The organism is Streptomyces sp. 8N616, assembly GCF_052246385.1.
Taxonomy (GTDB): domain Bacteria; phylum Actinomycetota; class Actinomycetes; order Streptomycetales; family Streptomycetaceae; genus Streptomyces.
Genome location: NZ_JBQQBY010000041.1, coordinates 1 through 56,827 on the forward strand (window position 1 = coordinate 1; position 56,827 = coordinate 56,827).

A 56,827-nucleotide genomic window follows, 5' to 3' on the forward strand; every position below is an offset into this window, starting at 1 on the left:
TCAAGCGGCTTGACTTCATCATTGAGACTCCCACCGAAAGATCCGCGCCCGCGTCGAGCACATCTTCGCCCGCATGAAGAACGGGAAGATCCTTCGCGACTGCCGTCTGAAAGGCGACGGCGTTCACACCGCCATGCTCGGCATCGCACGGCTGCACAACCTCACCCTGGCCGGGTAACGGAGTTGGGCTGGTCAACCAGCACACCGTAGATCATTTACTTGACAGCCCTTAGTGCGCGCCACGGGATTTACCGCTCCCCCGGCGCGCACCGAAGGTGCGCTGAGTCGCTGACGCGGAAATGGCGAAGTACCACTGGAGTACTACACCAAGGTCCACAACCGACTGCTCCGACCACTGCTCGCAGCCGACCAGCTACAGGCCCCACCCGAACTCCGAGCCGCACTGAAGCAGATCGACCGCCACGTCAACGACTACACGGCCCGGCTCGAGTGCCCCGAACCATGCGAAAACTTGACATAACTCTCCAGAAGTCAGCGACCACGGAACGCTAGGCGCGCTGGAGAGCCGCCACACTGCGTTCACGGACGGGGGCGATGAGCACGGCGCCGAGGAGCAGTACCACCGTACCGCTGGCGAAGGCGGCCGAGTAGCTGCCGGTGACGGAGCGGAGCAGGCCTCCGCCGAAGACCCCGGCTGCGGCGCACAGTTGATGGATGAGCCAGGTTGAGCCGAGGATGCCGCCCATGGCGGTGGCGCCGAAGCGGTCGGCGATGATTCCGGTGGTGAGCGGGATGACGGGGAACGAGGACAGGCCGAAGAGGATCGTGAAGGCGTAGAGCTGGGGAATGGTGGTGGCCAGGGCCAGGCCGGCGAAGGCGGCGGCGCGGACCAGGTGCAGACCGATCAGGAGTCGGCGCTTGCCCCAGCGGGGCGCCAGCGATCCGGACAGCCACATCACCAGGGCGCTCGCGGCGGCTGAGACTGCCATGAGTCGGCCACCGGTACCGACGTTGCCGCCGAGTTCGACGGCGTACTTGGGCAGGTGCGTCGTGAACAAGTAGAGGGAATAGCCGCAGGCGGCGAAGCTGAGACTGGTCAGCCAGAAGTTGCCGTCCCGGAGGGCGTCGGAAAGCGAGGCTGCGGGCGGCTTGGTGGCGGTGGTGGGCGCGGTGCCGTCCACGGTCTGGCCGGCCTCGGCGGGGCTGTTGCGGGCCAGGAGGGCGAGGGCGGGCACGACGAAGAGCAGCATGACGCCGCCGAGGGTGAGGAAGGCCGCCGTGGGGCCGGCTGCCGCGATCACGGTGCCGGTGAGCGGCAGCAGGATCAGCTGGCCGGCGTTGATCCCCATGGAGCTGCGTGCGAGCGCCTTGGGGCGTCCGACGGCGTACCAGCGGGATACGAGGACCGAGGCGGCCATCGAGCTGCATCCGGCGAAGCCGACTGCGGTCAGGACACCGAAGAGCACCACGAACTGCCACAGCTGGTCCATGACCGCGCACAGTAGGTAGGACAGGCCCATCAGCGTGGCGCTGGAGGTCATGACGATGCGCGGCCCGAAGCGGTCGATCATCCGCCCCATGACTGGTTGGAGCAGTCCCCACACCAGCATGTTCAGCGCGACTACCGCACTGAGGGATTGCAGGCCCCAGCCGAAGCGATCGGCTAAGGGGGCGAAGAACTGCCCCGCAGCCAGGTTGAGGCCGAACGCGCCGGTCAACGACACGAAGGCCACCGTGATCATCCGCGGCCCGAGGAATGAGGGTTGCTTCTCTGTCGCGGCCGGCTCGGCCGTCGCGGAGCGGGACTGGGTTTCCGACACGAAGGGGTTCCTAACCGATAAAGGACGTCGGACGGGTTGGACTCCGACCCTAGCGGGTGTTCGTTACTAACGCGTGAAGAGCATCTAGTGGGTTAGTCCCGTAGGGTGTGAGACGTGCGACCTCTGGAAGGCGAGCCGCTCGCACTGGACCTGGTGAACACCCAGTGGCGTGACGGCGGCGTCCGACATGACCTTCTCGACGATCCCGAGGCCCGCCGGGAGTGGATGGCAGGGATGGGGCTGCCTGGCGCCGACCGGCCCGCCGCGGTTCGCGCACTTCGCGACACGCGGACCACTATCCGGGCGGTGCTCGAGAGCCCGGGGGATCCCGCTGCTCGCGCCTCGCTCAACGCGGTACTCGGCCGCGGCCGGATCACGCTGGCCCTCACTGACGAAGGCCCCGCGCGGCAATTGGAGTTGGCCGCCGAACACCACAAAGCCGCCTGGATGGCCGCAGCCAGTCTGATCGAGCTGCTGGAGCAGCATTCCGGGCGGATCCGCCGCTGCGCGCACCCCGAGTGCATTCTGTACTTCCTGGACACCAGTCGTCGCGGCGATCGGCGGTGGTGTTCCATGCGCACCTGCGGAAACCGTGCGAAGGCGCAGCGCCACTACGATCGCCATCGCAGGTCCTGATGCCGGGAAGCGCTGACCCGGCCGTTCTTGGTGGCTCTTACTACCGTCATCATGTGCCGCTGATGTGGGAGTCAGGTCCATGGCGGTAGCAGCGGGAGCTCTCCGCCAGGCACACGGTGCACGCGTGCTGCGCTCCCTCGGCCGATCAACCAGGCCAGAAGGTCATGGCGATGCCCTGACACCGCTGACGGATGGGTCGCTTCCCCCATGGTAAGGACCTGATCGCTGTCCTCGACCAGCAGGCGGAGTGCTGGGACGTCTGCTCGGCTGCGCAAGAAGGTCACGACCTCCTCCAGGAGCTTGGTGCAAAATGCCGGGTCCCAGTCCCGTGGGGCGTATCCGATGTCAAGGTCGCAGTGGTGGATCTCCACCTCCTTGAGCCGGTGCCAGAGCACCTGCGAGGCGGCGAACCGCGTGCCGTTGATCAGGGACACCGGGTGGCCCCAGTGCCTTTGCGGCATCGTACGGATGTGCTGGGCGAGCTGTTCCGTCGATGCCCGAAGGTCGCGAAGCAGCTCGTGTGCGCTGCGTGTCGAACCGGCCTCGATGTCGGCTGCACGGTGCTCGGCGCTCGGATACATCGGCGTCTCAACCCCGGTACGCGCCCAGCTCAGGAGATTGACCATGCCGTCGGCATTGCGCGCCATGTGGCTAATCACGTGACCTCGGGACCATCCGGGCAGCAGCGAAGCGCCTCGCGCCGCAGCGTTGTCGAGGTGTTCCGCTGATCGCAGCAAGCGTGCGGTTGCCTGGCCGAGACGTTCGACGGCTTGGGTCAGATCCTGGCGCGTCATGTGGCGTCACGCTCCTTTGGGAAGGGCTCGCTTTGTTGCGCCGTGGTGATGGTGCTGCGGCGGCTCTTGCCGGGCCAATGGGGCGGCCACGGTCGCGTGAGGTCTGGCGGGAACGGTGGTTCCCCGTCACCCAAAGGGTGACCAGGGGAGGAGTCGACAGCCTCGGCGTGGCCGGATTTCGGTCTCCGTGTTCGTCTCCACGCCGAGGTGCTGTCGAGGCGACTGTCGCGTCGTTGATGAAGGAGTCCGCATGCGGAGGCCGCAGTCGTACCTCACCTCTCCAACGACTCAGCCTGGGACGTGGCCGGCTCGGCCGCGGGTGCGCTCTCTCAGCTCCGCGTTCTCCTGCTGCAGGTCGGCCAGTTGCTGTCGCAGCGGTGCAAGCAATTCCTGAAGTTCCTCTGCGGTGTAGCGGGGTTGGATGTGCTGTGGGCAGTTCCAGTCGTATGCCTCGATTCCGATGAGGACCAGGCGCTCGACGATGGCCCGGTAGTCCCGAGGGCGCAGTTTCTCTGCCAGTTCTGGCCGTTCGTCGACGTCGACCGCATGTGCCCGGCCGAGGATTTTCAGCCGGGTTCTGGCCGGATAGTCCATCAGGAACAGTGACACCCGGTCGTCACCGTCCAGATTGCCGGTGGTGATGTACTGCCGGTTGCCTCGGTAGTCGGCGAAGGCCAAGGTCTTGTCATCGACGACATGCAGGAAGCCGACCGGGCCTCCGCGGTGCTGGACGTACGGCCAGCCCGTAGAGCTCGTGGTCGCCATGTAGAAGGTGTCCCTGGCGGCGATGAACGCTTCCTCGTAAGGGCCGAGGCGGTCCGCCTCCGACGGCCCCCGGGCCATCTGCTCGTACCCGGCCCGGCTGCCGTGCTCCTGCTGGTGGCGCTGGACCGACGGTGTGAAGAGCAGCTGTGCGTAGCGGCTGGTCATCGGTGGGGCCTACCACCAGTACGAGGGGTAGCGGGCGGTCTTCCCGCTGCGGCCCGCAAGGACGCCGACTGCCACCAGAACCAGGGTCGCCAGCGCCAGCAGGCCGAGGAAGAGGGCGGGCTCGGGCCGGGTGAGGACCACGATGATCGATGTCGCGGCGGCGGGCGAGTGCGGGGCCCGGGCCAGTGCCATCGCTCCGATCGCCAAGCCGCCGGCAACGGCCGCCGTCCACAGCGACCTCCCGCCCACGAACAGGGTCACAAAACCGACGACGGCGGAGATGAGCTGGCCGCCGATGACGCTACGGGGCTGAGCCAATGGGAGCGCTGGGGCAGCGAAGACGAGTGCCGCGCTGGCTGCGAGCGGCGGGATGAGAACGGGCTGGCCGAGCACGGTCCCGATGACGACCAGCGAGGTGAGGGCGACCACGCCGGCGAGGGTGGCGACCGAGATCGCGGCACCAGCGGCAGGTGCGGGGGCCTTGCCGGCCAGGGCAGAGGTGATGCAACGCGGGGCGGTAACGACGGGCACAGGCGTGTCTGACACGAGGGATCCCTTCCTGGAGCATCGAGATAATGGATCCATCGAATTTTATCCATTAGGTCTTGGGGAGTATGGCAGCAGCCCGTACCCTTGATCAAGGGCGTTCTGGGAGGCGGCCGACCGTCCGCACGCAGGAAGAACCGATGCCCGCCGGGGCAGCAGGATGGAACGATGAGCAACTCTGCGAAGCAGGAGAGCGGCGGGCCGGCGATGGACGAACTGCCGCTGAGCGGAGAGCCACTGCCGCTGGAGCTGGTCAACACCACCTACATCAAGGGAGGGATGCGCGGCTCCCAGGTGGATGCGCTCGGCTCCCCCGCGGATCTCGATCGGTGGCTTGCCCTGCATCACGCCCAGCTCAGCCCCCCTCTCGCTCCGCTGCTGACATCGGCGGGGGCTGCAGGGCCGGCTCACCTCGAACGGTTCCTTGAACTGCGTCACGCGTTGCGCGAGCTGGCCACCGCCCTGGTCAACGCGGAAGAGCCGGCTCCCGAGCACGCAGACATGGTCAACACTGCGGCACGGATGGCGGCAGGGTGGCAGGAGCTGGACCCGGCGAGCGCTTTCCGCGCCGTGTGCCGCTGGCCCGAAGCCGATCCCCGTCTGGTAGCGCTGGGGGAAATCGCCGCGGAGGGCGTGCGACTCTTCACGGGGACACAGGCGCAGCGGATACGCGCGTGTCCGGCTCCGGGTTGCATCCTCTTTTTCGTGAAGGGCCACGCCCGCCGGGAGTGGTGCGCCGCGGGGTGCGGCAATCGGGTGCGAGTGGCCCGACACACCCGCAAGGCTCGCCATGCGGAGTCGAGCGAGCCTGGTTTCGCGCCGAGTTAGCCCGCACCGGCATACAGATTTGAGGCGGGGCCGGCAGTACACCTCAGCGGTGCCCGCCGGCCCCTCGTAGCGCAGGGTCAGTTCAAGACGTTGGCGTACACGTGGTCCGAGACCTGGTAGCCCATCTTGAGGGCGGCGGCGTTGTCCCATTCGAAATGGACACCGATGTACTTGCGGCTGTCGGCCTTCTCCTGGGCGGCGGCGCTCAGGCTCGGGAAGGTGCGGGTCACCCCCTTGGCGAACGGGTCGTCGGTACCGCCGGTGAAGGACAGGTCGTCACGGCCGAAGTAGTTGCGCAGGATGCCTGCCCATGCGGCCGCGATACCGGAGTGCCCAGAGACATAGGTCGGGAAGTTCGGGGTGAAGCTGTTGCCCGCGGTGTCGGACTCCAGCGGCTGCCAGTTCGGGTCGGCAGTGATGTCGGCGTTGGGTGCCTGGTCGGCGAGGTTGATGGCGTGTACCGGGCGCCAGAGGTCCCAGTCGGTGTCGTACTTGGAGTCCCAGATCGCGATGGCGGCGTCAGCGAGGGCGATCGAGGTGAGCCCGAAAAGCTTGGCGCTCTCGTAGGAGCTGCCGTTAGGCCGGTACTTCTGGAAGACGGCGAGGGCATGGTCGTACTGCTGCCCCACCGGCTTGTAGGTGCCGTCCACGTCGTTGGCCCAGAAGTGTGCAGCCTGCGTCTGGTCGGCGGTCCGCTCGGTGGAGTCCTTGCTGCCGATCCGCTTGATCTCGTTGACCTGCTGGGCGTACTCCGAGCTCTTAAGCATCGCCTCGGGAGTGTCGAACCCGCCGGGCGGGCCCGGGCGGAACTGGGAGCGGGATGCGAGCGCGAACGGCTTCACCTTGCCCCAGTTGGGAGCGCCGGCCGGCTTGCCCTCGGCCGGACGCCAGTGGCCGGGAGCTATCGTCGCCGTGTACGCGGCGGTATCGGCGGAGCCGTCATTGGCGCGGTCGGCGATGATCGCCTCGGCAGTCTTGATGCCGAGCTGACGCCCCTGATCCTTCTCGCCGGAGGTGCCGCTGTCCGGGAGTGCGAGCGCGGTCTTGAGCTTCGCATCGAGATCGGAGCTGGGGTAGTTGGGGAACGCGCTCTTGAGCGAGGTGTATGCCGCGTAGTCGATCGCAGTGTTGAGCGCGCCCGTGACACCAGCCGCAGAGGAGTCCTTGGTCAGGTACGGCTTTCCGATGGTGTTGATGGAGTTGACCGCGTCATAGACGGCTATATTCATCATTGCGCCGCCTCTGGTCAGCGGACCTGGCGTGCCACCGACCTGGCGGAAGACGTCCAAGACCGCATTGTTCCAGTACAGCACGTGGTCGTTCGTGCCCATGGCGGTTTCGGGGGCCGTTGCACTGGTCATCGGGGCGGCACTGGCAGGGGCGAGCGAGGTGAGGCAGACGAGGGCGGCGCCCGCCACTGCGGCCTTCATCACCGTCCTGCGCGAACGTATGGACCCGGGCATAGCAGATTCCTTGTCTCTGGAGGCTTTCGGAGCTCTCGCGGCAATCTCACGGTCCGACGTCGCACCGAGGTGCGGAACATGAGCCCGTGACGCTGAAAAGAGATGAGTCGGCTGTGCCAGTTGCGTTTCGGCGGCCTGTCCTCGCAATGGAAGGTAGTAGCCGCCTGCAGCCCCTCAATGGTGGCGTCACAGATGACAGGAATCGGAATGACCGATGGGTCGTTGCCAGCGTCACCTCACGGCATCTCGGCGCCCCGTAATCTCACGGGAATATGAATAAAAAAGCCCGCTGGGGCATCGACCGTGCGGCGAACGTTGATGGTCACGGGCGGCTGTGGTGACGGGCGTAGTGCCGTGCCGCGCGGGCCCGGTTTCCGCAGCCGGCCGAGCACCACTCCCGGCGGGAGCGCGCACGGTCGAAAAACAACACGCAACCGGGTGCTGGGCAGGCTCGCGGGTCCGCGCCGGAAACCCCGGACAGCAGGTCGACAACGGCGCAGGCGATCTCGGCCTGGACAGCGACGATGGGTCTGGTGACGCCTCCGGTCAGTACGGTGGGGCGTTCTCCCGCGCCCCACTGCAGCAGCGGCCAGTGCTGCGCCATGCAACAGGCGCGATTGATCTGGGCCACATCCCAGGGGTCGGGATCGCCACCGTGGACGAACGTGCTGATCAGCCGGCGTGTGGCATCACGGAGCATCACGACAGAGGACAGATCGGCGGATTCGATTCGCTCCAGACAGCTGTCCGGCAGTTCAGTGGACAGGCGGCCGCGACAAGAGTGCAGCCACCAGGACAGGAGCTGTGGACTGCGGATCCCGTCACGCAGTGAGCCACGCACCGCATGCAGCGTGTTCGCGAACTCAATCGCCAGCGGCTCCCCCCGTACAGGAGGGGTGTCATCACAGTGTCCAGGTTTCGGCGTAATTTGAGGCATCTCGGTCCCTCGGCGTCAGCCACAGGTGTGGGGTCGTCAGCATCGTCAGCCTCCACAAGATCGTCACCTAACGCGACTTGCAAAGTCTACCCGTTAGAGGAGTGTCCTGGTGTCCTGTAGGGCAGCAGAGGAATCGGCCCGTCCCGCGATGCTCGACCAGGGACGCCGGCTGCACTCGGCGTCCGGCCTGGGATGCGCACCTCAACATCTCCGCCCCCGGCTGGGCCAAGGCCGCCGACTGTCTGGCGGGGCATGGCAGCGGCCGGGCTGGGCGAGTGGCCGCCCGCCCTAAGAGAAGCGGTGGCCGCCGGTGAGCCGCTCGAACCGTCGCTGGTCCAACTGGTCCGGGATCGCTGGGGTGTGGAGCTGCGGGATGGCTATGGGCAGACGGAGACCACTGGTCAGATCGGGAATCCGCCTTGCCGGATGCCGGGTCTCGGCAGCATGGGGCTTCCGTTGCCCGCTATCGGGTGGTTCTGGTCGACCCGGAGACCGGGCGTCCTGTTCCGGAGGGCAAGCAGGATGAGATCTGCATAGATCTGGCCGAGCGTCCGGCAGGCCTGATGCGGGGCTATGTCGGCGATCCAGCTCGTACGGGCAAAGCTTTCGCGGGCGGTTACTACCACACCGGCGACCTCGCGGTACGGGCCGCGGACGGCCCTTCAGCTATGTGGGGCGTGCCGACGATATGTTCAAGGCATTCGACCACCGCATCTCACCGCGGGAGCTGGAACAAGTCCTGTTGGGCCACCCAGCCGTGGCCGATGCCGCCGTCGTACCGGTACCCGATCCCGTGGGGCTCTGGGCCCCCAAGGCGTTCGTGATCGTCGCCGCAGGACACACGGCAGACGGCAACATGGCCCGAGCCGTTCTGGAGCGAGTCAAACGCGAACTGCCGACCGAGAAGTGGGTGCGTGTGCTGGAGTTCGTGGCACGCTGCCGCGCACGGCCTCGGGCAAGATCCGCCGCGTCGAGCTGAAGGAAGACACCCTGCGGCCGCGCGGCACTGAATACCGCATCGACGAAGTCGACAGCGTCTGATGCGGGGGATGAACCGGTGTGACGGGTGAGCGCCCGGAGCAGGCGGATGGCCCCGGGATCCCCGGGCCCATCCGCCTGCTCCGGGCGCTCACTGGCCGTGCCTCGCGCAACTGCCGTCGGACTGGACGGCGGTCAGCTCCCGCCGTCGGGCCGAGGCTGCCTTTGCCGCTGATAGTGGCGTGATGCCTTGGCGCGGTTGCCGCACCCGGCCATGGAGCACCACCGGCGATTGCCGTTCTTGGACACGTCGTAGAAATGCAGAACGCACTCGGGGTGGGCGCAGCGCCGAATTCGGGACGGGGCCTCCTCCAGCAAGTGCAGATAGTCGGCGGCGGCGAGCCAGGCCGGGAGGTGGCTGGGCGGGTCGGTCTCCACTGCCGATTCGGGGCCATCGGGGCCGAGAGAGCGGCGGATCCAGCCGTGGCCCAGCGTCCGGTCGAGCGCCGCGCGCGCCTCGCCCGAGTCGTCGTCACCTTCCACGAGGGACCACAGGGTTTCACGGACCTCCCGCAGCGCGTCCAGAGTCTCCTGGGCAGGAGGGACTCGCTCCGCCAAGCCCGACGACCGCAGCCAGATGGCGAGTCCGTCGACCGACTCCAGCAGGTCGTGCCGGATGCCCTGGTCGTTCCAACGAGTGTTCAGCAGATCGAGGGAGAGCGGCTCGCCCGTCAGCGGACGGGGGTCCGCGGCGGCCTCCTGACTCGGACGTCCCGACACGGGTCCTGCCTCCTTCTCGTTCGCCGGCCGGTCGGCCGTGCGGATCGCTGGCGATCGATCACACAGATGAAGCCTAACCGGCCAAGTTGATTACAGCGGTTGACCCCGATCCACCCTAACTCCTATTCTCCTGATCACTGGTTAGGTGAGTCCGGTCAAAGAGCCGGGCCCGACTCCGGAGGTATGTGATGGGACAGTCCACTGGCATCAAGTCGCTCCAGACGGGGCACGTCGGCCTCAACGTGACGGACATCGAGCGATCGCTGCCGTTCTATGCCGAGGTTTTCGGATTCGAGGTGCTCTCCGAAGGCAAGGAGGAAGGCCGCCGCTGGGCCTTTCTCGGCCGCGAAGGGCACCTCCTGGTGACCCTGTGGCAGCAGAGCGACTCCGGCTTCACCGCGTCCTCGGCGGGCCTCCACCACCTCTCCTTCCAGGTGGAGACGATCGAGGAGGTCAGGGCCGCCGAGCAGGTATTGCGCGGCCTGAACGCCCCCTTCCAGTACGACGGCGTCGTGCCGCACGGCGAGGGCGCGGCCTCCGGCGGCATCTTCTTCAGCGACCCCGACGGCATCCGTCTGGAGATCTACGCTCCGACCGGTGCGGACACCGCTCCGGCGCCGACGGGTGCCGCACCCACCTGCGGCTTCTTCTAAACGGTCGAGGGCCGCGCCGTCGGCCAGTTGCCTGTAGGGGGACCCCTACGGCCGACGGCGCGGCCCTCGAAGGCGGTAAGGAGCGGTGAGGAAAGGAACAACGCCGTGGCAGACGTGTACCACGAGGGCGAACGGGCTGTGCAGTCGCGAGCAGGCGTGCTCGATCAAGCGGGGTTCTCCGCGGGCGCCATCCACGCACGCATTCCGGACGTGGCCCAGGACTTCCTCCAGAAACAGGTCATCCTGATACTTGGCGCGACCGACCGGCACGGGCAGGTGTGGGCCTCTCTCCTGACAGGAACGCCCGGATTCCTACGGGCCGAAGGGGAGACAGGGCTGGTCATCGACGCGCATCCTGTTGCGGGCGACCCCCTTCACCCCCTGTTCGCGGGTTCCGACGGACCCGTACACGTGGGGATGATCGCCATCGAGCCCGCCAGCCGCCGTCGCATGCGGATGAACGGCCGCGCCACCACGGCCGGCGCCGGAATCCGCGTGGATCTCGACCAGGTGTACGCCAACTGCCCCAAATACATTCAGAAGCGGGAGCCGAGGTGGACGCCGACCAGCCCCGCCTCCCCCTTGCGCGCCGGTCGACTCCAGGACAGCCAAACAGACCTGATCACCCGCACCGACACCTTCTTCATCGCGACGGCGGACCGGAATGGCAACGCCGATGCCTCGCACCGGGGCGGCAATCCTGGCTTCGTCGAGGTGCTCTCGTCCACCCGGCTTCGCTGGCCCGACTACGTCGGCAACGCGATGTTCGGAACGCTCGGCAACATCGAGTGCAACCCCGCGGCCGGGCTGCTCTTCCCCGACTGGGAGACCGGCAGCACGCTCCAGCTCACCGGAACCGCACGCGTGGACTGGGACCCGGAGCGGGCAGCAGCCGTCCCCGGCGCACAGCGACTGGTCGAATTCGCGATCACCGGCGTCGTAGAAATCCCCGGATCCAGCCCGTTGCGCTGGAGCGCGCCGGTTTATTCACGCTTCAACCCCCGAGCCGTCCAGCCCGAGGCACCCGACCATGCGTCGCTCGGGTCGGCGAAACTGTGAGGATCAGCCATGAGAATCCATGTGGACATGGATCTGTGCCAGAGCCACGGGCAGTGCGTCTTCGCCGCCTCTGAGGTCTTTTCTTTCGACGACGATGACAACCTCGTCCATGCGGAGACTGCTGACGAAAGCTTGCGGGACGCCCTGGTCAAGGCGGCCGCAGCCTGCCCCGTACGGGCCATCCGCATCGACGGCCAGGCCCACGACGATGCCACCGGTGAAGCGGTCGCATGAGCTCTCGATTCGACGGGCCCGGCATCCTCGCAGTCGGAGCTTCGCTCGCCGGGCTGCGCACCTGCATGGCGCTCCGCAAGCTGGGGTACGACGGCCGCCTGACCGTCATCGGAGACGAACCCCATCTCCCGTACGACCGTCCGCCTCTCTCCAAGGAGTTTCTTCTCGGAAAGGCCGACCGTGTGGACCTGCCGTTGCCCGTCGCCGACTTCGGGATCACCTGGCAGATCGGCCGTCGGGCGACAGGGCTGGACCTCGCTGCACGCACTGTGGAAGTCGATGACGGCGCCCTATTCCCCTTCGAGGGCCTTGTTATCGCGACGGGTTCCGCTGCCCGGCCCTGGCCCGCACCGATGCCGTCCGCCGGTGTCCACACCCTGCGCGGCCTGGACGACGCGCGGGCCTTGCGGACCGCCCTGAGCCGCGGCGGCCGGTTGCTGGTGATAGGGGCCGGATTCGTCGGTAGCGAGGTCGCCGCGACCGCGCGCGGTGCCGGCGTCGAGGTCACTCTTGTCGAGCCGGCGCCGCAGCCTCTGCGGCGCGCTGTCGGAGAAGCCGCCGGCGAGTTCGTCGCAGCACTTCACCGACGGGCCGGTGTGGACCTCAGGACCTCGACCAGGGTCCTGTCACTCATGGGTGACCGGGAACTCAGGGGAGCCCGGCTCTCCGACGGTACGGACGTGACCGCGACAGCTGCTGTGGTCGCCCTGGGATCGGTGCCTTCCACCGACTGGCTGACCGAATCCGTCTTGTGTATCAAGGACGGAGTCCTGTGTGACCGGCACGCCCGTGTACTCCTCCGGAATGGAACCCCCGCCCCCGGTGTGGTGGCCGCCGGCGACGTCACCCGCTGGCCGCACCCATGGGCGGATGCCCCAGGCATCTCCCTGGGGCACTGGAGCCACGCCACCGAGCAGGCCGAAACGGCTGCCCAATCGCTGCTCTTCCCCGAGGCGCCCGCGGACTACCGTCCTGTGCCCTCATTCTGGTCGGACCAGTACGACGTCAAGTTCCGCTCCGTCGGGCTTCCCGCGCTTGCCGACTCGGTCGACGTACGCGAAAACGACCCCGACGCGCGCCGGCTGGATGTCGCCTACTACCGGCAGGGCCGACTGATCGGGGCACTCACCGGCAATCGGGTGGGTCGGATCGCGGCCTACCGTGCGCAGCTCGCGGCTGACCTGGAAGGAAAAGCCGTCATGGGGGCTGCGGCCGGACGATGACCGCTCCCGTCGGGGCATTCGCTCACCTGGCGCATTCCCCGGCGTTTCCCAAGCCCCCTGACCAGCAGGCGCACTCGCGTCGTCGGCGCGCTCGATGAGCTGAAGGAAGAGTTCCTGTTGGCCCACCGTCGGGCCACTAGCCCTCGCCGGGAAGACGTCCGGGAATTGACGATTCAATGACATTCCGAGTCGAGAGCAGTGAAGAAAATGTGACCGCCATCCCCCCTTGTCACCCTAAGTGAACGAGGTCCTTCGAGGTAGGCAGCGTCCCGCGCGCTGTGCTCAACCATTCCGTCAGGTTGCGCCTTGGGAAGCGGTGTACAGGTTTCACCTGATCCGGAGTCTCCTCGGAGTCTTACCGCATAGCCTGCAAACGGATCACCGAGCGGCCGTCGACACACCACTCCAGCGCACGTGACCCTCAGTCACCAAGAGTGAACGCCTTCACATTCGGAACCATTGCGTCGGACGACCACGCGTGTAACGATGCGCCTAACGCCTGGCGGTCCCTCAATGCGTTAGAGGTGGCGTAGCGAGGAGCCCACGGCCGAGCTGCACGCAGCCGAAGGAGCCGCCAAATGACACTGACGCAAGGGTGGAGTGCGGTGTCGTCCGTCTGGCACCGCACGCTACGAAGTCTTGAAGTTCCGGATTCTTCCTCCGTCGTGAGTCGGCTTCAGGATTTCGAACCCTTTGACGCGGGCTGTAGCGGGGGATTGCCATGGACTTTACGCTGCATCAACTTAGAACGTTCTGGGACGTCGCCAAGACAGGGAGCCTGACCAGAAGCGCAAGAAATCTCGGATACTCGCAGTCCAGTGTGACGTCCCATGTCCGGTCACTTGAGTCCAGACTCGGGGTCTCCCTGTTCCAGCGTTTACCGCACGGGGTGCGACTGACGCCGGCCGGAGAAACCTTCCGTACGTATGTGGCCCGTATCTTCACCGTCATGGATGAGATGTCGACGGTCTTTCAGGCCAGCGGCGAGCCGACGGGTCGTGTCGTCGTGGGCTCGACCACGCTCTTCATGGAGTACGAGATGGGGGAACTCGTCCGGGAGTGCCGCTACCGTTATCCACGCGTCGAGATATCGCCCAAGGTCATGGCCGCCAGGGAGATCGAGGAAGCCGTGGCCTCCGGAAAAGTTGACATCGGCCTGAACCTGGTCGAGTCCGCCGATGAGGGATCTTCCGGAAACCCCGGCATCACACGCCAGCGGCTCTTCCCCATCCCCTTCGTGCCAGTGGGAAACCGGCCCGACACGCCACCGGCAACCACCACGTCAGGTGGCGCTCCGATCGAGTGTGTTCTGGCCGTGGATCCCCACTGCGTCGCTCACAACATACTCCTGCGCCACTTGAAGGCGACACACGGTATCGATCCGCCGATCATGGAGGCCGGCTCGGCGCGCAGTGCGCTCGGCCTGGCACGGGCCGGGTTGGGTATCGCGATGGTGCCCCAGAGTGCCGTGGGCGATGATCTGGCGGAGCACGGACTCGCCGTCCTCGACGGACTGCCCCGCGCCCAGGTGTATGTCCAGGCGCTCTGGGGCGGCGGCGATACCTGGCTGTCGTCAGCGGTTTCCGCCTTTCTCGATCTACTCCGTCACGCACGGGGGACGACGGCCCGTCAGGCTCTCACTCCCGCGTTTCAGGTGTCATGAACCTGACACTCCTCTGATGGTGCGGCTCGCGCGAGTATCCGCGCGAGCCGCACCGGCGTTTTTCCAGGAGATGTAGTACCTGTTGGCGAAGCCTGTCGGCGCGGGAGGTGGGCCGAAGTTCGCACGGTGCGTCGTCGGATGCTCAGCGTGCCGAGCATCGATCCGGACGCCCCGGCATATTGCAGGCTGCGCTACATCCGCCACGTGGATGACCGTCTCCTCGGTTCCGCCCGAGGAGAAACCGGATGACCGTGACGGCGACCTTGACCGTATCCATGCTGCACGAACGGCCGGATCGCTCAACGCCGTCGTCATTGGAGAGCCGGATGGCCAGGAAACCGGCATGTCCGGTTCGACGGGAGGCCGCGTGAACAGGACCTGCCGCGGAGGGAACCTCGCCGCGCGGCCGACGCTTTCGGCGTCTGAGGATGCGCTGGGAGCGTCGTGACGGCATCCAGGGCCGCTTCCTCCAGTTGTCACCGGCCAGATCCCTTACAGACACACGAACATTGCGTTAGAGCTTCTTACCGGACCCACCAGGGAAACCGATTCCTCGTATCGGACTGTCAGGTATTTTCCCTCGCTTTCCCGCCTAGGGTTTTTCACGGCATCGCAGGCAACACGAACGAAGAGGGAGACATGCCCGATATTCAGTACATCCACAATGTGTTCCGCAACGGTTTCGAACTCCGGCAACTGAACTGGGTGCCCTGGAGCGAGCCGGGACGGGTCGGCGTCGAGCACCACGTTCTGTGGGCCCCGGACGCTGAACAGGGCGAGGACTCGGTGGGGCTGCTGCTGAGGTTCCCGCCCGGCGCTCATGGCGACTTCCACGAGCACCTCGGCTACGAGCTGATGCTGGTCCTGGACGGCACCCTCGACCACAGCGACGGCCCCACGTACGCCAAGGGCGACCTGATCGTCGAGGCCCCGGGCACCCAGCACCAGATGTCGAGCAGCCGCGGCTGCACCGTGCTCGCCATCCGTACCCGGCCCGCTGCCGCCCGTACGCCGGACCGGCCGATCAGGCCGGTGGGTGCCGCCGCCGACGCCTGACGCGACCAACAGAGGGACGTCTGCCTGACGCTTCCGGCGGTGATGTCCCGGTCCGGGTCCGGCCTGTCCCCTCATGCAGGAGATGTGAGTATTTTCCATGTTATCCACTTTTAGTGCCGTGCCGCCGTCATCGCCTGGGACCGCCCGTGGGCGGCGGGTCCTGGTGTCGAGTGTCTCGTCGGATTCGCACACCTGGAATCTGGTTTTCCTCCAGCTCTTGCTGGAGGAGATGGGTCACGAGGTCGTCAACATCGGTGCGTGCGTGCCGGATGAGATGGTGCTGGCCGAGTGCCGCCGGGTCCGCCCGGACATGCTGGTCCTCAGCAGTGTCAACGGCCACGGGCAGCTGGACGGGCGGCGCCTGATCAACCGCCTGCGCAGCGATGCCGACTTGGCCGACCTCCGTGTGGTCATCGGCGGCAGGCTCGGTACCCGGGGAGCCGAGGCAGGCTCCTACGGGCCCGAGCTGCTCGCCGCAGGATTCGACGCCGTCTTCGAAGACGCGGCCGGAGTCGCCGAGTTCCGCCGCTACCTCACCGCACCGACGACCCGTCCGCTCTCCACTGGCATGTCACGGGCCATGTCGTGAGCGGCCAGCTCCCCCAGGCCGGCGGGCCCGGTTCGTTCGCCATGGCCGTGGCCAGGGCCCGGCAGGCCGGTGAACTCCTGGTCCAGCCACGCATGGGCTTTCCCACGATCGCCCACATGGGTAGCGGGCTCCGTGCCGTGCGCGCGGCCCGCGCCCGTACCGTCGGCACGATCACCCTGGACAGTTACACCCGGGTCGGCGACCACGACTCGGCCCGCCGAGCACTGGCCAACGGCGCCGACCTGAACGGTTTCCCCATCGTCGCCCACGGCGGCGCGGCCACCCGCGAGATGATCGCATCAGTCGGCCTCGAAGACTTCGCCATCCAGGTCAGACACGGCTCCCCGCTACCGCTCGGCATCGTCGAAGCCCTCGTCGACGCCGGTCTTGATGCAACCGAGGGAGGCCCGGTCTCCTACTGCCTGCCCTACAGCCGCACACCCCTGGCGGAGGCCATACCTGCATGGGCACGTAGTTGTGAGGTCCTGGCCGAGCGGGTTCCCGGCGCTCACCTGGAGAGTTTCGGCGGCTGCATGCTCGGCCAGCTGTGCCCGCCCGGGCTGCTGGTCGCACTGTCCGTCCTTGAAGGCATCTTCTTCCGCCGACACGGCCTGCGCAGTATCTCCCTCAGCTACGCCCAGCAGACCGACTTCGCACAGGACGTCTCCGCCATCCACGCACTGCGCCGATTGGCCGCCGAGTATCTGACCGGCACCGACTGGCACGTTGTGCTCTACACCTACATGGGGGTCTTCCCGCAGTCCCTTCCGGGTGCGCTCGCCCTACTGCGGCAGAGTGCCAGGCTGGCCGCCGCCACCGGCACGGAACGGCTGATCGTCAAAACGCCGGCCGAGGCGCACCGGATACCCACCATCGAGGACAACGTACAGGCGCTGGAGCATGCCGCCGCGGCCGCCCGGCACGGGCCGGTGCCGCCGCCCAGAGCCGGCGACGCCACCCCTTGCCCTGCCCGGCCCGACGACGAGGACGACCCGGAGGTCTATGAGGAGGCCTCTAGCCTCGTCGAGGCGGTACTCGAACTCGACACGGACATCGGCCGTGCCCTGTTGAAGGCGTTCCAACTCGGCTACCTCGATGTGCCGTTCTGCCTGCACGCCGACAACGCCCAACGCTCCCGCAGCTACCTCGACGAGCGCGGCAGGCTGCGCTGGCTGAGGGTCGGCCGCATGCCGATCCGCGCCACGCCCGCACCGGCCCGCCAGCGTCTCCGGGCGGACGACCTGCTCGGCATGCTCTCGCACGTCCAGCACACCTTCGACCGGGCCGCCCTGGGCTCCGCCACCCCAGCCCTGGAACCCGACGAAACCGTGCACCCGCCCCTGCGTCACTAAACGGCGCCGTGGCCGCACCGTACCGAACTGTCCCGCCCCTACGGAGCAAAGGGAAGAACCGTGAACGGACCCGTACCCGATCTGCGTCCACTCACCATCGCCGTCGTCGGCGCCGGGCCGCGCGGTCTGTCAGTCCTGGAACGACTTGCCGTACGGCTCAGGGAACCGTCTCACGCCGGACGCCCGGTACGCGTCTACGCCATCGACGCGGTCGAAGTCGGAGCCGGTCGCATCTGGCGGACCGACCAGCCGGACTGGTTCACGATGAACACCGTGGCCGGGCAGGTCACCATGTACTCGGGCCACCCCGACGACGGCCCCGCCCGCCCCGGAGCCGGTCCCTCCCTGGGAGAATGGATCGCCGAACGGGCGCGCACCCACGGCGAGCAGGCCCTGGGCCCGGACGACTACGCTTCACGCCTGCGCTACGGCCAGTACCTGCGCTTTGTCCACCGTTCGATCGTCGACCACCTCCCGGACACCGCCGAGCTCGTACCCGTCCGCGACCGGGTCACCGCCCTGCGTCCCCGGCCAGGCGGGGGTTACCTGCTGGAACTGGAATCCGCCGCCGGTCGACTCGGCGCCGACAAGGTCGTCATCGCTACCGGTCACCCGCAGAACGCACCTGGCACGTTCGAACAGGACATGCTCGCGTTCGCCGCCGACCGGCCCGGCGTCCACTACGTGTGCGCCGATTCCGCGGCCGACCTGGACCTCGGACCGGACATCGCTCCGGCCGGCACGGCGGTGGGAATCCTGGGGATGGGCCTTTCCTTCTACGACGTGCTCCTCGCCCTCACGGTCGGCCGTGGCGGCACCTTCGCCCCCGGCCGGAGCGGGACCCTGCGCTACCTCCCCAGCGGGGCCGAGCCCCTGCTGGTCGCTGGTTCCCGTAGCGGACTCCCGATCCCGGCCCGTGGCCGGAACCAGAAGTCGCCGCAGTTCAGCCACCGTCCGCTGTTCCTCACCAGCGACGCGCTGACACAGACACGTAAGCGACGTGACGCGGCGACGGGCAGCCCCCGCCTGGACTTTGACGAGGACGTCCTGCCCCTCCTGCTTCAGGAGGTGGACCACGTCTACTACACCGCGCATGTACGGGCCCGCGCGGGCGCCGCTGCTGCTGAGGCCTTCGCCCGCCGTCACGCCACGCTGGTGTTGACCGGTGAGGACCGTGCCGGTCTCCTGGAGAGCGCCGGCATCGGTGACATACCCCCGCTGGACCTGAGGGCCCTCGCCCGGCCGTTCGGTGACCGTTACTTCCCCGATCCGGAGGCGTTTCGAGGGGAACTCCTCGGCCTCATCCACCGGGACCTCGCCGAGGCGGACCTGGGCAACAGCGACGGCCCGCTGAAGGCCGCGCTCGACGTACTGCGGGACATCCGCAACGTGGTCCGCGAGGCGGTCGACTACGGCGGGCTCCGGCCGCGTTCGTACCGTGAGGCGTTCCTCCAACGATTCCTGCCGGTCAACGCCCTACTGTCGGCAGGACCACCGCGCGCACGAGTTCGCCAGCTCGTCGCTCTCATGGAAGCAGGCGTGGTCGACATCGTCGGACCCGCCGCCCGGTTCAGCGCCGATCCGGCGTCCGGGCGGTTCCGAGTCGAGTCCCCGCAAGTCGGCCGTTCCGCCCGGACGGTCTCGGTCCTGGTGGACGCCCGTATCCCCACTCCGCGGCTGACGCTGGACACCTCCCCCCTGACACGGCAGCTGATCGCCGACGGGCTGATCCGTGAGTACGTCGTGGAGGACGCCCGCGACGGCCACCGTCTGGCCACCGGGGGGCTCGACGTCACCCGAGCGCCCTACCACGTGGTGGACGCAGCCGGACAGGAGCGGGAGGACCTTTACGCCCTGGGGATTCCCACCGAGCACACCCGCTGGTTCACCCAGGTAGGCAGCAGCCGCCCCGGTGTCCAAACGCTGTTCTATCGGGACGCCGACGCCATCGCGGTGGACCTGCTCCGCCGACCGGAACCCACCCGGCAAGTCGTCGGAGCGCTGGCGGAGGCGTACGCCAGTGCGGGAGAGCGGGCATGAGCGGGCCGCACATCACACCGGGCGACCTCTTCCGCAACGCCAGGGACCTGCTGCTGGAGCATGGCGAGGACCTGGAGATGGCGCACCGCGCCTTCCGCTGGCCCGAACTGACGGACTTCAACTGGGCCCTGGACTGGTTCGACCCACTGGCCCACGACAACCCCGCCACCGCCCTGTGGTTGGTCACCGACTCCGGTGACCAACGGATCTCCTTCGCCGAACTCCACCGTCGCTCCGACCAGGTCGCTGTCTGGTTGCGCGGCCGGGGAGTCCGCCGTGGCGACCCCCTGCTCCTGTTGCTCGGCAACCGCCCTGAGCTGTGGGAGACGATGCTGGCCGCCATCAAGCTCGGGGCGGTGGTGGTACCCACGTACACCACGGCCACCCCGGCGGACCTCGCCGACCGGCTGACCCGGGCGGACGTACGGCACGTCATCGCCGAGGCCCAGCTCACCGCACGGTTCGCCGCCCTGCCAGGCGAGTGGAACAGGATCTGCGTCGGCGGTCGGCGTCCTGGCTGGACCCCGTACGAGGAATCCTTCGACGCCGCTGCGGACTTCCGCGCCGACGGCCCGACTCCGGGCGGTGATCCTCTTTTCCTCTACTTCACCTCCGGGACGACGTCACGTCCCAAGATGGTGTGCCACACCCACATCAGCTATCCGGTCGGCCACCTGTCCGGCATGTACTGGAACGGCCTGCGCCCCGGCGACGTGCACCTCAACATCTCGGCACCCGGCTGGGCGAAACACGCCTGGAGTTCCTTCTTCGTCCCCTGGAACGCGGAGGCGGCGGTCGTGGTGCTCGCGCCCTCCCGTGGTGATGTGCCCGGCATCCTGGACGCGCTGCGCACCCGCCCGATCACCACCTTCTGCGCCCCGCCCACGGTATGGCGTGGCCTGGTACGGCGCGGGCTCGGGGCCCGTCCCCCCCGGCTACGGGAGGTAACCAGCGCGGGAGAGCCGCTGGATCCGTCCGTCTTCCACGCCGTACAGGACGCCTGGGGCCTCGGCGTACGGGACGGCTACGGGCAGACGGAGACGACCGCCCAGATCGGCAACCCACCGGGCCGGCCCGTCCTACCGGGCCGGATGGGCTGGCCTCTGCCCGGCTATCGCGTCGCGGTACTCGACCCCGAGACAGGGCAGCCTGTGCCCGAGGGCGCCGTCGGCGAACTGTGCGTCGACCTCGCCGACCGGCCGACGGGCGTCATGGCCAGCTACGCGGGAGATCCGCGCCGGACCGCGGCCGCCTTCGCGGGCGGCAAGTACCACACCGGAGACCTGGTGGTCCGCGCTTCCGATGGGAGCCTGAGCTATATCGGCCGAGCGGACGACATGTTCAAGTCCTTCGACCATCGGATCTCCCCTCTGGAACTGGAGCGGAGCCTGCTGGGGCACCCCGCGGTCGCCGACGCCGCCGTCGTCCCAGTACCCCACCCCATCGGCCAGTGGGTCCCCAAGGCCGTCGTCGTGGCGGCGGCAGGCTGGGCTCCCGACCAGGACACGGCCCGAGCCGTACTGGCTGCCGTACGGCGCGACCTGCCGGCCGAGAAGCATGTCCACGTGGTCGCCTTCGCCGATGTACTACCGCGCACCGTCTCCGGCAAGATCCGCCGGGCCGAGCTACGTGCCTCCCACGCACGGTCCGGCCCGGAGTTCCACACCGACGACCTGTTCGACACGCGACCGGATGCGACCGCCGCAGTGGTCGACTAGGTCCGGTCCTCGACCCCGTCCCGGTGGTGCGGTCCCGCCCTGACCCCGCATCATCGGGACGGACCATGGGATCGTTGGCGACGGGGGGCGAGCCACCGTAATCGCCGGACGCCGCTGATGACGGGCTTGCGCTTGCCTGTTACAACTGACCACCGCCCAGGAGGCGTTGCTCAAAACGTACGAAAGATGCCGACGCGGCCGGGAGAGCGCCCCTCGGCACTGCCGGGGCAGGCCCAAGGCCACATGCCTGGCGCACCCTGCCCAACACCAGCCCGCGAGCGCACACCGCTGACACCGGGTGTGCGCGGAACCGCCGCCGACGGCCCACGCCCAGCCGCTCGGCCGAGTCGGCCACCAGCTGGTCGCCCACGCCCGGCGTCTGCCGTCCGGGGCATGGCAGCGGCAGGTCGCCCTGCGGGACGATGCCTTGACATCCACGACCACCGTGCCGGCCCTGGCGGATCAGTGCCCAGCCGATAGCCGCGTACCTACGGACGCGGCCATGACACAGATGGCGATGAACAGCTCGCTCACGAATGAGTGACGCACTCCGTGCCGTGGCGTGGATCGGCCAGCCTGACCAGCTGCTCCGCCACCGGCAACCCGAGGATCACCCTCCGGCACGGGGGCTTCACGAGACAGGGCGTGACAGACTGGCGGCAAACTCCCTTGGCTACTAGCGACTTGGGAAGATCGCTCACTCCAATGGAGACATGGAGCTGACGCGTGCCGCCTATCAACACGTCGAAGAAGTGCACGATGCAGGCGCCACTGGGCGGAATTCGGTCAGGCACAGCCACACCCAGACAGGCGTAGGTTAGTCCTCGGCCACAATTAAGTCGGTTCCTGCTTCGGCCTTCGCGGTCGACCCAGTGGACTCGCCGGAGACGGTGCGGCCTCCCTTGCTTTAATTACTCAGTGCCAGTTACCCCCCACCCCCACGGAAGGACACTGTCATGTCCTTGAACGGCACCCTTCAGCCAGGTCCTGTCGGATTGAACGTCACCAACCTGGACCGCTCACTTGAGTTCTACCGTCGTGTCTTCGGCCTGGAGGTACACAGTGAAGGACATGACCCTGGCTGCGGTTTCGCCTACCTCACGCTCCAGGGTCGCGTAGTGGTGACCCTATGGGAAAAGAGCAGGGGCAACTTTCCACCAGCGCTGCCCGGCCTCCACCACATGTCTTTCCAGGCCGACTCCGTTGAGAGGATCCACTGCATCGAGAACGTCCTGCGCAGGTTGGCCGTCGAGTACCGCTACAGCCGCGCCGTCTCCCACGCCGAGGACCCGGCCCAGGGCGGCATCTTCTTCACCGACCCCGACGGCATCCGCCTGGAAGTCCACGCATCCCCATCCCAGGACGCCCCACCGCCCTCGGCAGCCTGGGCTGAGTCAACTTAAGCGGCCCTGGCACGAAAGCGGTGGTGATGACTGCCGTCGTGGTAGCGGCTCGTTGTCGTTTGATGTGGAACTCCTGGAGTCTTCCCTCGGCTCGCCCTGGTGCATGTCCAACATGTGGGCGTGAAAGGACAGGTGGTTCGGGTGGTGACCCGGATCCAGGCCGATCCGGTCGCGTGCCCATAGTGCGGGCATCCGACTCGGCAGGGGGCACGGGTATCACAGGCGGCAGCTCGCGGATCTGGCGGTCGGTGGCCGACCGGGGTGATCGAGTCCCTGCCAGCCTCAACACATCGACTTGACAGGGGGAAAGTCGGCCCCCCCATGCCGGGCCATCGCGCAGCATGGTGTTCCGGTTGGTGTCACGTCAGGACTTCAGGGAGCCAGGCCCGTTCGGCGTGGCTGGTGGCGCGGGCGATGATGAGCATGCCACCCGGCAGGGGCGTCCACATCCTCCAAGAAGCTCGCTGGCTGTTCCAGGAATTCCAGCCGCCCGCGCAGCACGGCGTGCTGGTCGGCGGTGTCGGGGACCTGGGGACGACAACGAGCAGGGTCAAGCCGAAGCCCACTCATGAGCACACGGATCGAGTGCGTGACGCACCGGTCCAGGCCCCTGGTTTGGGTTGATGTCCGCCGAGGCCGCGAGAGCGCGGCAGCCCTTCGGGACGACCAGGCCATCCTCTATAGAGGATGTCTGATCGATGTTCCCCGGCCAGCAGCCATCTTGAGGCGTCGTCGTACTGCTGGCCACGTTGGCCAGTGTCGCCGCGATTTCACTACGGCTTTCGGTCTCGACCCCGCAGGCGTCGTCGAATTCGACCTTCCAGCCCACCCGTTGCTCCCCCACCCCGATCGACACACAGCCCTGCCCGCGAACTGCCCTAGGTGTCGATTACGTCACACGGCGCGAGCGAGTGTAGCCACGCAGCGCACGTGGCGGCCCCTCAAACTGGCAAAGTTCAAGGCGTACTTGAAGGGGAAGCCGTACACCACCATCGACCGGCGGCCCAGTCCGGCGCCACCCGCGTGATCACGGCTCCAGCGATGCCGGCAGGCAGCGCAGTGCTGAGTGCAGGAGGGATCGGACCATTCCGGTCTCCTGCCCCACGGTGGTAGCGACGTCGCGGAGCGGGTAGTGCAGGACGCAGTGCAGGGTGAGGATGTTGTGCTGCGCGGCGGTGATGGTCAGGACGGCGCGCCGGACCGCGAGCGGCACGTTCGTGGAGTCTTCGGCGTACAGGAGTCTGAGCAGTTGGTGGCGGGTCGGGCTGATCCGGGTGGTGAAGGTCTGCCATGCGTGTGCGGTGGAGTTGGGGCAGCGCAGGATCCGCGGCCAGGTCATGGCCAGGTCTCCGAACGCTTTGCGGACGGCGTCCGCGGCGGCTGCTGCGTCTTCGAGATGTATCTGGGCGTAGTCGAGGTAGATGGGTTGGTGCAGCGAGCAGAAGGCCTGGAATTCCGGTGGCATGGTCAGCGCGGGCTGCTCGACGGCGCTTGGCGCGGGAGGATGGCCTGGTGTGGGCAGCCGACGGCCAGTCGGGGCGCTGGCCGCCCATCTGGTACGGGCGGGAGTTAAGGGCGAGGGCCGGTCGTTGCCCTGGCGGAGCGTCAGGTTCATGGTGTTCCCCCTGAGTCGAGGCGGCAGGCGGTCAGGGTGGCGCCGCGCGGTCGGCGCGGCGCCACTGAGGCCGGGCCACGAGGGCCTTGCGCTATCCGAAATGCTCGGCGTGCCAGGGGCGCGCCGGGCCGGTAGTGGTGCTGGAAGGGGCCGGGATGCGGGCGGCGTGCCACAGCGGCTGGATGTCGGCGGGCCGTCCGTGGAGGGCGTGGACGAGGCGGTCGACGGTCTTCCAGTCCCCGATGCGGGAGCCGCTGAGCAGTCCGGTGACGTCTTCGACGCTGAGCAGCCCGTGGCTGGCCTTGCGGATGGTGTCGGGGTCGGGCCGGGTGGCGGACAGGTGCAGGCCGCGCAGGGCCGCGTGGAAGGTCCCGGTATCCGCCAGGCCGCGGGGGGGTGTAGGCACCGGTCCCGGTGGCCTGGTAGGTGAGAGCTGACACCGCTTGTCGGTCAGCGGGGACAGCACCCGGTGTTGCCGGAGAACGATGTAGCTGGGTTTTGACACCACACGTGCGGTGAGAAGCATCGAAGTGCTCTGTGCGATGAGCGGGCGCCGGTGCCACCGCAGTCCAAGGAGTTGATCTGGAGGCGAGATCCAGAAGGGCCCCTGGCACCAAGACCGCTCCAGACCGCCTGAAGGCCAGTAGTACCCACGGGATATGGCACAGATGGCACCGCCCCGACATGCAGCGCCCCCGCCAAAGATTGGAGCAGCACCACATGTCACACGCCAAGCGCCTCCTGTGCTTCGGAGACTCCCTCACCTGGGGCTGGGTTCCCGTGACCGAGGCAGTTCCCACCCGCCGCTACCCTTTTGCCCAGCGGTGGACCGGCATCATGGCAGCCGAACTCGGAGACGTGTACGAGATCGTCGAAGAAGGCTTAAGCGGGCGTACCACCAACGCTGACGACCCCACCGACCCCCGGCTCAACGGCTCTCGCTACCTCCCCTCCGCCCTGGCCAGCCATCTTCCCCTCGACCTGGCCATCCTCATGCTCGGCACCAACGACACCAAGGCGTACTTAGGCCGCAGCCCCTTCGATATCGCCACCGGAATGTCCGTGCTCGTCGACCAGGTGGCCCGATCGGCGGGCGGCGTCGGCACCAGCTATCCCGCACCCAGGGTCCTCGTCGTGGCGCCCCCGCCGCTCGGCGAGATACCCAACCCCTGGTTCGCGGAGGTCTTCAAAGACGCCCAGGCCAAGACCACTGAACTCGCGCGTCACTACCAGGCCATGGCGGACTTCACCGGAGTCTCTTTCGTCGATGCCGGACAGGTCGTCACTACGGACGGCGTCGACGGCATCCATTTCACCCAGGCCAACAACCAAGCCCTGGGCAGTTCGTTGGCCGATGCAGTCTCAAGGTTGCTATAGATCTCCAAGCCAGGGTCATCCTGGCGAGGGAGGAGTCCATGCCATCCACGCGCACACCGTAGGCGTCGGCGAGGAGGAGGCGGTGGTGCCACGGCCGGAGACCACATCGAGACACGGCAATCCACAGGATTCCACCACGACTCCTCAGGAGTAGCCGACGTGTGCTCCCCCAGGCCCGCAGCGGTACCGCTGTCCGTCACGTCGCCCACACAATCCTCGGGTCCGTCTTGTCCGTCACCACCCGCCGCCTCGTTGCTGCTCAACGGGTTGTCCGCAGTGTCCACGACTTCACCGCGGACAACCCTGCCTCCGTGGTCAACGTCCTGGTCATCACCGTTGTCGTGGACGGGAAGGCCCATCTGCCGACGCAATCGGGACAGCTCCTCGGCGTGCGCATCAAGCCTCTCGTCAGCCCGCTCGAGGGCCTGGTCGTACTCGTACAGCGGCGGCAGCCCGGGATGCGCCGCGTCCTGGACGTCCAGAGCGCGATCGTCACGCTCCTCCATATCGCTGCGCCGATCCGCCTGCTGCTGCAGTTCCTCCAAGTCGCGGCGGCGCTGTTCGGCCAGGTGGTACGCCGCGATACGGATGCTCTCGGCCTCCTCCCGCTCGCGGCGCGCCCTGGAAAGACGGTCCTCGGCCTGCTGCAGGCGCTGCTCGGACTCGGCCAGCTGCCGCGCGATCCCGTCCAGAGCCTGGGTACGGGCCCTCTCCACGGCCCGGTCGCGCTCCTCCTCGAGCACCCGGCACCGGTCCTGCAAAGCCGCCACCACCTGCAGCAGCGTGTAGACGACCTGCTGGGTCCCCATCAAGGTCCCCTGCGCCTGCAGCTGCCCCTTGCGTGCCTCATCGAGGCGCACCTGTAGCTCCGCCACCGAGCCGCTGGCCTTCGGCGGCGGCATCACCTTGCCCATCGACGCCCGTTCGGCTGCGGCCAGCAGGTCTGTCCCTCGCGGCGCCGTTGCTCGCGCAGCTGAGGCTCAGGGATCAGTTCTCTGACGAGGTTGTCCAGGAGCCAACTGGGGATCAGCTTGCGCCCTTTGAGGAACTCGCCCCACTGAGTGCGCCCGTACTCGAACCGTTCCGCCAGATCGCGCTGGGTCAACGCGCGCGTGAGCTGCCGCAGCCACGCGGCAAGCGCTTCGGCCTGTGGCGTGTCGCCGTCCAGCGGGCCGGGCGCTGTCCCGCTTTCGCCATGAACCTGTCCCTCTGTCCGCGGTCAACCCGGGGGTTGTCCGCCCTCTTCCTGCACGAACACGCTTTGCGGAGGCGGACAATCACACCAGCTCGCACCCTCGATCTCCAAGTTGCCTACTCAACAAGGGAATTGGAGTCATCGTGCGTCGCACCAACTGGGCCTACGCCGTTGCCGCTGTGCTCGTCCTCGCCCTCCAGGCCGGCTGGGACCCGGCCGATATCCGCAACCTCGCCGTCGCGATGTTGGTCCTGATCGCGCTGCTCCACGCAGCGGGAGGCGACCGCGGATGACTCAACGGGAAGGGGACCCGGTCGAGCGCACCGGGCAGGGGGAGACCTCGATGACCTGGCCGAGCGGATACAGTCGTCGAAAGGGCGCCCGGAGCCAGCCTCAATGGCTCCGGGCGCCCCTACACGCTCAAGCCCCGATCGTCAGGAAGTGTGCTCCGACGGCAGGGCCCGTCGAGGTACGCCTGCAGAGTCGCCTTGTCCAGTTCCCCGTCCATGGACAACGCGCTGCGCAGCGCGCGACCGGCGACCTTGGCGGGACGCCCGGGACGCGTTCACCGCACGGCGGGAGTGCTACTCGCCGGAACAGGGTTGGACGCTGATCTGTGCTCACCGTCGAGGCCGCCGCCCACGCCGGCGCCTTCCTGCAGCGCAACGCCTACGACCCCGACGCCGCCCACGCCGACCGATCGGTGCGCCCGCCACGGGGGAGCGTGGCGGACGCACCGCTCTACCCTGACTTCAGGGTAAGAAATAGCAGGTCAGACGGGCTTTTCTCATTTTGGCCAGTCGCGAATCAGGGCGTTGGGGACTGGCGGTCGGTCTCGCGATTCCCGTGCTTGTCGCACCGGGCACGGACCAGCTCTTGCTGATTCCCCATCAGCGATGTGGCCCATTCCAACCCCTGAGTCGGTCAGCACTGGCGGACTGCTCCTCGCCCAACGCCGCCGCTGGAGTTGTTGGCAGCGCGCCGACTGGGGCTGGGCTACGCGATCGATGAACGCAGACCTGTCCGACGCATTCGCTGCCAGTTGGTCCCACTGTTCACTTTGGGGACGTGGACTGGAGCGGACCAGCAACCCACGGCTGCTGTCTGACCAGCCTCAACGGCCGCCGAGAGCGCTGACGGCACATGCTGACGAAACACACTGGCCTGCTGAGGACTGAACGACGAAGCACACGAACCGTTCCCCGTTGTGCATGCGCGTTGGGAAGCGGAACGCCAGACAAGGGCGAAAAATAGATGTTCAGACGTGAATCGGGAAGCTGAAAATGTCGTGGGAGAATGTGCGCAGAGATTTGGATCGAGCTTCTACTGCGGAAAGTTCTCGCGGGAACATTCAGCTACACATTTGAAGCGGAAGATTCGCAGCATCGCGTGAGTACAAATTTGGGCTTCAAAGTTCGACTTCACCAGGATTGGTAATGGGTATACTCTGTAGCCGCGTTGCGAGCCGGGATGCCCGTGCTCCAGCTACCAGTCCACATGAGTGGACCCCACGTCGGTGCCCGATCAGCGATGACGTGGGGTCGCAGGCGTGGACCACGATGGGCCTAACCCTGCTGCGGGTTGGGCCCGTCAGCACGTCAGAGCCCCATCCATGAGAGCCAGATGCGGACCGCGTAGTACACAGCCTGCAGGACTCGGACCGGGATCAGAAGCGCATCCGCGACAGGTTGCCGCTTGGTCCTCGCCGGGTCAGTCGTCCCGTCGGACGGCGTTCCGGCTGCCAACCTCAACCTCCCCTTCAACCGATAGGCCCAGGCGCCGCACCGAAGCGGTACGACGCGTGGGGCCACCGATCGAGTCGGATAACTGCCCTTAGAAGCGGCCCTGTTATCGATCCCGGGCCCGCTCCGGGGACCACTTCTCGAATCGGTAGGAGCGTTGACACGAACGTGGTTGATACACCTCCGGCTGCCCCCAGAATTCGTAACGCGCACGCCATGCAATTCACGGGGCAGAAGCCGCAGGTCAGCCGCATAAATGCGGCTCAACCGGGAGCTGATAAAGCGAGTCGCCGTTGTGCTGGTCCTCGACAGGATCGGGCGATCACGGTCCCGTGCGACGCCGGCCCTGCCGCGGTCACCGGGGAGGCCCAAGCCGCCCAGGAGGCTTCGGCGGCAGCCGGCGGGCCGGATCAGGGCCTGCGGCGCACTACAGCGCGGGCGACGCGGGCGAGCTCCCGGAGCACGTGGGGGACGTCGGCCGGGCGGGCCCGGCGCAGCGCGAGGCAAGCGATGGTAGTGAAGGCGGCGAGCGCGGCCACGACGATGACGGCCAGGACCGCGGCCAGCAGCAGGGCGGGGGAGTTCGGCTCAAACACGGTCAGTCCGGCGCACCATCGGGGGCCGCTCGTGCGCCGTACTCCTTCGCCTACGCCGGTGAAGTCTCCTCAAGTGCGGCACCCCGCCCCGGCCCGCGGGCGTTCAGCCTCCCTCTCCACCGCGCGGTGATGAGTCGCGCGGCCGTCGTCGACGGTCGAAAGGTGGTGCCGGGCGCCAGCCTGCCCGATGCGGGGCCGGCCGCGTGCGAGGTACGGCGCCTTCTCCGGATCCGCGGAGAAGACCCGCACACGTTCCTGGCCCTCGTCCAGCGGGGGTGTCGCGTCGGATAACCTCCCCTTACCCGATAGGGCAAAGCCGACATGACGGCCTTATCGGGAGCAGCTCATAGACAACGTTTTGGAACCTGCCGCATCGGCCGACCCGTACGCGCTCGTGCTGCGGTGGGCCGAGCGGCACGGCGTCGACGCGGCCCGCCACCTGGCCGAGGCCGAGGACCTCGCCGACGCGGTGGCCAAGGAGATCACGCCGGACAACACCGTCGACACGTACGCGAAGTCCTGGCGGGGATGGGAACGCTTCTGCGCTGCCACCGGCCTGCCCGTCACCGAGGGCAGTCGCGGTGCCCAGGTCGCGTACGCGACCTGGATGCTGCGGGAGGGTCGACAGGACGGCACCGGCTACGCCCCACAGCCGCCAAGACCCATCTGTCCGCGACCGCCGTCGGGCTGCGCGGCCTGTCGTCCAACGTCCCGTCGCCCGTTCGGGCAGGTCACGCCCGGTGATGCCGGTGCGAATCTGTAGACCATGCCGTTGACGATCCGCCGGTCCTCGGCACGTGGAAGACCGGTCCCGGCCCGGGATATGAGCGGGGCCAGCAACTCCCACTCATGGTCGCTGAGTTCATGTCGACGCACACGACCATGATCCATCACTTAGTGATCTTTGAAGACGGACCTAGTTCAACAAGAGCTAGAGTCCGGGGGGTTGCTCCCGGCAAGCCACCCCAAGGCCCACTCCCCCGGCGGGGGCCTTCGCCGTCCCCCGCCAACACCCGGCCGACTCCGCAGGGGCGGAGTCCGACACTCGCCGATCATGGTAGGTTCCTGAACTCGATATGCCGTGGGCATGTCAAAAGTATGGGTGAAAGGAACTCATGCGTTTCAAACGAATAGCCTTAACCGCGACATGCGTGGCTGGTGTGATCGGAGCGCTGCTCTCCAGCGGGGCATCCGCAGCGCCGCAAGGTAACGAGCGAACCGTCGTCACGATCACTGAGACTGATGGGCTCGGCGGCCCGGAGAAGAAGAACCGCCCCGCTGGGCAGGCGCCGTTCTCTGACTCCGTGAAGGAGCGGAAGAACCGAACACCCAAGGACACGACGGCCGAGTACAAAGAACGCCTCAAGCTTCTGACGAAGAAGGACAGCAGCGACTCGGACGGCATGTCCACGCAGCTGATGACGACCGAGACGACATCGGCAGCCGGCTATCGAGCGACCATCACCGATTGCCAGACCCTGAGTCTGGCGGAGCGCCCTGGGGGCTTCGCCATCGACCACTTCTCGTGGTGCAAGCTCGGCTACTACAAGCTCAAGAAAGAACTCTGCAACGACTCAGGCTGTAAGACCGTCGCGGAAGCCAACCTGCGCGCCAGTACCGTCGGGAACGGCAACAACGGCGTCCGGGAGATCACGTACGTCACCCAGCTCGACCAAATCCAGATCGTTACTGGTGACGCAGCGACCATGGTGGTGCAGGCAGGCATGAACTGCACTACCTACGGCAGCGCCGTGTGTACCGCCGACACCTTCAACGGGCGTACTGACACTCTCGCGGGATGGATGAACTTCCCAACCGTCCACTTCAAGTACACCTCCCCGGAGCCGGGCACGACGCTCGGCGGCACTGACCAGATCAGCCTGTACGACTTCGACGGCTACCTGCAGCTCGTAGGGGGCAACAAGCTCGAGAACGGCAGGAACGGGTTCCGCTGCGACTCCGCCACCTACATCCCCAGCGCCGCAAAGGGATGCGTGTTCGACCTGACCACTGAGCTGTGGTATGACCTCGCCGTCAACAACCCTGAGGTCGACGCCACCGCGAAGCACATCGACGACGCCCAGTACCGGCCCGAGATGACTTTCCCCTCATGGACCGGCAAGACCGTCCCCGGTGCGATCACCAGCGGTGAGACCTTGAACCGCGTCTACCACGACCAGGCTCTGAGGGACGCTAACCGCCGCAAGGCGGTTTCTACCTGCAAGACCTACTACGGAGCCGACTACGCCACCTACGGCCAGGACTGTGACGAGTACCCGTTCAGCTCCACGCTGCAGGGCGCCGCATCTGGGAACGACCGCTACTCGGCTCGCGCGCTGCCGTCCGCGGACAACCAGAAGGCGGGAAGCCTGTTGTCTCAGTGGTACTCAAACCAGCGCATCATCGACAATGACCCATTCTACGTCTTCATCCAGGGAGGATCGGGCTTCCCCATCTGATCCACCCAGGTCCCCTACTCGGCCCTGAAGGCGGTGCCCGGCAAAGGACTCCCTCTGCCGGGCACCGCCATGAAAGGCTCAGGACATGCCCGACGCGCCGAACCCGACAGCTTCCCTCACGGCCGAGCCTCGCATCGAGTACCGGCAGTTCATGTTCTGCGGCAACGCAGGAGAGGTGGTCCTCCCTGGCCCGCGGCACGAAGACAGCCAGATCATCAAGACGGGGGACTTCGGCCTCATCCTCCACACTGGCGGCAACGACTTCTACCCCACGGTCCACGTGGAAGCGTGGCCGACCGAACCACCCGAGCAAACCACCAAGTGGGACGTCGTTGAGGAAATTGACATCAGCGTGCCCAGCGGGAAGGTCATGGTCCGGGAATGGGATGGCGGCCCCGCCAGCGACCCGCTACATGTCGGCCCCCCCGGCAGCTACCGCTTCCGCGCCCACAGCCGCGGCCGGAATGAAGCCGCAGCGCGTGTTGGACACGACCTGTACTACCACGGCGTTGAACAGTGGCTGATACAGCTGTGGCCTGCCCGGTAACCAGCCCGACCATCCAGCTCCCGACCTCTCCCGTCCGGGGCATTGCAATGCGCGCGCCGGAGGCTCCGCGCCCAGCCCCCGTACCGTCAGAACAAGCCAGGGCGCAGTCAGCGCTGGCATCACGTCACGTTGATCCGCAGCTGGTACCGCTTGCCGGTGCTGATGGCCTCCGCCTGCTCCAGGAGATCAGCACGTCGAAACTCCAGCCGCGCCCGGTCCGCTGCCTGGCGCAGCAGCGCACGATCTCCGCCACAGACTTGCCTCGATGGCTGGCAGCGAGCTCGTTGCGGGGCGCCGCTGGTAGGGGACGGCATGGGTCTCCCCGGCCTGGGCCAGGAGCCGTCCCAGGGCCTGCTCATCGACGCTGATCCTGCCCACGGCCCCCCCTCCTTCCTTGTGCGGCCTCGCCGGCCCAGGCTCTCCTTTACGACGCTGCGTGGGGGGGCTGACAGTGTGAGGATGCTCGTGGACGACGCAGTTCCGGGCCCGCGCTGACGCTGCCCATCGACGGAATGGGTCAGCGTGGCCAGCCATCGGGAAGCACGAACCAGCAAATCCAAATCTCTACGCACGCGAGGAGGTGGACGCAGCGTGGGGGCGGAAAGCCTACGGAGCTGGTGTAGTGGGCATATCAGACAGCAGGGCCTGAGCGGGTGGCAGCAGGATTTCCGTCCGGGTGGTGGCGGATCCAGGCCAGGCCGCCGAGGTCGAGTCGGTGGCGGGCACGGGTGACGGCAACGTAGGCCAAACGTGCTTCGCCCTCATTGATGGGCCCAGGCAGGGCTCGGCCGGTCTCGTCGCACTGGTCGCTTTCCTTGGGCGGAGTGAAGTCGTCACCGATCCTCACCGACGGCCACTCGCGACCCTTGGCTTTATGGGCCGTTGAGACGCTCACATCGGCGTGATCTTCATCGGAGAGTTGGTCGACAGCGACGAGGATGGCTTCTGGGCCGTGCTGGTCGACCAGGTCGACCAGGGGTTGGAGGTCTCCCCCTGCGGGATCGTGCTCGGCGTACTCCTGCAGTTCGCCCCACGTAGGAAAGAGAACCAACTCGGGGTGGGACGTGCGGCGTCCTTCCTTGAGGTCGCGGGCAGCAATGGCCAGGGCGCGCAGGCTCTCCCCGCCCCCGACCAGAGCTACGTGATGGCCGGCTTCCAGGAGTGTCATCACCTCAGCCATTGCGCCGACGTTGGAGCGGCACAGCACCGCGTCGGGGTGGTCGACGGGGCCGAGTTCGGTAGGGATGGTATCGGTGCCGTCGAGGCGGATGGGGGCGTCGGCGATGGCCAGCCAGCGGTTGGCCTCTGCGGCGAGGGTGGGGCCGAAGCGGAAGGACCGCGAGAGGGTCAGGGCGGTGCCGTTGAAGCCCGTCATCACGTCTTTGGCGCCGCGCCAGCCGTAGATTGCTTGGGCGGAGTCGCCGACCATCACCAGTTGAGCGTGGCCGCGCTGGTTGTTGAAGATCTGTTCGACGACGGGGTTGGTGTCTTGGGCCTCGTCGAGGAGGAGGAAGTCGGCGTCGATTCTCGGTTCGGTCAGAGCCCAGATCTTCAGGTAGTGGTCGTGGTCGAAGCGCACGATCCCGTGGTCGGGGTTTTGGAGGTCGGTCCAGGCCTTGCGGGCGTAGGGCAGGACGAGGCTGGCGAGTTGTGTGTGCAGGGCGTGGGCTTCCAGTCCGCGCAGGTGCGGGACGTGGTGGCGGGCGAGGGTGTGGTCGGCGGAGTGGCAGTAGCGGGTCACGGTGCGCAGCACGGTGTGGGAGAGGGCCTTGTGGGAGACGTCGCGTTCGCCGATGCGCACGGGTTTGGTGATGCCGAGGTTTTGGCCGGTTTTCCAGCCGGGTTGGCGGGGGCCGTTGAGGCGGGAGGTGTAGCGGTGGCCGATGGCGGCGTAGGCCAGGGCGTGGGCGGTCTTGCAGGTGACCGTGCGGGGGAATCGGGTGGTTGCGGTGGTGGCGATGGCTTTGTTGAAGGCGATGTAGCGGCCGCGCCGCTGGGTTCGGGCTGCGAGGAGGGCCAGGGTGGTGGTTTTGCCGGTTCCGGCGCCGGCTTGGAGGACGAGGTGGTCTCCGGCGTGGAAGGCATCTGCGGCCGCTGCCTGTTCGTCGGTCGGTGCGTGCATGTGAGGGTCCCGGCGTTGCTTGAGGCAGCCTGTGGAGGAAGGCGTCCAGGGGGTTGAGGGTGGGCGTTAGGGCAGGTGCGCGCCTCGGCCGGAGGTTGGGCGGGGTCCTGGTCGGCGGCGGGTGAGGGTGGGCAGGCGCGGGTGGATGTGCTGGTGGTGGATGAGTGGGTCGAAGGGCTCCCACTCGGCTACGGCGATGTCAGCGGCGGTGGTGGCGGTGTGTTGGACGCAGTGCTGGGCGCGCCAGCGCAGTTGCTCGGTGTAGGGCAGGTGGCTGATGTCGTAGATGGCCATGGTGGTCGCGGGCAGGGCGAGTTGACCGAGTGAGGCGGTGGCGGGCAGCAGCGTCCAGGTGCCGGCTGGGTGGCCGGTGGTGAGCAGGAGGTTGGTGCAGCGGCGGCGCCTGCGGGTCTGAGCGACGCATCGGATTTCCTCGATAGGGCGGCCGGCGAGGTAGCGCACGTAGAGGAGTTGGACGACGGGGCGCTGGGGTCGGCACACGGACGGTGACGGGATCTCGGCGGGTGAGTCGGTGCGCGGGGTGAAGGTTCCGGCATCCGTCAGGCGCCTGGTGTTCACGGCCAGGCCGCGGCGCACCCCGGTCAGGTACGGAGTGGATTGCCGCGGGGCGTCTCGGGCGGGGCAGAGCAGGGCGTGGGCCAGGCGGCACCAGTTGGTGCCGTCGCCCGCCGGGTGGGCGATGCCGGAGCTGATGTGCCAGCGGCAGGCCGCGGCGACGGCGGAGGCAGGCATTTCGTGCGGGTGCAGGGGAACGGGCCGGTGGTCGCTGCGGTAGTACCACTCGATGATGTTGCCGCAGTCGCGGCAGGGAGCGGTCTGCCCGGAGCGCAGGAGCGGGCTGGTGCTGGTGGAGACGCGCAGGGTTCGCCGGTTCCGGACGGTGGTGGGGCTGCCGTCCCAGCGGCGGCTCGAGGAGGGGGGCAGGGGGCACATGGCGGTGAACGTGCCAGGCGACGCGCCGCTGACGGTGTGTCGGTGCCGTGGTGTCCCGCGAACGGCCTGACCGCGTGCGACGTGCGTGCGATCAGTCGGTCGCATGTTCGCCTCTGGGTACCGGTTCGGGTGGTCTCCGGACGATTGCGGGAGGCCGTCAGGTGGCGGGCTTTTCAGGGGGCTTGTGGCCCTGGCAGAGGGCGCTGAAGAGTTCGTCGAGCGGAGTGTTCAGGGCGTGGGCGAGAGCGTGCCAGGTTTTCAGGGTGCCGATGGTGCGGCCCTGTTCGATCTCGATGAGGGTGCGCCGGGCCAGGCCGCTGCGTTCGGCGAGTTGGTCGTAGGTCCATCCCCGCTCGGCCCGCAGGCGCGCCAGCTCCAGGCGTAGCGCGTCGAGGTTCGGGTCGGGCGGCAAGATCGTCACGCCACCATCCGACGGTGCAGTCACATGCCCTGTCAGTGCAGACCTCTGCCCTATTTGTGCAGGCGAGTGGCCATACGAGAGGGCAGAGGTCTGCACTACCGTGTGCGGCCGTCACCCCCGCTCCCCAACCCGACGCGAGCCCTGGGAGAGAGAGCAGCACGCGCAGACGACCAAACGGGAGGAGTCGCGCTCGATGATGCTGTGCACGATCCGCGCGATGGTGCGGCGTACCTGAACGGTGGAGTTGCGCCCGCAGCCCGGCGGGCCGGTGCTGGTGTGCCGACAGTGCCCGGACACCGGACCGCTCTCAGGCGCCGCCACTCGCTCGGCGGCGCTGGCCCATCTCGCGCGTCATGCGCTCCAAGACACCGTCCCAGTGCATTTACGGACCTGCCAGTGCCACGAAAGGGGCTGCCGCTGGCACCCGCGCCACCGCGGCTGCGCCGGTCCCGTCCTGCTGGTCCTGGTGCGTGACCACGGCGGTCGTATCTGGCGGCTGACCGACGCCTGCACCGCCTGCGCCGCCGCCACCGCGCACGCCGCGGTCGTCCCCGAAACCGCACTGTCAACTGCGCAGAGCTCACCTGCCAGCCGAAGACGCCGTACAAGGCAACGACGCGGACCGGGAGACCGGGTTCGCGTGCAGGAGATGCTCAGCTACCTCGCCGCCGCTCTCCCCGCTGACGTGACGGCCGCGGCCCGACTGGTGGCGCTGCAGTGTGCTCTTCGCATGGGTCCGGGGGCACGGCTGTGGGTGCCACGCGGACTGCTGCGCAGCCTGCGACTCGGCCACGAGACAGGTCTCTGGCATGAACTGGAACAAGCCCAGTGGCTACGCGTGCTGCCCCCACCGGACCCAAGTCCCTCCCCCACCGGCATCCAACTCCTCGACCACGCCCTGCTCTACCAGGCACCCGGACGTCGAGACCGCGCCCACGCCGCCGACTGGGCACTGCGCACCACATCCCGCGCTCCCCTACGCGTCCTTAGCGCATCGCTGCGGCTAACCGCACTGGCACTCGCCGCGCACATGCCGCCCGGCCAGCTTCACGGCGCCGCGGAAGCCGACCAGCTCGCCCGCGCTTGAGCCGTGATGCGCGAAGGCCTTGACGCATCCATCGATCGCCTCGCTACCGCGCACGTCATCACAGCATGGTCGAGGGACCCGGTCGGCAACGAACTCCACTGGCACCTGCTCAGCCACATCCCATGAGGGGGCTGAGCATGACGCCGGTTCAGCCTCGTTAGCGCAGTGCGTGGCCCCGATGCCGTCGCAGTTCTGTTCGCTGTTGGGCAGCGGCCTGGCCAGCAGCTTCCTTGCCGTCGGGCCAGGGACCTCCCGGCCAGCCGGGGTTGCTGCCTCTATCAGCGGTCTAGTGAGGCGGCCATTCCATGGGCGGATGGGGTGCCGTCATAGCGAGCCAGCCCCGTCTTTGCCCTCTCGAGTGGAGCAGGCGGCGTCAACCACGCTGTCGATGTGACCGGCTGTGGCACTGCTGGCATCCCCTAGCCGCGCGCGAATGAGGTAACCGAGCTGGAATCGGCTTTCGGCGCGAAAGCTCTCCATGATCTCCGCGATGTGCTTCCGACACGTTCGCAGGGACATGCTGAGTCGGCGGGCGATGACCTCATCCTTCATGCCCTCCGTAAGCAGTCGTACGATCGCCTGCTTGGCCTCGGTGCTGATGGTGGGGGTGCCGAAGTGACCCGGATTGAGAGGAGTGGCAAGTATCCAAGAGTGCTCAAAGACCGCCCATAAGTAACTGACCGTGGAGGGGTCACGGATGATGACCGCGCCATCTTGCCCATTGCGGTGAGAGATGAACGCGATCTTCTGGTCAATCGCGATCATCCTGCCAAATAGCTCTGGCAGGGTCCGGACCTGGGCTCCGGTCGAGGCGAGCTGCTTGACGTACTCCTGTGTCGTTGTGTCGTGGCGAGCTGTGTGTTGGTAGAGGGTGCGCATCTGCACGCCGCGCCGGAGGAGGGCCAGGTCGCGGTCGCTTGCATGCTCCACCAGCTCTGTGGGCTGCTCGCGGCTGGGTTCGCAGGTGATCACTTCTACTCGGCAGTGCGCTATCGCGTCATCGATTAATTTAACGACAGTCTTGGTGTCGCGGACCTCTTCGATCGGAGTGTGGTGACGCCGGGTCTGCTGGATCTCGGCGTATAGAGGAACCAGCGCGTTGTAATCCCCCCTCAGCTCTTCAGTCTGCGCCAGCTGACTGCGCAGTGAAGTCTCGATAGAGGCAAGCAGGGTCGCTGCCGCTGTCTCGGGAGCAACGGATACGAGCCGAGTCTCTGCTTCGGCCCCTTGCAGCGGCCGAAGCAGGTGCCGAGCGGTGAGTGCGGTGGCCGCCTGTTGCACTACCTCCACTGTCAGCTCGAGATCCAGAGCTGCTGCTTCAACGGTCAAGTGTCCGTGCTGTGTGGTCCAGCGGAAGACGTCAATTTCGACGTCGCTCAGCCGGCCCATGCCTGCTATGGAGCGATTCTCCACTGTTTGCCCCCCAGGAAAGATCCTGCATGCAGCTTAAGGCCAGCTGATCATCCTAGACGGGGGAGGGTGGGGCTCGGCAGGCTGAAGGGGCACAAAGAACTCCGGGGAAAACACTTGGAGTTGAACGGACAACGCAGCCATTCCGGTTGCGGAATGGCTCCTTCATGAATGAGGTATCGAAGATGGCCATGATCAAGACCTTCTCGTACGCGATTGCCCGCCGCACGAAGATGACGGCCCTGGCCGGCTTCTACAAGTACTGAGACCGCAGGTCAAGAGCTTCCTTGGGCCGGGGCGAGGGGCAATCTCGCCCCGGCCCAAGGGCCAGACGCCTCAGACTCACGGGGAGCCGATGAAACGACCTCCAGGCCCGCGCGGTGGACGCCTTGCTGGCAACGGTCCAGCATACGACCAGGACCGCCTCAACTTCATGACAAGCATGTCGGAAAAGTATGGCGCGATCTGGTCGTTTGAGCGCCACATCGTCGTTGTTACCGACCCGGCCTTGGCTGGGGAGGTTCTACTGCGGACTAACGTGGATTTCGGTGGGGAGGTCGACTTTCTCCACCGCAAGCAGAAGGACGACGCCGAGACTCAGCAGCAGTGGACATCTTCCCGAGCGGCCCGCATGCGAGCAATGCGCCCCTCCTCCATGCAAGCGAACATCCCCATGATCGCTGCAGAGATGAGTGGCGGGATTTCATCGTGGAGTCTCGGTGAGATTGACGTCGTTGACCGCATGCGGTCCCTCACCTCCAGGGTCGGGGCGGTGCTCTGTTTCGCAGAGGATGCACACCTCGTGGACGGGTTGGGGCGGGAACTCTTCGATGCGCTTACTCCGGTCGTCCGCAGCTCCACACCGCTCCCCCCTTGGTTACCGCTGCCACGCCATCGGCGCGTCGCCCGAGCCAACCGGAGGCTGGAGAGGGCCATCGAACAGGTGATCAGTGTTCGGCGCGCAGAGGGGCGCGATGGCGCGGGAGGTTTGCTCGACGTGCTGGCTCAGCCGATGGGCCGATACGGAGCGTTGTCGGACGCGATCATCCGCGAGACGTTGGCGGCTACCCTACTAGCGGCCGAGAACACCTCCGCCGCAGGCTTCGGATGGGCCATCCACGAATTGACCCGGCATCCCGAAGCCCAGGAGAGAGTCGCGACAGAGGCAGCAGCGGTACTCCCGGAGTCGGGACCCGCTACCCATGCCCACTACCGCGGACTGGACTACACGGCGCGGGTGGTTAAAGAGGCTCTTCGACTGTGGCCGCCCAACTGGATGATCGCCCGTCACGCACTTCACGAGACCACGCTTGGCGATTACACCTTAGAGCGCGGCACCAAGGTGATGGTCCCTGCTTACGTCATTCAACGGGACCGCGCTGGTTTCCTGAACCGTTGCGGTTCGACCCGGACCGCTGGCTCCCCGAGGGCTCTGGTACTGCCGCTCCGCAGTACGCCTATTTGCCCTTCGGGGCTGGGCCACTGATCTGTATGGGGATGTCGTGGAGTCTGATTGAGATGACGCTCGCGATCGCTTTCATGGCGCGGAATTTTCTCCTGGCATCGGCCCCGGGGGCCACGGTGGTCCCCGACCCGTCCCGTGGACTGTCACCCAGTGGCTTGAGGGTGCAGTTGGCCGCCAGACCGGTCCATCGGGCGTCGGCTGCGCAACCCATCACCGGCTCGGCGCAGATAGTGTGCCCGGTAACCGGCAGGGACGTGCCATGAGCGGATCAGCCACGTACAAGCAGCTGCTGAGCAACCGTGAGTTCAGTGCCCTCTTCGCAGCACACACCGTGTCAATCCTCGGCGATGTCCTGACTAAAGTCGCGCTGTCTGTCCTCGTTTACGACCGCACCAGTTCGGCCCTCATGGCCGCACTCACCTACGCGCTCGGCTTCTTGCCGCAGGTCCTCACTGCTGCGCTGGCATCCGCCGTGGTCGATTTGGTGCCTGCACGGCGCCTAATGCTGATCGGCGACCTCAGCCGGATGGCATGTGTGCTGGTGATGGCCCTGCCCGGCATGCCCATCCCGGTCCTGCTCATCCTGGTGACCGCCTCGGGGGCCCTGTCTCCGTTGTTCCGCGCTGCCAGGCAGGTTCTGCTTCCCGAGATCATCGGGATGAGCGGCTATGCACTGGCCAGATCTATGTTCTCGGGGACCGTCCAAGTCGGCCAGACGCTCGGCTTCGGCTTGGGCGGCCTGCTACTGATCATCTTCACTCCCCGGACTGCACTGCTCATAGACGCCGCAACATTCGCCTTTTCCATAGCACTAGTGATGCTGCTCGTCCGGCCCAGACCTGCAGGCGCCGCAGGACACCCCGACCGCACAACCGGGATTGTCCGTGCGACCGTTCGAGGAAACCGGTCGATCCTCAGAAACCCGGTGCTGCGCCGCCTCCTGCTTCTCCAATGGGTACCTACAGCACTCATCGTGCTACCAGAGGGGCTTGCCGCTCCCTACGCAGTGCAGCTCGGAGGAGGCCCCGAGGCTGTGGGGCTCCTGCTGGCCTTCCCCGCAGTCGGCACGGTGCTCGGCGAGGCCGCGGTCGCACGGTTGCTGGGAGCGGAGGAACGCAACCGATGGGTGCCGGCCCTCATCCTCGTCGCGACAGTTCCCTTGCTCTTCTTCGTCTTCACCCCGTCGCTCCCCATGGCCCTGGCACTGCTGCTCGTCAGCGGCGTCGGCACAGCCTTCGCGCTCCCCCTCGACCAGCTCTATGTCGAACGGGTGCCTGACGCGCTCAGGGGCCGCGCCATGACTCTCACGGGCGCAGGCTCGATCACGACCCAAGGCATCGGACTGGCCGCAGGTGGACTGCTGGCCGACTGGATGCCCATGCCCTGGGTGTTCACCAGTGCAGGAATCGCCGCCGTAGCGGCAGCCGTACTCACGGGCTGGCAGCGGCCCTGGCGACCTGCCACACCCCATCAGGCGTCGCCGATGACCTCAGGAGCAGCCGGCGCTGGCGACCGCACTGCCCCCTACCACTCAGCTCCATCTGCCGAAAGGTAAGGCCCGCCCGTGACCTCTACGCTCCAGACGTCGACAGCTGGCACCACGTGGCGCCACCTGCCCCCTGCTGCCCCTCTTGGTCTGAGTTTCGATGCTGCGCGGCTCGCTGCCGAAGTCGAGGCTCTCTCCGACCTCACCTGGCGACCGAACCGCCCGGTGCATCAGAACGGGCTGGGCGAAGAGGACACCTTCGATTGGAAGATCATCCCTCTGAGGGCACCGACCGGCAGCATGCTACGAACAGATCCCGGCGGCGCGGGCCTCGAGGACCACCTCAACACCTCTGTCCTGGACCGCTGCCCGTACCACGCTGAAGTCTTGTCCAAGATTCCCGCGCCGTTGCACAGCGCGCGGTTGATGGCGCTGGGTCCGGGGGCGGAGACTCACGAACACAACGATGGGCGCACCAATTTCCCCTGGGGCTTCTTGCGCTTGCACGTTCCCATCGTGACCCAGGCCGGTGCCGAACTTGTCGTGGACGGCGAGACCTACCACTGGGAAGCCGGCCGCCTCTGGTACGCGGACTTCGACCGGCTACACATCGCTAGGAACCGAAGTGCGCAGCGACGGATCCACCTTGTGCTGGACACTGTCCCAACTCGTGCCCTCATGGAGCTCTTCCCTCCCGACTACCTTTCTCAGCTGCCGTGGAGTGACGTGCTGATGGCCCGGGAGCCTTTGCCGTTGCAGCCCTTCGAACAGGAGGCTCTCCGCTGCGAGGTCGAAGTTCCGGCCAACTTCCCCGACTGGTCCGATGACTCCGGAGCAAACCCTGCGGATAGTCTGCCGGGATCCGTCGAGGTGATGGACGGAAAGCTCGTACTGCGCATCGCCGGTGAACCGCGATTCGGTCTGGTCCACATCGGAAACGCCGAATTTCGGTTACAGGGCTGGACGGACGAGCGCACGATATCCCTGGACCTTGAACGCAGCGCACCTGTTGCGCGGTTCCGTGTGCGCTGCGGCCGGTCCACCGACGAGCAGATCAGGCCCGTGCACGTCCTACACCGCGGCAACGTCGATCTCGGGGCCACGGTATGACAGCACCCGGCCCGAGACTTCCCCCGACGTAGCAGTAGACACGCTTACGGGTCGCCGAGCGTGCGAGTCAGGCAGAGCAACGCTGTTGTCTTCCAGCGACAACCGACTGGAAGCACCGCCCATTTTATGAGGCCGACACCGAGAAGATCGGATAGAGGTGACCGCAGACTCTAGCCCCGCTAACGCGAATGGTCGAACGGTACGGATGTGGCCGTTTGACGGTGTAGAGATGAGGGCGGCCGCCCTGGAAGACGCCGGAGGGCTCGCCGAGACGCTGCTGCGGAACCGTACGTATATGCGCCCCTGGGAACCCGACCGGCCGGAGGAGTTCTTCACCGAACGCGGACAGCGGGCCCGACTAATACACCAGCTCGCGCAGCGCGAAGCAAGGTGCGCCATGCCGTGGGTGCTTGTCGAGATGGGGTGCGTCGTGGGCGCCATCTCCTTGTCCAAGATCACCCTTGGTCCGCTCTGCAGAGCGAGCGTCGGCTACTGGGTCGACAGAGAGCGCACTGGGCGAGGTCTTGCCACTGCCGCCGTCGAGAGCGCATGCCGGACTGCACGCGAGGAGTTCACACTGCACCGGGTCGAAGCGGGAACTCTGGTCGACAACGTGGCCTCGCAGCGAGTTCTGACGAAGGCCGGATTCGAACAGTACGGCTTCGCGCCGAAGTATCTGCACGTCAACGGTGCATGGCGGGACCACCTACTCTTCCAGCGAATCCTGCACGACGGACCGCCGCCTGAGAAGAGCCTGTAACGGCCCTGCACTCCCGCCTGCCCGAGTGGATAGGCGACGCCACGACCGCCGAGCTGCCGGCCATCAGCGCCTTCCGCCGCCGGGCTCGGAAAGCGTCCTCAACGCCGTGACTGCCGCGGTGCAAGGCAGTTCCTTCCACCCGTCGCCGGGCCGACGGCGACCAGGACGGCGGGACAAGCGCCGCCAGGAGCCGTATGGCCGGGGCAGGGCGAGGAACGCCGACCACCATGGCCGGTCATCCATCCGGGCACATCGGCGCTAATGTTGTGCCAGAGATATCGCGGCGGGTCAGCGCCAGAACATCTCGCCGCGGCGAGCGCGATTGATGACGGCGAGCGCCGCCTTCATCAGCGGATCGAGGAGCCGCTCTCATGCGTCGGCTTGCCTCTTGGCGCTGACCGGTCCGGTCTGCAGGTGAGCCTGGGCGGCCGTTCTCCGGGCAGCGGTGCGTCTGCCCGTCCGGGCGGGCAGACGCAGCAGATCGTGCAGGGGGATGCCGTCTTCAGCCCAGGTGCGCAGCCGGTTCCGGTCCACCCAGTGCACCCGGTGCCGGTCGCCCCAGACACGGGCGTCGCGTGTGAAGGATCCGTTGGTCACCACGACCGCGGCATCGGCACGGTGAACCGGGCCCGCGGTGCCGTTGACCTGATACATCACCGCCGAGCTAACCTTCGCGCCGGTGCGTGTGTGTTTGGCCTGCAGGACGATACGGCCCCGCTTCGGGTGGCGGCCGATGACGTCGGCGGCCTGGTCACCCTGTCGGCCCACGTGGCTGGCCGACCAGCCGTCCCGGATCAGCAGGTCCCGCAGCGCCTGCTCGAACGCCCGGTCATCCAGGGCGTCGAGCTCGGCGAGGGTCGGCCGCCACACCGCAAGCGCCCGGTACCGGGAGCGCCGGAGCCGTACGCCGCGCACCGTCCGCAGGATTCCGTAGGCGAGGGCAGCGCCCGCCAGCAGGGCCCACACCGGCCAAGCTCGGGCCAGTGCGTCCTGCGCGGCCCGGGCCATCTGCACCACCAGCGTCACACAGGCAACCGCAACGACGGCGGCCGCCAGATACTCATCCCTCCCCCGCGGAGCGCGCAGCCGAAGACGACGCCGGGCCATCAGCGGTCCGCCGGAGCGGACACCGATGGCTGCGGCTTGGCCGGCTCCTCCGCGGAGCCGTCGCTGAAGCCGAACACCTGCCCCCATAACCAGACCCCGGCGACCAGCGCGGCGATTGTCCAGCCGCTCATCCGCTTCGCGCTCGGTCCCGGATTGCGCCGGATGTGCCAGCGCACGACGTGGTATCCCTCCGGCGGCATGACTGCCCCTCCCCTTGATCCCGGACCGCCTCATGCGGCCCGCTTCTTCAAAGACTTGGTGTAGCAGCGGCCACCGACACAGCAGCAGATGGTGATCCTCGCCCGAGCGCTGGGGCACGCCTACTTCCGCGACGGGGGCCGGCGCGGTCATGGCCTGCATATCGCCTTCACCGACGTCGAGTTCGCCGACTTCTCGATCGGATGACATCCTCCCCGCCGGGAATCCGGGCACGCCGCCGATCTCGCTGGCGAGGCCGTTCAGCCCCGTGAGGGCTTCTCGCGTACACCCAGCATTGCGTCGTACTTTTTGGCTTCCTGCTGTTCGCGCCAGTCCCACTCGACGCGGTCGGCACGGTCGGTCCGCCTGGTGGCGGAAGGTTGCGGCGGGCGCAGCCTCGCCGTCTCCGCCAGACGCAGCAGATGCGTACGGTCCCCGGGCGCGGCGAGCAGTGCCTGATCGTCGCCGAGTACGAGGCGGGCGAAGCAGGCCGCGGCCCGCAGGAAGACGCGCGCCCAGCCGGGTACGGGGTAGGCGGCGCAGCCGTCGGTGTAACGGGCGCGGTCGTGCAGGGCGAGCGTGGCTGCGGCGTCGTCGTAGTCGCGGAGGCCGGCGGTAGCGAGCTGCTGGAAGGAGGCGCCGGTGAAGAGCGCGGCTGCCAGGGCTGCGGCCAGGCGGGGGTGAGCGGTCGAGTCGACCAGGCGGCGGACAACTTCCCGGGCAGTGTGCGCGGTGAGAGGCACGGGCTGTGACCGGTGTCGCCAGACGATCGGCGGCGGTGCGCAAGAGGCCCGGCAGGAGGCGGGGCTGTCGTAGGAAACGAGGCGGTCCAGAGTGGGCAGGGTGATCCAGCGGCCGGACCGCCGGACAGAATCGACCGCGTCGTCCACGGGGGCAGGCGGGCCGTCGTCGTAGTAGTGCTGGGCGGCCTCGGAGTCGGTAATGACTGCGTGGTCGACCGTGTGCAGGGCCTGATGCAGGGCGGCAGGGAGACGAGGGCGGTGGCAGACCAGGGTCAGGTGGATGCCTGTGACGGCGCGCAGCTGGAGGAGGCGTTCGGCGCGGCGGGCAGTCAGGCGGTGAGCGCGCAGGACGGTCAGACGAGTGACCGGCTGGGCTGTCACCCATGCGGTGGCGGCTTCCCAGGCGGGCTGCCGGCCTGAGGGGAAGCGGCCCGGCAGCAGCGGCGGTCTGCCCAAGGCGGCCAGGAGGTCGTGGGCGAGCGCGGTGTCGCTAGTGGTTCCGGGACCGGGGTGCAGGGTGATCCGGCCCGATGGCGGATGGTGCGCTGCCAAGGCGGCGTGGGTGTGGATCACGTCGTCGTAGGGGTCCATGACCAGCGTGACGGCCGGCAGTCCCATGGCGGAGAGCGGGGCAGGCGGTATCGGCGTCATGCGAGGCGGCTGAAGGCCCAGCGCAGCAGGTCCTGGTCGACGCGGGCACGTCCCGTGCGGGCCAGGGCGGTACGAGCGTGGGCGGTCAACTGGGCCCAGGCGCGGAAGTTGCCGTGCGCGGCATGCTGGTCGGCGAAGGTGATGTCCTCGGGGTCGGCGTCAGCCCAGACCGGGTGGAACAGCGGGATCACCTCGAGGACCTCGTCGGGTGTGAGGCGGGTGAACTGCTGCCAGATGAAGACGCGGGAGGAGAGCATCGGTTCGCGGCGCAGCACGGTGTGGCAGCCCGCGCCGCCGACGAAGATGATGGCGAGCTGGGTTGAGGGTTCGTCCCAGAGGTAGCGGAAGTATTCGAACGCCTCCCCGTTGAGCCACTGTGCTTCGTCGACGAGGAAGGTACGGGGGCGTTCGGCCAGGGCCGTCTTCAGCAGGCGGTCGAACTCGCTGGGGTGGCGCGGTGGTTCGCCGGCCAGGTCGAGCGCGGTGAACAGTTCGTAGCGCACCGCGCGGGCGGTGGGCCGGGCCCGGAAGGTGATTTTGCGGACGTCCTCGCCGGGTTCGAGTTCGCGCAGGCAGGTGTTGACGGCGAGGGTCTTGCCGAAGCCGGCGCCGCCGTGGATGCACATCATGGCGCGGGCGGTGACGGTGTCGGTGATGTTCTCCCGCGCCGCCAGCAGCGCGCGGGTGGTGACCACGGAGGCGTCGGGCAGGTCGACGTACTGGTAGGTGGCCGCGGTCACGAGGCATCTCCGTCTTCGTCGGTGGTGAGACGTGTGGCCCTCCCGCCCGGGCCGTCGGGGGCGGGAGTGGAATCACGGCCGGGCAGGACCGGGGCAGGTCGGCCTGGGGTGGTCAGCGCGGCCAGGGAGGCAGGAGTGCGCCACCCGGCCGGAGGCGCGGCGGGCGGGATGAGGTCCGGCAGCGCCAGATCCGACAGGTCGGTATCGGCGACCTGGGCGAGCTCGGCCTCGGCCTGCACGGCGGTCAGCGCGCCGAGCCGCTGCGGAGCCTCGGGCTGGGTGGCGGCGGCGTAGCGCTCGCGCTGGGAAGCCTCCAGGTCCTTCTTCAGGCGGCGGGTGCGGGCGGACCGTGCCCGCCGTACCGCGCTGACCTGTTCCTCGGTGGCCTGATCGGCCAGGTTCGCAGGGCCGAGGTAGCGGCCGGTGACCGCGTGGTAGACCTCGATTCGGTGGTCGTGGTGAGGCATGAAGCGGACCCGGACCTGGATCCCGGCCTGGCCGGTCATCCACGGCCCCACGTAGTCGCGTTTCCTGAAGCGGACACCGCGGGTGGTCAGCGTGCGGGTACCGGCGTCCTCCAGGGTGAACGTCCACAGATCCGCGGCCGGCACCTCCCGCAGCGGGGTGGGATCGTCCTGCCACGCCTCAAGCGGGGTCCTGCCCCGCAACGGCGCGGGACGGTGCTCGGTGTTCCACCACAGCGTCCAACCCAGCAGCCGGGCGGTGAAGTCCTCAAAACTGAGCAGCACCTCGTCCTTCGGACGGGCAGCCCGCTTGCCGGGACGAGGCTGGCGGGCATAGCCGGGCAGCGCGGCCAGGAACATGCTCTCCACCGCCCGGTTCAGCCCCTCCACAGTGCCCTTGAGATGGGGGGTGTAGGCGGGCAGGTCCTCCACCGTCACATCCAGGAGATCGAACGCTGCGGTCACCGTCCGGGACAGGAAGTCCTTGCCGCGGTCCACCCGTACCTTCTCCGGCAGACCGCCGAACGGGCCGTAAGGCTCCTCGCGCAGCACCGCGGAACGCAGCGCCGCGAGCACCGACTCCCGCGACGGATCCCCCGGTGTGACCGCGACACCGGTGATCGCGTTCGTCGCGCAGTCGGTGAACCAGGTGATCCACGGCCTGCGGGCCTTACCCTCGACGTCGACCAGCACCGCCGCTTGGACGTGGTCGGTCTCCCACACCTGGTTACGCCAGCCCCGCGGCCGGGCCAGGAACACATCATGCTTGCGCGCCGCCAGCTCCCCTCCCGCAAGCCCCGCTCGCTCCCCCGGCGTCAGATCACGACGGATCGCCCGGTGCAGCGTCGTCAGCGACGGCACATCCGGCGGCAGACCTGTACCCGGCGGGGGCCCGGCCTGTGTACCGACATCAGCTACTGGGCGCCCTGCCGCGCGGGCAGCGAGCTCACGCTGCACCGCGGCGACATTGCCCTTCCACAACGCCAGCAGCGCGCGGACCTCCGGTGTGATCGTGAACCTCGTGCCGGTCTGGGCCCGTGCCCCGGGCTCGTCAGCTGCCCGTTCGTCGCGGCCGGCTTCGGCCAGCCACCGCCACACGGTGCGCTCCGACACCCCCAGCGCATCCGCCGCCACCCGGACATGGCCGGTCGTCAGCTCGTCCCGCACCCGCAGAGCGAGCAGTCGGCGCACCGCCACACCGCGCAGCGCGGTACGCGACGCCGCCGGAAGCCCGCCCCGCGCGGCGTCGACCGCACCACCGTCTTCCATCTCCCCCTCCTGTCCGCACATTCGTTCAGACCGGAGGGCTCAGACGCCGGAACAGACGACGCAGCAGCGCCCGGTCCACCGTCCCATCCGGCACGGTCAGCAGCGCGTTCTGCAGATGCGTCGTCAAGGCAGCCCAGGTACGGAAGACACCGTGCGTGCAGGACTGGTCGATCCACGCCACCTCCCCACCCGCGACGCCAGCCCACAACGGATGAAAGGCAGACACCGTCGCAGCCACCTCGCTCCCGGCGAGACGCCCTACCTCCTGCCACGCGCAGACCCGCGACGCCAACTGCGGCACACGCGCCACCGCGCGCTCGCTGCCCGCCCCGCACAGCACCAGTGCCATCCGGGCCTGCGGGTGGTCCCACAACGACTGCAGATACTCCAGACACGGCGCTGGCAACCGCTGCGCCTCATCCACCACCAGCACCCGAGCCTCGTCCAGGGCGCCGACGATCCGCTCATCGGCCTCGGCCGAACGGTGCGGAAACCGGCCCGGCAACACCAGAGCCTCGAACACCGCCCGCCGCAGTTCCGACACCGACGGACGCACCGGCACCCGCACCCACGACACGCCCCAGCCCACCGGCGGATCCGACAGCGCCATCCGCAGCGCCACCGTCTTGCCCCGCCCCGCATCCCCGAACACACACGCCGCGCCCCCGGCAGCCATCGCCTGCCCCACCGCCTCGGCCACCGCACGCACCGACGCCGTACGCACCGCCTGAGCCCCCACCGGCAGCACCACGCCCGGCACATCCCCCGCCAGCGCGGCCTTTCGCCCTGCGGGCGTCAGCGAGGCCGGACCAGCCGCGGCAGAAGCAGACGGCGTACCGGTGCCCCCACCCGCGACAGCGAGGTCCGACAGAGCCTGACGGGTCTCCCGCTCAGCCCGCGCCCGGCGTACCACAGCACGGTCCGGCAACACCCGCCCCGAGGCCAGCTCACGCTGCACCGCCCGGTACACCGAGGCCAGCGACACCCCCGCATCCCCGTCCCCGCACTCCTTCAAATGCCGGTAGAGCACAGACACATTGCCGCCCGCCTGCGCCAGTACCTCCCACGCCTCCTCCGACAACTCGAACCGGGAACGCCTCCGACGCTCCACACGGCCCTCACTGCGCGCCGCCTCCACCCACCGCCACACCGTCCGCGGATGCACCCCCGCCAACTGCGCCCCCGCCCGAACATGCGCCGACGTCACACCACCAGCCGCATCCAACTGAAGCAACCGCCCCACCAACACCGGCCGCGACACCGAGACCAAGCCCTCAAACTCCCGCTCCCCCACCCGGTCCTCCCCCGGCCACACGCCCGACAGAAGACCACCGTGAACCCGCCTGCCCCGCAAAAAGATCAGAAGTACCGTTCCCGTGACAGCGACACGAGCCAGGGTGTACCGCCCCATGACAGTGGCATCGGCAACAGACACCACCCCACGTCAGTGACCCCGCCCCGACCTCAACACCCCACCAGCACAAACACCCCCACCTGACACCCCGTCACTGACACCCACCCACTGACACCAAACCGGCACATCGCAACGACCGCTCCTGGGTCGCCGTCCGCCCCGCACGGCACCGGAGTGCGCTACCGGCAGGCGGTTTTTCACCAGGTGTCGCGGGGGAGGCCGTTCCTCATGGGGCAGCGGGCAGCGGCCGCACCACGACGAAGTCGACATAGAAGTCCGCGCCGTCGGCCGGGCCGAAGTACGGGATCAACTCGTCGACCGGTGTGCTGCCGGCCTCCGCGACCAGGTGTTCCCACCGCCCGGTGACGGTGCTGACCGCGTCGATGCTGGTGCCGCCACCGTTGCCGCAGCCCAGGCCCACGGCCCCGGCCACCACGTACACCCACGCCTCGGCCACCGCCGGGCCCGCGCCTGCGGCCGTCCAGGTCTGCACCAAGCCGCACAGGCCGCCCGTGGTCACCACGTGCAGCATGTGGCCCCGGCCGTCCGGACGCGTGGTGGGCAGCAGTTCAGTCATGGTCGTGGCGTCCGGGTTGTTCCACACGAACCACTCCTCGGCCGCGGCGAGGCCGCCGACGCCCGCGCCGGTCAGCGGCGGCGGGGGCGACGGGCGCGAGCGGCCGAACGTGGCGTTGCGGATCAGGTTGCCCAGCTCGGCGTCGACCGCGTCGGCGTGCGCCCGGACGCGGTCCTCCGGCAGCGGGTGGTCGTAGAGCGCGAGCTCGTCGAGGACGCCGTCGAACGGGTTCGGCCCGCCGCCGATCGCCAGGTCGCCAGCGGCGGTCGGATCGCCGGTCACTGGGGACACCGTGTCCACCACGCCGTTCAGATACACGGCGACGGCGGTGCCGTCGAAAGTGACGACCAGGTGGGTCGGCTCACCGGGGATCAGGGCGCCGGTGCTGGTCACGCCCGCCGTGTCCACTTCGGCGCGGACCCGGCCGTCGGCGAGGACGGACAGGCCGTAGGCGGCGGGCTTCGCGACCATCGCCTGCGGCGCGTCACCGCCCGACCAGATCAGCAACGCCTCGATCGAGAGCTGGGCGGGGCGCAAAGCCGGCCGGTCCGGCACGCGGACCCGGGGCGTGTCGCTGGCTCGGAACCGGGCGGCCATGCCGGCCCCGGCGCCGGGGTGGCCGAACGCCACGCCAACCTCGACTATCCCGTCCGCGCCGTGGCCGGACGAGTCCGCGAGGACGTGCGCGCCAGCCAGTTCGGCGAAGCGGTAGTAGGCCACCGGCGCGTCGTCCAGCACCTGCGCGGCATACCCGAAATGGGCTGGCAGCAGCTCGGCCACTGCCCCCACGTTCTCGGCGGAGCCGAAGAGCAGCACGCCGGAGGCGACGAACCGAGCCGTGTCCTCGCCGGAGGCCTGCAGCTCCAACTCCCGCTGGCCAATCACGGTTACTGAGGTTTTCAGGGTGGAGTCGGTGGTGTGGGGGGCAGGCCGGTGGCGGTGAGGCAGCCGTCGATCAGGTGCGGTCGGAGCTGGATCCTTCGTAACTCGCGGCGGAGTGTGCGGTCGAGGTCATCGGGTGTGTCGAAGGCGGTGTTGGCCATCGCTCTGCGCACGAGGGACCAGACGGCCTCGACGGGATTCAGGTCGGGTGCATAGGGCGGGAGGCGGACGGTGGTGAGCCAGTCGTGCTCGGCCTCGTACCGCTTCAGCCCGGCTGCCAAGTAGGTGTTGAAATTGTCCCAGACCACTACGATCGGGCCGCCGAGCTGGATGCGAGCCCGCACGAGCAGGTCGCGGTAGCCCTTCCAGGAGAAGCCCTTACGGGCTCCCTTCAGCAGAAGGTGGTTGCGGGGCCGGTGGATCAGCCGGCTCGCCTCGCCTGGGCGGTAGCAGCACAAAGCGGCGACTGAGGTCCGGCGGCGGGAGCGTCCGCGCACCCGGATGACAGGGGTGTGTCCGCGTCGGCCCCAGGTGCGGGTGCGGGGCGGTGTCATCGAGAATCCGGCTTCGTCCTCGAAGACGATCCAGGCCCCGGACGCCGCCGCGATCCTTTTACCCGCGGCCACACCTCCTTCTTCCACAGCTCGACCGCGTGCTCGTCGCGTTCGAGTGCTCTGCGGGCAGGGGCCTGCCAGGACCAGCTGTGCCGTTTCAGCAGCCGCCATACTGTGGCCACCGAAAGACCCAGCCGTAGACGACGGCGGATCACGGTCTGCACCCGGACCAGCGTCCACCGTTCGTCGCCGAAACCGTGCACGGCCGGGCCCTTGCCGAGTTCCTCCTCGAGCACGGCGAACTGAGAATCGGTGACAGTCGGGGAGTTCGTCGGCCCTGCCGAGCGTAGGCCCTCGAGCCCGTCCTCACGCCAGGCGCGGCGCCAGCGTTCCACCGACCGCACACTCACGCGCAGATCCTTCGCGATCAGCGCGGTCTTCTCGCCCGCGGCGAACCGTTCTCCGGCCCGGAGCCGGATCTTCTCCCGAAACGCCCGACGCTCAGCAGTCAGGCCCCCACCCTCCGGATAGCGCATACCACCGGCATACCGCAGAGATCACGAACCGTCATTACCCGACGACAATCCGAAGACCTCTGTAACAGCTCATCGAGCTTCCCGATCTTTACTTTGACTTCAGGATGGTTTTAGGGCCGGGTTAGAAGGCGGTGCGGGAGAGGCCGCCGGTCCAGGGGTCCTCGAAGTCGGCTGCGGTGAGGGTGACGCCGGTCAGGACGCGTACGGCGAGGATGAGGCAGCCTTCGGGCTCTTCGGTGTCGGCTTCGCCGGTGGGTTCGCAGTCGTCAGAGGCGTCGAAGCCGGCCGCGGTGAGGGAGCCGACGACGGGGTGGGTGGTGTCTACGCTGCCGGAGGGGCCGCCGAAGTAGCCGCCGGACAGTTCGAGGCAGCCGAGGATGGCGCCGTCGTGGGCGATGGTGGCCGTCTTCGTGTCGGGGTCGCGGTAGGCGCTGATGGCGGTGCGGCCGTCGGCGGCGAGGGTGCGCAGGACATCGTCATCGAAGCCGATCCAGCTTTCGAATTCGATGGTGAGGGTCCAGCCGCCAGGCATTTCGCGGCCGAGGATGAAGGCGCCTTCGTCCTGGTGCTCTTGGAGGAAGTGTGCGGCTTGCTTCAGGCCCTCGGGGCAGGGGACGGGGTTGGCGACGCCCATGAGGTGAAGGGTTTCGGTGAGTGGGTGGGGGGCGAGGGTTACGCACCAGCCTTCGCCGAACAACTCGTCCAGGTCCACGGTGTGGGGCCTTTCTACTCGGGTTCGTTGGTCATTGAAGGGAGCCCGTAAGAGCTTCTCCTGGAAGGGCTACCGCGACCTGCTCGTGCGGGCTCGCATCCAGCTCGGCGGCCCGATCGTAGTGGTCTGGGACAATCTCAACACCCACTTGGCAGCCGGGCTGAAGCGGTACGAGGCCGAGCACGACTGGCTCACCACCGTCCGCCTCCCGCCCTATGCACCCGACCTGAATCCCGTCGAGGCCGTCTGGTCCCTCGTGCGCAGAGCGATGGCCAACACCGCCTTCGACACACCCGATGACCTCGACCGCACACTCCGCCGCGAGTTACGAAGGATCCAGCTCCGACCGCACCTGATCGACGGCTGCCTCACCGCCACCGGCCTGCCCCCCACACCACCGACTCCACCCTGAAAACCTCAGTAATTAGCCCAACAACCGGTTCCTAACCGCGGCGAGGACTTCCGTGCGGCTGCGCGGGCCGTTGTCGGCTGCGATGAGGTTGTCCCCGATGCGCAGTGAGAAGGTGATCAGGCAGCGGGCCTCGACATCGCCCTCGTCGGGACAGAAGGCCCCGTAGAGCTCGCGCAGATAGTCCATGCGCCGGTTGTCGGCCCGGCGGAGGCAACGCGCGACGCCTTCGTCGCGCCGGGCCCAGTCGCGGATCGCGAGCTCGACCCCGGCGCTGGTCACGGGCGTCTCGCCCGACCCCACGAAGTCGAAGAGACGCCCGAGCCGCTCGCGAGCGTCGCCCCCGTCGCGCTCGATCCGCTCGATGACATCCTCGGTGACCCCGCGCTCCCAGGTGTCGAGCATCTCCTCCAGCAGGGCGGCGCGGTTGCGGAAGTAGCCGTAGAAACCGCCCTTGCTGACGCCGAGCACCTGGGCGAGGACCTCGACCCGGACAGCCTCGGGGCCGCCGGCGGCGAGCGCCCGCAGCCCCTCCTCGATCCACTTGTCCCGCGGCGTACGGATCGCGCCCATGCTGTGTCTCCCCTCACATGTCCCGGCCAAGTATACGGAGCCGTATAGGTGGGTTTACGCTCGATCTATACGCCACCGAATAGACAGGGGTCTACCATGAGCGATCTGCGCCTTCCCTCAACCGAACACATGTCCCGCCCTTGGCGGATCCACGAGATCGCCGGCGACTTCCGGCTCGAGGACCTGTGGGCGCTGCCGACACCGGGCGGCCCGGACGACCTGCACCACTTGGTCCAGCAGATGGCGGACGGCAAAGGCGGTCCGGACGGCGGCAACCCCGTGGGCCGCTTCCTTTTCGCGGTGCGCTGGAAGCTCGGCGCGCTGCTCGGCTGGGACAGGCCGGACTCGGGCGTCGGCGGCCGGGTGGCGTCGCTGCGCGACCGGCTGCCGGACGACCTGCGCGAGTGGCCGCGGGGGCCCGACCTCAGCGCGGCGCCCTTCACATCGGTCTTCCAGACACACGACGAGTGGGCCGCCGAGTACGCCAACAAGACCATGCACGGGGTGATGCACGTCGGCTGGGTCCCCGACGGGAACGGCGGCTACCGCGGCCAGATGGCCGTCCTGGTGAAGCCCAACGGCCGCTTCGGCTCTCTGTACATGCTCGGCATCAAACCCTTCCGGTACCTGGGGGTGTACCCGGCCCTGATGCGATCGATCGGCCGGGAGTGGCGAGAGAACACGGCGCGCCGAACGGCACGCTGACGCCTCCCCTCCCCGTAACCCAGACTCCACCCCCGCCCCCGCTCCTCAACACCGGCGGGGGCTTGGGCGGAGGCACAAGGGATCGTGGTGGAGGTGTTCTACCTGCTACCCGCAGCCCAGCCTCGAAGCGATCGGGACCGCCACGGACCAAGCGCTGACCCGCCAACCGACCGGCATCCAAGAATCAGCAGCGAACTTAACCAAAACCGCCTAGCGGTTGACGGCCTGGACCTCGCGCACCGTGAGGTTGGTGGTGGTGCCAAACGTGCCGTCCGGCAACTTCCCACCGGCGCCTCCGGAGCCATTCCAAGAGATCTCCCACCGGACGGTGGCCTTGAGCTCATACGGACCGTCATGCCCAGTAGCCCGCAGGTAGGTCAGGCCGCACGGCGGATCCTGCTTCGCTCTGGAGGTGTTGTAGGGGGTGCCGATGCTGCCGTCATCTCGAATAGGGCAGTCGCCCCCGGCGGGGTAGACCTTGGCGCTTTCCGTGCCGGGGTCAAGGTGCAGACTGACCGGCTTCGCAGTCGTGGTTGCCCACAGGCCGGTACCGGGCAGGCGAGCGGTCACCTTGACGGGCTTGAACCGGGAGCCGTCCGACCACACCCACGTAGGCAGATTGACTACCTGTCGACCGTCCGGGCTCATCTCTACGTCGGTATCAGGTATGCGCACCTCGTCATAGGCGTACCCGGCCAGAACCTCTGGGGTGACCATCTCCTGGGCTGGCGGCTTCTCCCCGTCCAGCGCGAAGAACATGTCCCGACTGCACGCATCCCACGGTGCCTCATCCCGACGGTTGGGATTGACCACCCCGCGGTACCACTTGCCTCCCCCTGATGCTCGGTGGCGTAGTCGTCGTACTTCGAGTATTTCGACTTTCGCCCGTAGCGTTCCTTCATCCATTCCTCTCCCCATCCGGGGACTGTAAAAAGAACGGTGTAACTCCTGATCATGGAAGATGCACCGATGACCAGCAACAACGTGACTGAATCTGAGGCCGTCGAGGCGGCTGAGCTGCAGCGGTCCGAAGCCGTGGACCAGCAGCTGATCGACGAGCTGGTGGGCCGTGCCCAGGCCGAGGGGCTGCAACTGACCGGCGAGGGCGGACTGCTGCAGCAGCTGACCAAGCGGCTGCTGGAGTCCGCCCTGGAGGGCGAGGTCACCGATCACCTCGGCTGTGACCGGCACGATCCGGCCGGGAAGAACGGCGGCAACTCCCGCAACGGCACCCGCTCCAAGACGGTGCTGACCGACGTCGGGCCGGTCGAGATAGCCGTGCCCCGCGACCGCGACGGCTCGTTCGAGCCGAAGATCGTGCGCAAGCGACAGAAACGCCTGACCGGTCTCGATGACATGGTCATCTCCCTTGCTGCGAAAGGCCTGACGACCGGCGAGGTCCAGGCCCACCTGGCGGAGGTATGGCACCGACGTCTCCCGCCAGACGATCTCCACGATCACGGACAAGGTCCTCGAGGGCATGGCCGAGTGGCAGAATCGACCACTCGACCCCGTCTACCCCGTCATCTTCATCGACGCCATTCACGTGAAGATCCGGGATGGCGCGGTCGCGAACCGTCCCGTCTATGTCGCGCTCGCGGTCACGGCCGAGGGCCGGCGGGAGATCCTGGGCCTGTGGGCCGGCGACGGCGGGGAGGGCGCCAAGCACTGGCTGCAGATCCTCACCGAGATCAAGAACCGCGGCGTGGGCGATGTCCTCATGCTCGTCTGCGACGGCCTGAAGGGCCTGCCCGAGGCGGTCGGGACAGTCTGGCCGGCCACGATCGTCCAAACCTGCGTAGTGCATCTGCTGCGGAATTCCTTCCGCTATGCAGCCCGCCAGGACTGGGAGAAGGTCGCGCGCGTCCTCAAGCCCGTCTATACCGCGCCGACCGAGGAAGCCGCGGTGGACCGGTTCGCGGAGTTCGCCGACGCATGGGGGACGAAGTACCCGGCGATCGTGCGGCTGTGGGAGAACGCCTGGGAGGAGTTCACCCCTTTCCTGCGCTTCGACACCGAGATCCGCCGCATCGTCTGCACGACCAATGCGATTGAGTCGGTCAACGCCCGCATCCGCCGGGCGGTCAAGGCCCGCGGGCACTTCCCCAATGAGCAGGCCGCGTTGAAGTGCGTCTACATGGCGATCATGTCCCCGGACCCGACCGGCAAGGGACAAAGCCGCTGGACCAGCCGCTGGAAGACTGCGTTGAATGCCTTCGACATCACCCTCGACGGCCGCCTCTCAGCAGCCCGCCAGTAACAACTCACCCCGAGTTACACCGTT

51 protein-coding genes and 6 pseudogenes are annotated in these 56,827 nt (G+C 67.7%); 31 read left to right on the forward strand and 26 right to left on the reverse strand.

The window, feature by feature from the left end; all coding sequences use genetic code 11:
- Positions 1–28 precede the first annotated feature (28 nt).
- Positions 29–178, forward strand: a pseudogene (locus tag ACTWQC_RS29590) (transposase); the annotation flags it as partial.
- 331 nt (positions 179–509) lie between these two features.
- Here the strand turns inward: ACTWQC_RS29590 and ACTWQC_RS29595 are convergent.
- Positions 510–1,781 (reverse strand): MFS transporter, encoded by a 1,272-nt coding sequence (locus tag ACTWQC_RS29595; protein WP_443318908.1) that lies wholly within the window; start codon positions 1,779–1,781, stop codon positions 510–512.
- A 114-nt stretch (positions 1,782–1,895) separates the two neighbouring features.
- Here ACTWQC_RS29595 and ACTWQC_RS29600 point away from each other — a divergent pair, with 114 nt between their 5' ends.
- Complete coding sequence (locus ACTWQC_RS29600) at positions 1,896–2,417, forward strand: CGNR zinc finger domain-containing protein (protein WP_443318909.1); 522 nt, start codon at positions 1,896–1,898, stop codon at positions 2,415–2,417.
- 71 nt (positions 2,418–2,488) lie between these two features.
- Here the strand turns inward: ACTWQC_RS29600 and ACTWQC_RS29605 are convergent, their stop codons facing one another.
- From ACTWQC_RS29605 to ACTWQC_RS29615, 3 genes are all read right to left on the reverse strand, one after another.
- Positions 2,489–3,211, reverse strand: a complete 723-nt coding sequence (locus ACTWQC_RS29605) for a maleylpyruvate isomerase family mycothiol-dependent enzyme (protein WP_443318910.1) — start codon at positions 3,209–3,211, stop codon at positions 2,489–2,491.
- A gap of 288 nt (positions 3,212–3,499) precedes the next feature.
- A complete protein-coding gene (locus tag ACTWQC_RS29610; RefSeq protein WP_443318911.1) occupies positions 3,500–4,141 on the reverse strand; it encodes a pyridoxamine 5'-phosphate oxidase family protein in 642 nt (213 codons plus the stop codon).
- Between the two features lie 9 nt (positions 4,142–4,150).
- Positions 4,151–4,687, reverse strand: coding sequence for an HPP family protein (locus ACTWQC_RS29615; protein WP_443318912.1), 537 nt, complete (start codon positions 4,685–4,687; stop codon positions 4,151–4,153).
- A 168-nt stretch (positions 4,688–4,855) separates the two neighbouring features.
- On the opposite strand from ACTWQC_RS29615, the gene ACTWQC_RS29620 reads away from it, so the two are divergent.
- Positions 4,856–5,515: a CGNR zinc finger domain-containing protein gene (locus ACTWQC_RS29620; protein ID WP_443318913.1), complete on the forward strand. Its 660-nt coding sequence runs from the start codon at positions 4,856–4,858 to the stop codon at positions 5,513–5,515.
- A 77-nt stretch (positions 5,516–5,592) separates the two neighbouring features.
- Here the strand turns inward: ACTWQC_RS29620 and ACTWQC_RS29625 are convergent, their stop codons facing one another.
- Positions 5,593–6,978 carry a vanadium-dependent haloperoxidase gene (locus ACTWQC_RS29625; protein WP_443318914.1) on the reverse strand — a complete coding sequence of 462 codons (1,386 nt, stop codon included), beginning with the start codon at positions 6,976–6,978 and terminating at the stop codon, positions 5,593–5,595.
- A 322-nt stretch (positions 6,979–7,300) separates the two neighbouring features.
- The gene (locus ACTWQC_RS29630) at positions 7,301–7,915 is read right to left on the reverse strand and encodes a CGNR zinc finger domain-containing protein (RefSeq protein WP_443318915.1); all 615 of its coding nucleotides are present in this window, start codon (positions 7,913–7,915) and stop codon (positions 7,301–7,303) included.
- Between the two features lie 252 nt (positions 7,916–8,167).
- Here ACTWQC_RS29630 and ACTWQC_RS29635 point away from each other — a divergent pair, with 252 nt between their 5' ends.
- The gene (locus ACTWQC_RS29635) at positions 8,168–8,452 is read left to right on the forward strand and encodes an AMP-binding protein (protein ID WP_443318916.1); all 285 of its coding nucleotides are present in this window, start codon (positions 8,168–8,170) and stop codon (positions 8,450–8,452) included.
- A gap of 151 nt (positions 8,453–8,603) precedes the next feature.
- A complete protein-coding gene (locus ACTWQC_RS29640; RefSeq protein WP_443318917.1) occupies positions 8,604–8,894 on the forward strand; it encodes an AMP-binding enzyme in 291 nt (96 codons plus the stop codon).
- A 194-nt stretch (positions 8,895–9,088) separates the two neighbouring features.
- Here ACTWQC_RS29640 and ACTWQC_RS29645 read toward each other — a convergent pair whose 3' ends face one another.
- Complete coding sequence (locus ACTWQC_RS29645; protein ID WP_443318918.1) at positions 9,089–9,673, reverse strand: CGNR zinc finger domain-containing protein; 585 nt, start codon at positions 9,671–9,673, stop codon at positions 9,089–9,091.
- 188 nt (positions 9,674–9,861) lie between these two features.
- Between ACTWQC_RS29645 and ACTWQC_RS29650 the strand changes: the two genes are divergently transcribed.
- The 12 genes and pseudogenes from ACTWQC_RS29650 to ACTWQC_RS29705 all read left to right on the forward strand — a co-directional run bounded on the left by ACTWQC_RS29650 (position 9,862) and on the right by ACTWQC_RS29705 (position 22,663).
- Entirely contained in the window at positions 9,862–10,326 is a 465-nt protein-coding gene (locus ACTWQC_RS29650) for a VOC family protein (protein ID WP_443318919.1), read from the forward strand.
- 105 nt (positions 10,327–10,431) lie between these two features.
- Positions 10,432–11,385, forward strand: coding sequence for a pyridoxamine 5'-phosphate oxidase family protein (locus ACTWQC_RS29655; protein WP_443318920.1), 954 nt, complete (start codon positions 10,432–10,434; stop codon positions 11,383–11,385).
- 9 nt (positions 11,386–11,394) lie between these two features.
- On the forward strand, positions 11,395–11,619 hold the full coding sequence (locus ACTWQC_RS29660; RefSeq protein ID WP_443318921.1) for a ferredoxin: 225 nt from the start codon (positions 11,395–11,397) through the stop codon (positions 11,617–11,619).
- On the forward strand, positions 11,616–12,842 hold the full coding sequence (locus ACTWQC_RS29665) for an NAD(P)/FAD-dependent oxidoreductase (RefSeq protein ID WP_443318922.1): 1,227 nt from the start codon (positions 11,616–11,618) through the stop codon (positions 12,840–12,842). The genes ACTWQC_RS29660 and ACTWQC_RS29665 overlap by 4 nt, the downstream gene beginning before the upstream one ends.
- A gap of 721 nt (positions 12,843–13,563) precedes the next feature.
- Positions 13,564–13,743, forward strand: a pseudogene (locus ACTWQC_RS29670) (LysR family transcriptional regulator); the annotation flags it as partial.
- A 48-nt stretch (positions 13,744–13,791) separates the two neighbouring features.
- Positions 13,792–14,505, forward strand: coding sequence for a substrate-binding domain-containing protein (locus ACTWQC_RS29675; RefSeq protein WP_443318965.1), 714 nt, complete (start codon positions 13,792–13,794; stop codon positions 14,503–14,505).
- Positions 14,506–15,144: 639 nt separating this feature from the next.
- Positions 15,145–15,561 (forward strand): cupin domain-containing protein, encoded by a 417-nt coding sequence (locus tag ACTWQC_RS29680; protein ID WP_443318923.1) that lies wholly within the window; start codon positions 15,145–15,147, stop codon positions 15,559–15,561.
- Between the two features lie 97 nt (positions 15,562–15,658).
- Positions 15,659–16,150 carry a cobalamin B12-binding domain-containing protein gene (locus ACTWQC_RS29685; protein ID WP_443318924.1) on the forward strand — a complete coding sequence of 164 codons (492 nt, stop codon included), beginning with the start codon at positions 15,659–15,661 and terminating at the stop codon, positions 16,148–16,150.
- Positions 16,147–17,502, forward strand: coding sequence for a methylaspartate mutase (locus ACTWQC_RS29690; RefSeq protein ID WP_443318925.1), 1,356 nt, complete (start codon positions 16,147–16,149; stop codon positions 17,500–17,502). Before ACTWQC_RS29685 ends, ACTWQC_RS29690 begins: the two co-directional genes overlap by 4 nt.
- A gap of 60 nt (positions 17,503–17,562) precedes the next feature.
- Complete coding sequence (locus ACTWQC_RS29695) at positions 17,563–19,542, forward strand: FAD/NAD(P)-binding protein (protein ID WP_443318926.1); 1,980 nt, start codon at positions 17,563–17,565, stop codon at positions 19,540–19,542.
- Positions 19,539–21,260, forward strand: coding sequence for an AMP-binding protein (locus ACTWQC_RS29700; protein ID WP_443318927.1), 1,722 nt, complete (start codon positions 19,539–19,541; stop codon positions 21,258–21,260). Before ACTWQC_RS29695 ends, ACTWQC_RS29700 begins: the two co-directional genes overlap by 4 nt.
- 956 nt (positions 21,261–22,216) lie before the next feature.
- Positions 22,217–22,663, forward strand: a complete 447-nt coding sequence (locus ACTWQC_RS29705) for a VOC family protein (RefSeq protein ID WP_443318928.1) — start codon at positions 22,217–22,219, stop codon at positions 22,661–22,663.
- 359 nt (positions 22,664–23,022) lie between these two features.
- Here ACTWQC_RS29705 and ACTWQC_RS29710 read toward each other — a convergent pair.
- The 3 genes and pseudogenes from ACTWQC_RS29710 to ACTWQC_RS29720 all read right to left on the reverse strand — a co-directional run.
- A pseudogene (locus tag ACTWQC_RS29710) lies at positions 23,023–23,191 on the reverse strand (PadR family transcriptional regulator); the annotation flags it as partial.
- A gap of 499 nt (positions 23,192–23,690) precedes the next feature.
- Positions 23,691–24,278 carry a hypothetical protein gene (locus ACTWQC_RS29715; protein WP_443318929.1) on the reverse strand — a complete coding sequence of 196 codons (588 nt, stop codon included), beginning with the start codon at positions 24,276–24,278 and terminating at the stop codon, positions 23,691–23,693.
- 91 nt (positions 24,279–24,369) lie between these two features.
- Complete coding sequence (locus ACTWQC_RS29720) at positions 24,370–24,684, reverse strand: hypothetical protein (RefSeq protein WP_443318930.1); 315 nt, start codon at positions 24,682–24,684, stop codon at positions 24,370–24,372.
- A 314-nt stretch (positions 24,685–24,998) separates the two neighbouring features.
- Here ACTWQC_RS29720 and ACTWQC_RS29725 point away from each other — a divergent pair, with 314 nt between their 5' ends.
- The 3 genes from ACTWQC_RS29725 to ACTWQC_RS29735 all read left to right on the forward strand — a co-directional run bounded on the left by ACTWQC_RS29725 (position 24,999) and on the right by ACTWQC_RS29735 (position 27,143).
- Entirely contained in the window at positions 24,999–25,655 is a 657-nt protein-coding gene (locus ACTWQC_RS29725; RefSeq protein ID WP_443318931.1) for an SGNH/GDSL hydrolase family protein, read from the forward strand.
- Positions 25,656–25,882: 227 nt separating this feature from the next.
- Positions 25,883–26,521 carry a hypothetical protein gene (locus tag ACTWQC_RS29730; RefSeq protein WP_443318932.1) on the forward strand — a complete coding sequence of 213 codons (639 nt, stop codon included), beginning with the start codon at positions 25,883–25,885 and terminating at the stop codon, positions 26,519–26,521.
- A 472-nt stretch (positions 26,522–26,993) separates the two neighbouring features.
- Entirely contained in the window at positions 26,994–27,143 is a 150-nt protein-coding gene (locus tag ACTWQC_RS29735; RefSeq protein WP_443318933.1) for a hypothetical protein, read from the forward strand.
- A 1,859-nt stretch (positions 27,144–29,002) separates the two neighbouring features.
- On the opposite strand, the gene ACTWQC_RS29740 is transcribed toward ACTWQC_RS29735, so the two are convergent.
- Positions 29,003–29,188, reverse strand: a complete 186-nt coding sequence (locus ACTWQC_RS29740; RefSeq protein WP_443318934.1) for a hypothetical protein — start codon at positions 29,186–29,188, stop codon at positions 29,003–29,005.
- A 358-nt stretch (positions 29,189–29,546) separates the two neighbouring features.
- On the opposite strand from ACTWQC_RS29740, the gene ACTWQC_RS29745 reads away from it, so the two are divergent.
- The 3 genes from ACTWQC_RS29745 (at position 29,547) to ACTWQC_RS29755 (ending at position 32,194) form a co-directional block, all read left to right on the forward strand.
- Complete coding sequence (locus ACTWQC_RS29745; RefSeq protein ID WP_443318935.1) at positions 29,547–29,951, forward strand: hypothetical protein; 405 nt, start codon at positions 29,547–29,549, stop codon at positions 29,949–29,951.
- Between the two features lie 388 nt (positions 29,952–30,339).
- Complete coding sequence (locus ACTWQC_RS29750; protein ID WP_443318936.1) at positions 30,340–31,647, forward strand: NucA/NucB deoxyribonuclease domain-containing protein; 1,308 nt, start codon at positions 30,340–30,342, stop codon at positions 31,645–31,647.
- A gap of 85 nt (positions 31,648–31,732) precedes the next feature.
- A complete protein-coding gene (locus ACTWQC_RS29755; RefSeq protein ID WP_443318937.1) occupies positions 31,733–32,194 on the forward strand; it encodes a hypothetical protein in 462 nt (153 codons plus the stop codon).
- A gap of 631 nt (positions 32,195–32,825) precedes the next feature.
- Here the strand turns inward: ACTWQC_RS29755 and ACTWQC_RS29760 are convergent.
- The 3 genes from ACTWQC_RS29760 to ACTWQC_RS29770 form a co-directional block, all read right to left on the reverse strand.
- Positions 32,826–34,316, reverse strand: coding sequence for a UvrD-helicase domain-containing protein (locus tag ACTWQC_RS29760; RefSeq protein ID WP_443318938.1), 1,491 nt, complete (start codon positions 34,314–34,316; stop codon positions 32,826–32,828).
- A 66-nt stretch (positions 34,317–34,382) separates the two neighbouring features.
- The gene (locus ACTWQC_RS29765) at positions 34,383–35,270 is read right to left on the reverse strand and encodes a DUF6083 domain-containing protein (protein WP_443318939.1); all 888 of its coding nucleotides are present in this window, start codon (positions 35,268–35,270) and stop codon (positions 34,383–34,385) included.
- A 157-nt stretch (positions 35,271–35,427) separates the two neighbouring features.
- Complete coding sequence (locus ACTWQC_RS29770) at positions 35,428–35,691, reverse strand: helix-turn-helix transcriptional regulator (protein WP_443318940.1); 264 nt, start codon at positions 35,689–35,691, stop codon at positions 35,428–35,430.
- 640 nt (positions 35,692–36,331) lie between these two features.
- Between ACTWQC_RS29770 and ACTWQC_RS29775 the strand changes: the two genes are divergently transcribed.
- On the forward strand, positions 36,332–36,778 hold the full coding sequence (locus ACTWQC_RS29775) for a hypothetical protein (protein WP_443318941.1): 447 nt from the start codon (positions 36,332–36,334) through the stop codon (positions 36,776–36,778).
- A 324-nt stretch (positions 36,779–37,102) separates the two neighbouring features.
- On the opposite strand, the gene ACTWQC_RS29780 is transcribed toward ACTWQC_RS29775, so the two are convergent.
- Positions 37,103–38,167, reverse strand: a complete 1,065-nt coding sequence (locus ACTWQC_RS29780) for a helix-turn-helix transcriptional regulator (protein WP_443318942.1) — start codon at positions 38,165–38,167, stop codon at positions 37,103–37,105.
- 376 nt (positions 38,168–38,543) lie between these two features.
- Here ACTWQC_RS29780 and ACTWQC_RS29785 point away from each other — a divergent pair.
- The 4 genes and pseudogenes from ACTWQC_RS29785 (at position 38,544) to ACTWQC_RS29800 (ending at position 43,009) form a co-directional block, all read left to right on the forward strand.
- A pseudogene (locus ACTWQC_RS29785) lies at positions 38,544–39,916 on the forward strand (cytochrome P450).
- Complete coding sequence (locus ACTWQC_RS29790) at positions 39,913–41,208, forward strand: MFS transporter (protein WP_443318943.1); 1,296 nt, start codon at positions 39,913–39,915, stop codon at positions 41,206–41,208. Before ACTWQC_RS29785 ends, ACTWQC_RS29790 begins: the two are co-directional and overlap by 4 nt.
- 9 nt (positions 41,209–41,217) lie before the next feature.
- Positions 41,218–42,249: an aspartyl/asparaginyl beta-hydroxylase domain-containing protein gene (locus ACTWQC_RS29795; RefSeq protein ID WP_443318944.1), complete on the forward strand. Its 1,032-nt coding sequence runs from the start codon at positions 41,218–41,220 to the stop codon at positions 42,247–42,249.
- Positions 42,250–42,478: 229 nt separating this feature from the next.
- Positions 42,479–43,009, forward strand: a complete 531-nt coding sequence (locus ACTWQC_RS29800) for a GNAT family N-acetyltransferase (protein WP_443318945.1) — start codon at positions 42,479–42,481, stop codon at positions 43,007–43,009.
- Positions 43,010–43,378: 369 nt separating this feature from the next.
- Here the strand turns inward: ACTWQC_RS29800 and ACTWQC_RS29805 are convergent, their stop codons facing one another.
- The 9 genes from ACTWQC_RS29805 to ACTWQC_RS29845 all read right to left on the reverse strand — a co-directional run bounded on the left by ACTWQC_RS29805 (position 43,379) and on the right by ACTWQC_RS29845 (position 52,778).
- Positions 43,379–44,116, reverse strand: a complete 738-nt coding sequence (locus tag ACTWQC_RS29805) for a restriction endonuclease (protein ID WP_443318946.1) — start codon at positions 44,114–44,116, stop codon at positions 43,379–43,381.
- The gene (locus tag ACTWQC_RS29810) at positions 44,116–44,316 is read right to left on the reverse strand and encodes a hypothetical protein (protein WP_443318947.1); all 201 of its coding nucleotides are present in this window, start codon (positions 44,314–44,316) and stop codon (positions 44,116–44,118) included. Before ACTWQC_RS29810 ends, ACTWQC_RS29805 begins: the two co-directional genes overlap by 1 nt.
- A 258-nt stretch (positions 44,317–44,574) precedes the next feature.
- Positions 44,575–45,708 (reverse strand): hypothetical protein, encoded by a 1,134-nt coding sequence (locus ACTWQC_RS29815; RefSeq protein ID WP_443318948.1) that lies wholly within the window; start codon positions 45,706–45,708, stop codon positions 44,575–44,577.
- Positions 45,705–46,448: an AAA family ATPase gene (locus ACTWQC_RS29820; RefSeq protein ID WP_443318949.1), complete on the reverse strand. Its 744-nt coding sequence runs from the start codon at positions 46,446–46,448 to the stop codon at positions 45,705–45,707. The genes ACTWQC_RS29815 and ACTWQC_RS29820 overlap by 4 nt, the downstream gene beginning before the upstream one ends.
- Positions 46,445–48,103, reverse strand: a complete 1,659-nt coding sequence (locus ACTWQC_RS29825) for a Mu transposase C-terminal domain-containing protein (protein WP_443318966.1) — start codon at positions 48,101–48,103, stop codon at positions 46,445–46,447. The genes ACTWQC_RS29820 and ACTWQC_RS29825 overlap by 4 nt, the downstream gene beginning before the upstream one ends.
- A 103-nt stretch (positions 48,104–48,206) precedes the next feature.
- A complete protein-coding gene (locus ACTWQC_RS29830; RefSeq protein ID WP_443318950.1) occupies positions 48,207–49,475 on the reverse strand; it encodes an AAA family ATPase in 1,269 nt (422 codons plus the stop codon).
- Between the two features lie 346 nt (positions 49,476–49,821).
- Complete coding sequence (locus tag ACTWQC_RS29835) at positions 49,822–51,057, reverse strand: LamG domain-containing protein (protein WP_443318951.1); 1,236 nt, start codon at positions 51,055–51,057, stop codon at positions 49,822–49,824.
- Between the two features lie 14 nt (positions 51,058–51,071).
- A protein-coding gene (locus tag ACTWQC_RS29840; protein WP_443318952.1) for an IS630 family transposase occupies positions 51,072–52,144 on the reverse strand; the annotation gives its coding sequence in 2 pieces (ribosomal slippage) (positions 51,072–51,634 and positions 51,634–52,144; 1,074 coding nt in all).
- Between the two features lie 121 nt (positions 52,145–52,265).
- Positions 52,266–52,778 carry a DUF6461 domain-containing protein gene (locus ACTWQC_RS29845; protein WP_443318953.1) on the reverse strand — a complete coding sequence of 171 codons (513 nt, stop codon included), beginning with the start codon at positions 52,776–52,778 and terminating at the stop codon, positions 52,266–52,268.
- Positions 52,779–52,875: 97 nt separating this feature from the next.
- Here ACTWQC_RS29845 and ACTWQC_RS29850 point away from each other — a divergent pair.
- Positions 52,876–53,268 (forward strand): annotated as a pseudogene (locus ACTWQC_RS29850) (transposase); the annotation flags it as partial.
- A 12-nt stretch (positions 53,269–53,280) separates the two neighbouring features.
- On the opposite strand, the gene ACTWQC_RS29855 reads toward ACTWQC_RS29850, so the two are convergent.
- Positions 53,281–53,838: a TetR/AcrR family transcriptional regulator gene (locus ACTWQC_RS29855; RefSeq protein ID WP_443318954.1), complete on the reverse strand. Its 558-nt coding sequence runs from the start codon at positions 53,836–53,838 to the stop codon at positions 53,281–53,283.
- 96 nt (positions 53,839–53,934) lie between these two features.
- On the opposite strand from ACTWQC_RS29855, the gene ACTWQC_RS29860 reads away from it, so the two are divergent.
- On the forward strand, positions 53,935–54,543 hold the full coding sequence (locus ACTWQC_RS29860; RefSeq protein WP_443318955.1) for a DUF2867 domain-containing protein: 609 nt from the start codon (positions 53,935–53,937) through the stop codon (positions 54,541–54,543).
- Positions 54,544–54,753: 210 nt separating this feature from the next.
- Here the strand turns inward: ACTWQC_RS29860 and ACTWQC_RS29865 are convergent, their stop codons facing one another.
- Positions 54,754–55,302 (reverse strand): hypothetical protein, encoded by a 549-nt coding sequence (locus ACTWQC_RS29865; RefSeq protein ID WP_443318956.1) that lies wholly within the window; start codon positions 55,300–55,302, stop codon positions 54,754–54,756.
- 210 nt (positions 55,303–55,512) lie between these two features.
- Between ACTWQC_RS29865 and ACTWQC_RS29870 the strand changes: the two are divergent.
- Positions 55,513–56,803 (forward strand): annotated as a pseudogene (locus ACTWQC_RS29870) (IS256 family transposase).
- Positions 56,804–56,827: the final 24 nt, after the last annotated feature.

What these genes read in the sequence shown, in the direction of transcription:
- ACTWQC_RS29605 (WP_443318910.1), bottom strand. Translation starts at nt 3,211, where the DNA reads ATGACGCGCCAGGATCTGACCCAAGCCGTCGAACGTCTCGGCCAGGCA.
- ACTWQC_RS29610 (WP_443318911.1), bottom strand. Translation starts at nt 4,141, where the DNA reads ATGACCAGCCGCTACGCACAGCTGCTCTTCACACCGTCGGTCCAGCGC.
- ACTWQC_RS29620 (WP_443318913.1), top strand. Translation starts at nt 4,856, where the DNA reads ATGAGCAACTCTGCGAAGCAGGAGAGCGGCGGGCCGGCGATGGACGAA.
- ACTWQC_RS29625 (WP_443318914.1), bottom strand. Translation starts at nt 6,978, where the DNA reads ATGCCCGGGTCCATACGTTCGCGCAGGACGGTGATGAAGGCCGCAGTG.
- ACTWQC_RS29630 (WP_443318915.1), bottom strand. Translation starts at nt 7,915, where the DNA reads ATGCCTCAAATTACGCCGAAACCTGGACACTGTGATGACACCCCTCCT.
- ACTWQC_RS29635 (WP_443318916.1), top strand. Translation starts at nt 8,168, where the DNA reads ATGGCAGCGGCCGGGCTGGGCGAGTGGCCGCCCGCCCTAAGAGAAGCG.
- ACTWQC_RS29640 (WP_443318917.1), top strand. Translation starts at nt 8,604, where the DNA reads ATGTTCAAGGCATTCGACCACCGCATCTCACCGCGGGAGCTGGAACAA.
- ACTWQC_RS29650 (WP_443318919.1), top strand. Translation starts at nt 9,862, where the DNA reads ATGGGACAGTCCACTGGCATCAAGTCGCTCCAGACGGGGCACGTCGGC.
- ACTWQC_RS29660 (WP_443318921.1), top strand. Translation starts at nt 11,395, where the DNA reads ATGAGAATCCATGTGGACATGGATCTGTGCCAGAGCCACGGGCAGTGC.
- ACTWQC_RS29665 (WP_443318922.1), top strand. Translation starts at nt 11,616, where the DNA reads ATGAGCTCTCGATTCGACGGGCCCGGCATCCTCGCAGTCGGAGCTTCG.
- ACTWQC_RS29675 (WP_443318965.1), top strand. Translation starts at nt 13,792, where the DNA reads ATGGATGAGATGTCGACGGTCTTTCAGGCCAGCGGCGAGCCGACGGGT.
- ACTWQC_RS29680 (WP_443318923.1), top strand. Translation starts at nt 15,145, where the DNA reads ATGCCCGATATTCAGTACATCCACAATGTGTTCCGCAACGGTTTCGAA.
- ACTWQC_RS29685 (WP_443318924.1), top strand. Translation starts at nt 15,659, where the DNA reads ATGTTATCCACTTTTAGTGCCGTGCCGCCGTCATCGCCTGGGACCGCC.
- ACTWQC_RS29700 (WP_443318927.1), top strand. Translation starts at nt 19,539, where the DNA reads ATGAGCGGGCCGCACATCACACCGGGCGACCTCTTCCGCAACGCCAGG.
- ACTWQC_RS29705 (WP_443318928.1), top strand. Translation starts at nt 22,217, where the DNA reads ATGTCCTTGAACGGCACCCTTCAGCCAGGTCCTGTCGGATTGAACGTC.
- ACTWQC_RS29715 (WP_443318929.1), bottom strand. Translation starts at nt 24,278, where the DNA reads ATGAACCTGACGCTCCGCCAGGGCAACGACCGGCCCTCGCCCTTAACT.
- ACTWQC_RS29725 (WP_443318931.1), top strand. Translation starts at nt 24,999, where the DNA reads ATGTCACACGCCAAGCGCCTCCTGTGCTTCGGAGACTCCCTCACCTGG.
- ACTWQC_RS29755 (WP_443318937.1), top strand. Translation starts at nt 31,733, where the DNA reads ATGCCCGACGCGCCGAACCCGACAGCTTCCCTCACGGCCGAGCCTCGC.
- ACTWQC_RS29760 (WP_443318938.1), bottom strand. Translation starts at nt 34,316, where the DNA reads ATGCACGCACCGACCGACGAACAGGCAGCGGCCGCAGATGCCTTCCAC.
- ACTWQC_RS29765 (WP_443318939.1), bottom strand. Translation starts at nt 35,270, where the DNA reads ATGTGCCCCCTGCCCCCCTCCTCGAGCCGCCGCTGGGACGGCAGCCCC.
- ACTWQC_RS29780 (WP_443318942.1), bottom strand. Translation starts at nt 38,167, where the DNA reads ATGGGCCGGCTGAGCGACGTCGAAATTGACGTCTTCCGCTGGACCACA.
- ACTWQC_RS29790 (WP_443318943.1), top strand. Translation starts at nt 39,913, where the DNA reads ATGAGCGGATCAGCCACGTACAAGCAGCTGCTGAGCAACCGTGAGTTC.
- ACTWQC_RS29800 (WP_443318945.1), top strand. Translation starts at nt 42,479, where the DNA reads ATGAGGGCGGCCGCCCTGGAAGACGCCGGAGGGCTCGCCGAGACGCTG.
- ACTWQC_RS29805 (WP_443318946.1), bottom strand. Translation starts at nt 44,116, where the DNA reads ATGGCCCGGCGTCGTCTTCGGCTGCGCGCTCCGCGGGGGAGGGATGAG.
- ACTWQC_RS29810 (WP_443318947.1), bottom strand. Translation starts at nt 44,316, where the DNA reads ATGCCGCCGGAGGGATACCACGTCGTGCGCTGGCACATCCGGCGCAAT.
- ACTWQC_RS29815 (WP_443318948.1), bottom strand. Translation starts at nt 45,708, where the DNA reads ATGACGCCGATACCGCCTGCCCCGCTCTCCGCCATGGGACTGCCGGCC.
- ACTWQC_RS29845 (WP_443318953.1), bottom strand. Translation starts at nt 52,778, where the DNA reads ATGGGCGTCGCCAACCCCGTCCCCTGCCCCGAGGGCCTGAAGCAAGCC.
- ACTWQC_RS29855 (WP_443318954.1), bottom strand. Translation starts at nt 53,838, where the DNA reads ATGGGCGCGATCCGTACGCCGCGGGACAAGTGGATCGAGGAGGGGCTG.
- ACTWQC_RS29860 (WP_443318955.1), top strand. Translation starts at nt 53,935, where the DNA reads ATGAGCGATCTGCGCCTTCCCTCAACCGAACACATGTCCCGCCCTTGG.
- ACTWQC_RS29865 (WP_443318956.1), bottom strand. Translation starts at nt 55,302, where the DNA reads ATGTTCTTCGCGCTGGACGGGGAGAAGCCGCCAGCCCAGGAGATGGTC.